Source organism: Enterobacter sp. PL1, assembly GCF_945957325.1.
Classification (GTDB): Bacteria; Pseudomonadota; Gammaproteobacteria; order Enterobacterales; family Enterobacteriaceae; genus Enterobacter; species Enterobacter roggenkampii.
The window spans coordinates 57,420-114,125 of sequence record NZ_CAMFKT010000007.1; the positions used below are offsets into that span (position 1 = coordinate 57,420).

Sequence of the window (56,706 nt, forward strand, 5' to 3'; positions counted from 1 at the left end):
GCGACCTTTAACCGCGTGGACGTGCGCCGTCCGTCGCTGGCGCTGAATGCTAACGCCGCGACGGTGAACATTACCGACCTGAGCGCGTTTACCGAGAAAGGTATTCTGGAAGCCACGGCGACCGTTTCCCAGCTGCCGCAGCGGCAGACCGCGGTGAGCCTGAACGGGCGCGGCGTTCCGCTCAGCGTGCTGCAGCAGTGGGGCTGGCCTGCGCTGCCGATTGCAGGTGACGGCAATATTCAGCTCACCGCCAGCGGCAGCGTGCAGGCCAGTGCGCCGCTGAAGCCAACGGTGAATGGGAAGCTGAGCGCGGTGAATATGGATAAGCAGCAGGTAGAGCAGACGATGACGGGCGGCGTGGTGTCGGCGATGGCGCCGGCACAGTAAAAAGCCGGGTGGCGGCTTCGCCTTACCCGGCCTACGAGGTTTTGGTTCCCTCTCCCTGTGGGTGAGGGCATCAGACCGCATAATTACCGTAGGCCCGGTAAGCGCAGCGCCACCGTGCATTTTCCACCTCAGAGCTGAACCGCCACCTCATCCCCCTCGGCTTTCACCACCACGCCCCACTCGCTGCCCGCGTGCGAGCCGCCCTTCACGCCGCGCACTTTCTGCACGTTGCGCAAACACACCGACCAGTTTTGCGCGTCTCCCGCGCCGGTAAAGGTCACGACGTCGCCCTGACGTGACGCCTTCAGCGTAAACACCACAGAACCGTCCGCCGCAGGCACTTCACTTACCGCCGTTGCGCCATCGTCCAGGTTAAACAGCTGAAAGGCTGTCCCCTCGTGCCACGCGTAGTTCGGCTTCTGGTTATTGTTGCCCAGCGCCAGCAGCGTGTTGTCGCGCACGTAGACCGGCAGGCTCATGAAATCGTGCTGCTGCTTATGCCAGCGGCTGCCCTGAATTTCGTCGTTGTGCCACAGGTGCGTCCAGCGCCCTTCCGGCAGGTAGAACTGCACGTCGCCCGCCTCGGAGAACACCGGCGCCACCATTAACGAATCCCCCAGCATGTACTGACGGTCAAGGTAATCGCACGCCGGATCGTCCGGGAACTCCAGCATCATCGCCCGCAGCATCGGCGTGCCGAACTCGCGGGCCAGCGCCGCCTGACGGTACAGGTACGGCATCAGTTGACACTTCAGCTGGGTGAAGTGGCGCACCACGTCGCAGGACTCGTCATCGTACGCCCACGGCACGCGGTAGGATTTGCTGCCGTGCAGGCGGCTGTGGCTGGAAAACAGCCCGAACGCGCACCAGCGCTTGTAGACGTGCGCCGGGGCGGTGTTTTCGAACCCGCCGATATCGTGGCTCCAGAACCCGAAGCCGGACAGGCCAATCGACAGCCCACCGCGCAGGCTTTCGGCCATCGACTCATAGTTGGCGTAGCAGTCGCCGCCCCAGTGAACCGGGAACTGTTGCGCCCCCACGGACGCCGAGCGGGCAAACAGCACCGCCTCCTCTTCGCCGACGGTCTCTTTCAGCACGTTCCACACCAGTTCGTTATAAATGTAGGCGTAGTGGTTGTGCATCTTCTGCGGATCGGACCCGTCGAACCACTGCACGTCCGTCGGAATACGCTCGCCGAAGTCGGTCTTGAAGCAGTCGACGCCGATATCCACAAGGCCTTTCAGCTTGTCGGCATACCACCGGCACGCGTCCGGGTTGGTGAAGTCGTAAATCGCCAGCCCCGGCTGCCATTTGTCCCACTGCCACAGGGAGCCGTCCGGGCGCTTGAGCAAGTAGCCCCTCGCTTTCAGCTCCCGGAAGATCGGGGATTTCTGGCCGATGTACGGGTTGATCCACACGCAGACCTTCAGCCCTTTCTCCTTCAGGCGGCGGATCATCCCTTCAGGGTCCGGGAAGGTCACCGGGTCCCACTCGAAGTCGCACCACTGGAAGGCCTTCATCCAGAAGCAGTCAAAGTGGAACACGTGCAGCGGCAGGTCCCGTTCGGCCATGCCGTCGATAAAGCTGTTCACCGTGGCTTCGTCGTAGTTGGTGGTGAACGAGGTGGTGAGCCACAGGCCGAACGACCAGGCAGGCGGCAGCGCCGGACGCCCGGTGAAGCGGGTATAGCGGTTTAATACCTCTTTTGGCGTCGGGCCGTCGATCACGAAGTACTCAAGATATTCGCCTTCCACGCTGAACTGCACCTTAGAAACTTTCTCGGAGCCCACTTCAAACGAGACGTTCTCGGGGTGATTCACCAGCACGCCGTAGCCGCGGTTGGTCAGGTAGAACGGGATGTTTTTGTAGGACTGCTCGGTGCTGGTGCCGCCGTCGCGGTTCCAGGTCTCGACCGTCTGGCCGTTGCGCACCAGCGCGGTAAAACGCTCGCCCAGGCCGTAGACCGTTTCCCCCACGCCCAGATCCAGACGTTCGAACACGTAATTGCGGTGGGTATTGCTGTCCTGCACGTAGCCGTTATTTTTCAGCTGGCTGCCGGTAATACGCTGCCCGTTGCGCAGGAAGTCCAGCGCCCAGAACTCGCCTTTGGTGACGCGCACGCTGACGCTGCCGCTTTTCAGCTCAGCAAATTCGGCGTTGTTTTCAATCTCGACCTTCACGTCTTTCAGAACGTTCAGCGGATAGTGCGGGCCGTTGTTCAGCGCGCCCTGGAAGTGCTCGATGCGCACCCCCACAATCCCTTCCTGCGGGGAAAACAGACGCACCGTGAACATCAACGTGTCGAGCTGCCAGGTGCGCTCACGCACGTCGCGCGGCGCAACATACACCACCAGGTCATTGCCCTGCTGCTCCACGTCGAACACCTGAACCGGACAGGTCACGTTCAGGCCCGGTTGAATAAGCCAGTTTCCATCACTGATTTTCATGCTTTCGTCCTCTTAGTTCTGCAATTCTTTGCTGACCGGCAGGGTTTCAAATTCCTGCTGATTACGGCGCGCGCCCTGTGCCAGCTCGCCCAGGATTTTGGTCAGGAAGGGGGTTTTCAGCGTGTAGTAGCGTTTGGCGATGATGGCGCTCAGCACGTAGCAGACCGCCGGGGCCAGGGTAAACAGGCCGATAATGATGCTGATGGTCGCGCTGTTCTGGGTTTTGGCCGCCGCGTCGTAGCCGCCGCCTGCCAGCATCCAGCCGATCATCGCCCCGCCCAGCGCCAGACCGAGCTTCAGCACGAACAGCGTGCCCGCAAAGCTAATGCCGGTCAGGCGCTTGCCGTTAGTCCATTCGCCGTAGTCGACGGTATCGGACATCATGACCCACTGGATCGGCGTCACCAGCTGGTGCAGCACGCCAATGACGAAGATAAAGGCGAACATCACCATGGTGGCATGCATCGGCACGAAGAACATCGCCACGCTGACCACCGCCAGCGCGGCGTTGGTCCACCAGAAGATGCTGACCTTGCACTTCCAGTCGGTGAGCGGTTTCGCCAGCGCGGAGCCAATCAGGTTGCCGACGCAGTAGGTGGTGAGGAACGCGACGAACACTTCCGGCGAGCCCATGATCCAGGTGCAGTAGTACATCATCGCGCCGCCGCGCACGCAGACGGCGAGGATGTTGAGGATGGTCAGCACGCCGACGATGCGCCACTGGTCGTTGTGCCAGATGTCGCGCAGGTCTTCCCGCATGGAGGTGGTGCTCGGCGGCACCTGGATGCGCTCTTTGGTGGTGAAGAAGCAGAACGCCAGCATCAGGAACGCGACCACCGACAGCACGGCAATCCCGCCCTGGAAGCCGAACGCCTTATCGTCGCCGCCAATCAGCTTCACCAGCGGCATCATCAGCACCGTAGAGAGCATGCCGCCCGCCGTCGCCAGCACAAAGCGCCAGGACTGAAGGGAGATACGCTGCGTCGGGTCACTGGTGATCACGCCGCCCAGCGCGCAGTAAGGAATGTTGACCACGGTATAGAGCAGGGTCAGCAGGGTGTAGGTAACGGCGGCGTAGACCATTTTGCCGTTGAGGCTGAGGTCCGGCGTGGTGTAGGCCAGCACGCAGACGATGCCGAACGGGATCGCGCCGAACAAAATCCACGGGCGGAACTTGCCCCAGCGGCTGCGGGTGCGATCGGCAATCAACCCCATGCACGGGTCGGAGATCGCATCCAGCGCGCGGGCCAGCAGGAACATGGTGCCGACAAACCCGGCGGGAATGCCGAAAATGTCGGTGTAGAAAAACATCATGTACAACATGACGTTATCAAAAATGATGTGGCTGGCGGCGTCTCCCATGCCGTAGCCAATCTTCTCTTTTACTGACAGTACTTCGCTCATCTTTTTTTATCCTTCACGCTGTAGGGGGCGCTGAGACCGGTTGCATTGGTTTTAAACCATTGTTTCAGATGGGGGTATTGCGTTTTCTGGTTAGCAGATTACGTTTCTTGTTTTTTGTGATCGCGGTAAATACTGGAGAGCACGAAAGGTTAACCTGAGGATTTTCTTAAGAATTAACTGAAACAGGGGGGTACAGGTCAAAAGAGAGGTGAAAAAAGTGGTGTGGGGTATGTGGTAAATGCCTGAAAGTAGCTATAATGCGCCCCGCCTCCATGTAGCAATGCAGGCGCGGAAGATCGTCATCTCCGGTGAGGTGGCTGGACTTCAAATCCAGTTGGGGACGCCAGCGTTCCCGGGCAGGTTCGACTCCTGTGATCTTCCGCCAAAAGTTGTTTTATTCATCCCCATGTTGCTCAGCTGCTACTTTACGTTTCTTCGCTATATCTTGAGCCTTAATATGATATTCCCATCTTATCGAGTTCATTATAATTGCGTATATATTAAATATAAACGTCTTAAGCACTAGCAATAAATAAACAATACTGCTACCTATAATACAATATGTGAATGATATTATTCCATTTTTCATCTCTGTAGTTAGAGGAAGTATTGTAAACACATTTGACCCCACACCTTTTGGCTGACAAAATAAAATAACAAACAGATCGGGGCGTTTTAAAAGGAGCAGGCAAAATCAGCAAGAAAGCGGCTGATGAAAAGGCGTGCTCAGAATACATTGAGTTTGAAAAAAAGCAGCGCCTGCTGAAAGAAGCCGAAGGTGAGAAAGATATCATCGGCTTATTAAAATGGGATAAGCAGGCTAAGCGCTAATCCCGGTATTCCTGCTCAGCTTCATATGCAACAACGGAAACGGATTCCCCTGCCCGTCCAGTTCCGAGCGTCCGACCTGCTCAAACCCCATATGGCGATAAAATCCCACGCCCTGCGGGTTCTGCTCATTCACATCCACTTCGTCCGCGCCGAACGCTGCGATGGCGTATTGCAGCAGCAATTTCCCGACGCCCTTCCCCCGGCTCGCATCATCAACAAACAGCATTTCAATGCGGTTTTCATCCACGCCTAAAAAGCCGTGAATAACGCCTGCGTCATCGCGGGCCATCATGACGGTGAGGTTTGGCAAATACGCGTTGAGCAATAGCGGGCGCAGCGCCGCAATATCGCTTTCCTGTAAAAAGTGATGGGTGGCGCGGACGGAGGATTCCCAGATCGCGACCAGACGCTCGAAGTGTGTGGGGAGTGCGGTTTCAATTTTCATGGGGGAGATCATGATTGGAAAATCCTACTAATGCAAATCACGCTATGCGGCCTGTTCCCCCTCACCCTAACCCTCTCCCACAGGGAGAGGGAACTGACCGTGCGGTTTTTCATCCCCTACCCTAATCTCCATCACCGCATACACCCCGTCCTTCGGCACCACCACGGTGACGTTTTCCACCGGCACGCCCGCCGCGAGGTGGATGTCCTGCAGCTGCTGTAACGACCTCGGGTGAATATCCTCCCAGCCGATACCCCGCAGCACAAAGTCAATCTGCGGGCTGTTGGTGAGCATGTTCGACACAATCACCGCGCCGCCGGGCTTGACCAGCCGCAGCGCGCGCTGGAGAAAAATCACCGCGTCAGTATCGTTGAAGTATTCGAAAATCCCCAGCGCGTCGACCAGTTCGGCCTGATGCTCGCCCAGCTCCAGCAGCAGGTCCTCGTTACGCACCAGCGTATGGAGCAGGTTGCGCCTGAGCAGCGTCAGCTGTTCGCCCACCACGATGCCTTCCTGCGCCGCAATGGTTTCCGCCCAGCTCAGCGCTACGGGGTCTTTGTCCACCAGCGTGAGATACACCTGCTGACCGTCGAGCTTTGCTTCGCGCAGCGCCTCCAGCACCGGAATGGCGGCACCGCTCGCCAGGCTGACCCAGTTGTTCTCGCTTTCATTATGAATGTACTTATCCACCAGCGCGGCCAGCACCCGGGCGCGGGAGCGCACGCCAATCGCATCGTTAGCGTGGATAAACCACTGGCGGCTGTCGCTGTCCATTTTTGTGCCGTCGGGCAGGCGGTCCTCCAGCGGGTTTTGCACCACAAACAGCGCCAGCGCGGAGGGGACCAGCCGGGTGCGCCACGCGGTGAGCGCCGGACGGTTGCGGAAGGCCTGTTCGGAATAGCGGTTCTGCGGAACAAGCACGGCCTGCCCGCCCTCGTCGTATTCCACCCGCGGCGGCCGGAGCACTGGCTCGGCTTTCAGGGCGCGGTCAAGGGAGGCGATCTCACGAGCAGCATCGTCTTTCATCGGCCACTGGTCGCTGACGTCGGGAAATGACGCGCTGAAAATCGTCATATTTTCCGGCGCATCGCCGCGAAAAGGCTGCCAGTTCATGTCGTCTTCCCCCGTTAGGCTTTTAACGGAAGTCTATCCAGGCGAGCCAGTAATGCCCCAGGAAGAAAGCACGATTTTTATTGTTTCACCCACACCAACTGGTCAACCCGGAAGCCCAGACTGCGCGCGGTATTCAGGTAATCCTGCTTCACCGCATCCGGGATGGTCGGCGTGCGTGACAGGATCCACAGATAGTCGCGGTTCGGGCCGCTAACCAGCGCGTACTGGTACTTATCGTCCAGCCTGATCACGTTATACCCGCCGTAAAACGGGCCGAAGAAGGAGACCTTCAGCGCGGCCGTGGTCGGCTCGCCGGTAAAGTACGCTTTGCCTTCGCTCTCATCCCACTTGTTCTTCACCGGATCGTACCCCCGGTTAAGCACGCTGATGCCGCCGTCGCTGCGCTTGCCGTAGGTCGCCGTCACCTGCTCCAGGCCGCGTTCGAAGCGGTTTTCCAGACGGGCGACTTCGTACCATTTGCCGAGATAGCGGCTGGCTTCGAAGTTGGTAATAGGCTGCACGCCTTTCGGCGGCGTGGGGGATTTACAGGCGACCAGCGTCAAAGCAATCGCAACACCGGTCACAACAGGCCATAGCTTCATGAGAATTCCTTTCATTTGCACGGTTGGATGTTAAGTGTAGTGCACCGTTTCGGCGCTTCATCCCGTTCGGGAAAATTCGTAGTATATTGAGAGTATTCCTCCACTCTGGACACGGACATGGCTTACTCCATCGGCGAATTCGCCAGACTCAGCGGCATCACCGCCACCACCCTGCGGGCGTGGCAGCGTCGCTATGGTTTACTCAAGCCACAGCGCACGGAAGGCGGCCATCGCCAGTACAGCGATGAGGACGTCCAGCAGGCGCTCAAAATCCTCGACTGGGTAAAAAAAGGCGTCCCGATCGGCCAGGTCAAACCGCTGCTGGAACGCCCGACGCCGGGCCGAACCAACAACTGGCAAACCCTGCAGCAGAACATGCTGCAACGCCTGCAGGACGGCAAAGTCGAGTCCCTGCGCCAGATGATTTACGACGCCGGGCGCGAGTACCCAAGGCCGGAGCTGGTCGCGAACGTGCTGCGCCCGCTGCGCCGCCAGGTCTCGGCTAACGTGGCCGCCGCCATGACCCTGCGCGCGATCCTCGACGGCATCATCATCGCCTATACCTCGTTTTGCCTCGAAGGCGATAAAAAAGCGCCGGGCGATAACATTCTGCTTAGTGGCTGGCACCTGAACGACCCGTGCGAGATCTGGCTCGAAGCCCTAACGCGCACCGGGCAGGGCCACCGCATCGACATTCTGCCAGTTCCGCCAGACGCCCTGGCTCCGGACATTTTCCCGGAGCGAAAATGGCTGCTGGTCACCAGCGGTAAACTCACCGCCGGGCGGAAAAAGCAGGTGGAGCAGTGGCAGCAGCAGGTATCGCTTGAAGTGATTATCCTCTGATCATTTTCTCCTGCGGGAATCTTCACGAAAAGTTGAATATTTTCCCGCGCCGCAAATGCTAACGTTTTCCTGTAACGAATAACTCCACAGGAAAACACCATGAAAAAAACTGCCCCTCTGCTGATCCTGGCCTCAATGGCCTTTGCCCCCGCCGCCTTTAGCGCCCCTGCCGGTACGCTGAGCGTCCACATTCTCGACCAGCAAACCGGGATGCCGCCATCAGACGTGAGCGTTACGCTGGAGAAGCAGCAGCAGGACAAATGGACCCCGATTGCCAGCGGTAAAACCGACCATGACGGACGCATCAAATCGCTTTATCCGCAGGATCAGGACATGCAGCCTGGCGTGTATAAAGTGACCTTCAAAACCGCTGAGTACTTCCACGGCAAAAAGCTCGACTCCTTCTTCCCGGAGATCCCGGTGCTGTTTACCGTGACGCGCACCAACGAGAAGCTGCACATCCCGCTTCTGCTGAGCCAGTACGGTTACTCGACCTATAAGGGCAGCTAATACGCATTGATTCTAAAGGAATAAAAAAAATAGTTCCGCGAATACTTGGACAAATTAGTCATGTTGTGTAAGTTTTAATTATATGAACGGGAGGACCACACCATGACAACGAAACCTGTGCTGGGTATTAGCGGATGTTTGACCGGATCCGCCGTTCGCTTTGACGGCGGACACAAGCGTATGAGCTTCGTCATGGATGAGCTGGCCCAGTGGGTGAACTTCAGGCCCGTCTGTCCGGAAATGGCCATCGGCCTGCCGACGCCTCGCCCTGCGCTGCGTTTGATTATGACCACCAGCGGTGAAACGCAGATGCGCTTCAGCCACGCGCCTCACGAAGACGTTACGCAGAAAATGGCGGACTTTACGGCAGATTTTTTGCCGAAAATCGGCGATCTCGCCGGGTTTATCGTCTGTGCTAAATCTCCAAGCTGCGGCATGGAGCGCGTGCGCCTGTATGATGAAAACGGCAACCGGGGCCGCAAGGAGGGGGTCGGGCTGTTCACCGCCGCCCTCCTTGAAACCTGGCCGTGGCTGCCCGTTGAAGAGGACGGACGCCTGCACGATCCGGTGCTGCGTGAAAACTTTGTCGAACGTGTTTTTGCCCTGCACGAACTCAACACGCTGCGTAAAAATGGCCTCACGCGCCGCGCGCTGCTGGACTTCCACAGCCGTTACAAACTCCAGCTGCTGGCGCACCATCAGGCGGGTTACCGTGAAATCGGCCCGTTCGTTGCCTCGCTGCACGAGTGGGAAGACCTGGACGCTTTCTTCGTGGCGTACCGGGAAAAGCTGATGACCATCCTGAAAAAACCCGCTTCGCGTAAGAATCACACCAACGTGCTGATGCATATCCAGGGGTATTTTCGTAACCAGCTGAACACCCGCCAGCGCGGCGAGCTGCGCGACGTGATCCTGCACTATCGCAACGGACAGTTGCCTATCCTCGCCCCGATCACGCTGCTGAAGCACTACCTGGCCGAATACCCCGACCGGTATCTGATGACGCAAAACTACTTTGATCCCTATCCTGATGATTTGGGTCTGCGTCTGGCAGTCAAGTGATGAAAAAAATGCGAAGGCCCCATTGACCCGTAGAGGCCCAAAGCAGTACCCCGTTTAGACGACATCCTCACTGTCGTCTCTTTTTTGCATTTCATCTCAAAGACTGTGATTATATACAGGTTTATTCTGCGAAAGGGGCCTGCCTGTGATCCACACCCTGCACATTCAAAACTACCGCTCCATCCGCGAGATGTCGCTGGAGCTGGAGCAGCTCAATATCGTCTTCGGGCCGAACGGGACCGGAAAATCCAATATCTACAAGGCGATACACCTGATGCACAGCGCCGCGCAGGGGCAGTTTTCCCAGGCGCTGGCGAACGAGGGCGGCATTCTGAAGGTGTTCTGGGCAGGCAAAACCCGTAGCGACCAGCTGCGGCGGATGAACCTCGCGGTGGAAACAGAGAGCTACGAATACGAGCTGCAGGTCGGGTTTGTGGAGAAGCTGCCCTATCCCTCGCAGTTTCAGCTCGACCCGGTGATCAAAGAGGAGTCCATCTGGCTGAGCGGCCAGCACCGTCGACCTTCGTCACAGCTGATGAAGCGTAAGAACCAGGCGGTGTTTCTGAACAACGTGCATCACGAGAAGGTGACCCACAGCGGCACGCTGTACGAGAACGAATCGGTATTCGGACAGCTCGGCGAACCGCACCTTTACCCGGAAGTGTCGCAGATGCGCGAGTCCCTGCGTAACTGGCGCTTTTATCATGAGTTTTCTGTATCAATCGGCTCGGCGATGCGCGCCCCGCAGGTCGGTTTCCGCTCCCCGGTGCTGGCCAGCGACGGCGCTAACCTGGCGGCGGCGTTTCAGACCATTGTGGAGATTGGCGACGAGCTGCTGCTGATGCGCATCCTCGACCAGGCCTTCCCCGGCTGCGTGTTTTACAGCGACAACTCCGGCGGACGTTTTCGCATGATGATGCAGCGCGAGGGGCTGAGCAGACCGCTGGAACCGGCGGAGTTCTCCGACGGCACCCTGCGCTTTCTGTGCCTTGCGGTAGCGCTGCTCAGCCCGCGCCCACCGGCGTTTATCGCGTTGAACGAACCGGAAAACAGCCTGCACCCGCAGATGCTGCCCGCCCTGGCGAGCTTAATCGCCGAGGCCAGCCGCTACTCGCAGATCTGGCTCACCAGCCACTCGCCGGAGCTGGCGACGTTGATTGAGAAGCAGCGATCGTTTTCGCTGTATCAGCTGTCGATGACGGAGGGGGAGACACGGGTGGAGAGGCTGGGGTAGTCTCAATGGGCACGGAGGCTGTTTTTTCGCATCTCGCTTCAGTGAAGCATGCCAATAAAGAACCCCAGATACCCGGCCCTGCTTAACCATATAAAGGGGCTGGTTAGGCCGGATCGCCGGATATTAATCAACTCTCTCATGGGGGCCAGGCCATCATTTTTGATAACGACATTTTTTGCACAATAGCGGCAATGCATAATCAGAAATAAAATTCCGGCGATCGCAAAACCAAAATAAATTTCGCGACTTCCCCAAAAATGAGTGCTTAATTTTAAATAAGTTAATCCCCAGATACTGACTAGAAAGACGATAAATGAAGATGCTGCGATGTTCATGTCTCGCTTACTACCCAGACCAAAAAAGAGCGCATCAAAGAAAAACATCGTGGTAAGAGGTGACTGAACGCTTCTTCCCGTCACTTTACTAAAACGGACAAACACGACAGTTCCGATGAAAAATGCGAACAGCGCAATTCCTAATAGCAGATAAATCATTTAATTAGTCCTTTTTGAAGGGCCAGGATATGAGGTCGGGACTGTTAGAGCCGTTAGGTTTAGAGAGAAATGACTCAGCAAATGCTGTAAAAACTTTCTTCAATCCTGCTTAGTGCGATATTTTATACTAACCAAAATCAATTAAGCGATTATTTTTTCTCATCTGCGTCCAGATTTTTCAGTTAAGACAGAAGCTGATATATCTCGGCCTCAGCCTTCTCACTTGCGTATTTTGCAGTGAAGGTTGTGATATCCTTATCACCCAAAAACCGATTATCAACAACAACCAAGTCCTATAATTTGTATTTTTTCATTTCAGTTTTCCCCTGGCAAAATCTTCGCCTGCTTTTCCTGTTCTCTCAGATAGATAGCCACCTACTGTAACACCTGCTATTACTGGTAATTGGTTTACGGTACCACGCCGCTATCTAGTCCCAAGCCGAAGTGCATCGGTTGGAAATAGTGGTTGCAAAATCATACGTTCATTAAAAATGAACATTTTTGGTGACAATGCCGCGACATCATAAATATTTTCAAGCACTAATCTCAAATTTGTTCTGAATATAGGTATATTTGCATCGTCTGCAATGACATAAACATTTTCATTTTTTAGCCAGGATTGACAGAGTAACTCATCACTTGTTTCAAAGTCTCTAAAGCTTATTTCAGGCCAAGATATGTTTCCGCTAACAAAGGGATACCCTTCCAGAATAGTATTTACTCGCTCTTCTTCTTTATCAATGATAGTGAAATCAGCACTAAGAGCCTCTTTACACTCTTCGAATAAACTCATGAGATCTACCTGTTCATTTATTTAAGACTTAATGGTTTTTCCATTACCTCAAATAGTATTACTTGCTTAACACCATTTCCTGCCCCTTTATATAATCTCTATCATTCATATGGATACCTTTTACAGGATCATAATCGACTCGCCGCGCTTAGCCCACCGAAAATATTCCAATTATATTTCTCGGACAGAGTTCTTCAGAAGATTCGCGCTAACATTAATATGTAATTTTACCCGATTATAAGCACTGGATACCGCGACTATCCCTCGCCAGATTTAAGACAGACTGCCATTTCTTTATCGAAAGGTTTTTCCTCATTTCAGCTTAAAAACTTACTCTCAGCAACAACTAGTATTTTTTAAAAGAAATATACCAACAACCTACACCAACAATAACCCCACCCAATGATGCGCCCTTAAGAATCCTCACTAACTCAAAAAGACTTATCTCAACAGGGATATTACGAATGAAATAGAGATAGGCCTTTGCAAAAAAATAAGTTAGCAAAGCAATAATATCCATTGTTAAGATCAGCGTCAGCAAAATCAAAATAAAAGATATTAGCCATCTTTTTTCGTTCATTTTGCTGCTCCATTCTTGTTATTAGCAGGAGTAGATGGGTCTACCACCACATTAAATACTTCACCTGCAACGCCGCCGCCTGCAGCTCCAACAATCCCAGGCACTGGACTCAATCGATAAGGCTGAGATATACCATATCCAATATCCTCCCACTGTAAAGATTTCCACATGGGGTTAACAACCTCACCCAATATCGGTTCTATTAATTTATTACCTACTCCATAACCAATTGCTCCACCCAAACCACCGATAGTTCCGTAAAGGAATGGATTTTTTCCATCCAGGTAGCTTACGATGGCGCTGCTACCAGCATTGATAAGAACTGTTGATTCAAATCTAGTATAACGGGTTAAAGCACCGCTCCAGTAGGCAGCAATAACGTTTTTAGGATCAACGGAACCATTCATCACATAATCAACACCACACACAGCTCCGGCGCTGATTACACCAGAAATCACTATTGCTTCAGGAAGAATGCCTCCGTACAACACTGTTCCCATAGCCGCCATCGCCATCTGGCAGGATACCGGTGTGCCTCCGCTGCCGGCTTCTTTAATCGCGGCCTGCTGCTCTGCCTGCCATTTTTCTGTCGTTCCCGATTTTACAGCATTTGCAGCTGCCAGAACGCTGGCAATGTTGTTATTCTCAACAACAACTCTTTCCGGTGCGAACTCAGCCACCGAAACAACTTTTCTCTTTATTTTCAGTTAGTTACAACTGCTTTTCCCTGTTGTATTTTATGCCCAGGATTTTTGCGCTGTTAAGCGTTTTTGGGGCCACAGACGCTACCGCCCTGCCGTGACACAAGGTCTATCGCGCCACCATCATATAAGCAAACTACAGCATCACTGCGGACGCCGAAATCTTGGATTTATATTTCAATTAAGAAGTTCCTTTGATACATTGCCAGTATCGAAGAACTCCCTAAAGATCCTGACAACAAGATCATAATTTTTTGTAAGCTGACTTGCTGGCCAGTAATCTCCGAAAATTAACACTTTTTCATCTGGTTGTGTTAAATCGGTAATTGACATAATCTCATCATCTTCGTTCAAAAACGTAACCAGATAGAAACCTTTTTCCATTCTTACTTGTACTTCTGAGATTAAATAACCTTCGCAGTCTAATCTGTCGACGGTTACACAACCACTAAATAAATGAACTTTGGCTAATAAGTTAACAATATCTTCCCAGCAATCAGGCTTCTTCGTGCCACCTTTTTGTGATATCGACCATGAAAGAAGTAACCTATTCATCATTAGCTCCTTTTACGCGGAAGCCCTTTGTTCCTGACTGCCAATATAAGGTCCTACCAGTAGTTTCGTCAAATAATGTTAACGACTTAAGCCCTGATCTTTCAGCCATAATTTTTATATCGCTTAGACAATATGAGAAAACTTTCTCCCCACTTACCGACATAAACATATCTTTGCCGTTAGTCATTCCTTTTTCATAAGCTTGCTGAATTACACCTACCTCTGCATGAGCTGTTCCCATATTCCCATTGGTAATGGTTTTTATCCGGCCGCTTGTCTATCTTGGCCTGCACAACATCATTAATAAGCATCGGTTTATTGAAATCAGCTAACTGTGAAGGTCTTATACCTTAGTTGGTGTCAGAAAACTTCACTCCATCCATATTTCCCTTGGCTACGGCTTTTAGATTGGCATCACCAACTTTACTTAATTGTTTTGCCGCAGCAGATCCCAAAATTGGTGTTAACGAAGCCGCAATGATCTCCAGACTCTGTTTCGTTTCGGTGTAGCTTTCTGCGGTCTGACGATCCACCCCTTTGGTGACCATGAAATAGTTAAACATGGCATCTTTCACCTGCTGCTGATTCTGTTCATCAACGCTAGTAATATCAAGGAGATTGACTATCTGCCCATACGCATCAGCGTACTGTTGGCTATAATTCGAGTTATAAGGGCCATCTTCATACCCCTCTGGTGACTGAACGCTCCTTCTCGTCACTTTACTAAAACGGACAAATATGACAGTTCCGATGAAAAATGCGAACAGCGCAATTCCTAACAGCAGATAAATCATTTGATTAGTCCTTTTTGAAGGGCCAGGATATGAGGTCGGGACTGTTAGAGCCGTTAAGTTTGGAGAGAAATGGCTCAGCAAATACTGTAAAAACTTTCTTCAATCCTGCTTGGGGCGCTATTTTATACTAACAAACATCCACTAAGCGATTGTTTTAGCTCATCTGCGTCCTGCTTTTTCAGTTCAGACAGAAGCTGATATATCTCGCCCTCAGCCTTCTTACTTGCGTATTTTGCCCCGACGCACCTTCTTTACCTGAACACGTTCACACTATTACCTTGCGAGAGCAAGCTTCTTTTTCTCACGTACCTTTTTTATTGATTTTCAATATATCCTTTCTTAATTCATTATCAATATCTGAAGTGTTTATTTTATTTATAATCATCTTAGCCTGTTCAAAACAGTCCATATGATTTTTTAGATCCTCTGCTTTTACTGTTGCCAGAGCTGCAATGAGTTCACCATCGTAATATTCCCCCGCCAATGGTTCTTCCTCCAATACTTTTAATACTCTTGGCATTAGCTGGTCGATAAAGAGATCCTGACGAATAGCACGACAAAGATCTTCTACGGACAGCTCTTCTATTGGTATATCAATGACACGTTCAAACCATTGTTCAAGCGATGATTTCTGAACAGAGTTTGGTTTTGAATTTATTTTTCCCATCAACTTACGGAAAGTTATCATATCCCATGTCCTTTCAAGGCAGATTCAATTTTATTGATCGCATCTGTTGCGCGACCATATGCCGCTTGAGCTTCAGGATTATTAACATTTTTCAATGTGTCTGCATGATTCCTTAAGCCCCTGAGGGTATTTTGCATTTCCTGCATGTGATCCCAATATCCACCGCTTTCCTTAGGCACAGGGTTACCATCCATATCCTTAAGCGTTCCTGTGATATCATGATCTTTTAAAGCATTTTTTATAGTGTTATCGATCTCCTTGATAGCACTTTCTTGCTTTTGATTGAGTTTATTAACAGGCTTACTTTCTTGTTTTTCATGATCATTTTCTGGTGGAGTCGGAGAGCCTGAACCAGCCCCGCCATATTCAGCCTTCTCATCATCCGTCATGTTTCCGGCTACATTGGGTTTCAAGCCCTGATCTGAATCATCCGAAGAACATGCACGCCCAAAGCTACACTGAGTGGCTTTATCAACTGCATCAAACAGATCATCCACAGCTAACGCTATTTTGTCATTAGCGTTTTTGGTGACCTGATCTCCCGGGCTTACCGGAACCGGAGGTGCAATACCCAGCGTGTTATTCTCAACCGTCGTTTTGCCCGCCTGAGCCGCCGCTACCGCATTCGCGCTGCTGTCTCCGACAAGCCCGCCAGCCAGACCAGAAGCCAGTGTCGCCAGCGCAGATACCGCCTGTTTTCTTCCTCGCTCAGTTCGCTGACCTGTTTGCCAAAACCGTCAACCGCAATCTTACCAGCCAGCTCACCCACCGCTGCACCGGCTGCAGCGGACGCCGCATCTCTGCCGGAAGCGGCTGCAAGTGCCGCGTTGACAACCGCATGGGCCAGCACGCGTCCCTTAAGATCCTTCTCCGGGATGGCATTCGCGATGGCATTGGCGATATACGGCGCGGCACCGCCCGCAATCGCAGCTTTAATATCGCCACCTGCCAGCGCCTGGATGGCCGCCGTTGCTGCCGTGATGGCGCGCTGGGTGCTCTGCCCCGTTCCCATGCCAGACTGGTTAAACGCTTCGTTATAGAAGGTCTGGTACATCTGGTCATGAATCGCCTGATCGGTAACCTCTTTACCGTCTTTTTTCAGCTGGCTGATGGCGGCGTTACGCGCATCGCTGCCCGCGGTTTTCATCTTCTCGTTGGCCGCTTCCGTGGCCGCAATCTTGCCGTTGGTGCGCACAATATCCGCAACCTGATTGCCGATCTCGCCAATCATTTGCGCGGTTTGCAGGCGTTTCTGCTCTTTCTCTTTGTTAAAGATCGGGTCGATGCTGCCATTGGCATGGTCAGTGTCACGTCTGAGCGTGCTGACGTCCTGCTTCTGGTTAGCCTGGTTGCGAACAATGATATTACCGGATAAAAAAGCAGCCTTAAAAAAACCGCAAACTGAAGGCGGGACCAAATATGGGCATTAGCAGGTCCAATCTGCTGAGTTATGCATTTTAATTAAGAATATCATTTACTTAAAGGGGATTTTTCCCATACATCATCTTTTGAGTTCCGCCATGCGCACCACCCCAAAGGGAGGTCTGCTAATATAGTAATAGTATGATCAATATTAACTATTTCTTGAAGGCTAACTAAAACAGCATCATTCTCATTAACAGAATCAGAACCACTTATATGAAATTGCCAGGCGCCATCGTCACTATCATGGGAAACATAAGCTATCCACGCCCCTGAAGTGATAATTTTTCTATTAGCAATAACTGCCATATTTGGTGGCTCTATAAACTTCCATACTGTTTTATTCATTATTCATTACCTTAATTATTCGATTTTAGCCTATTTTTCTTTCAAGACAAACTTGAGCATATCCATAACTATTTGTACCTTTTCCAATAGATAAAGAGATGGTAATTCAGATTGGAATGCGTTACGGGACACCTTTTGTACTAAAATTAATACCCTATGTCTCTATCATCAGGGCGTTAAATTCTATCAAGTAGATAATGGTATTTGGTCAACTAAATTAATTTCTCCAGCACAAATCATTCACGAGGAATAGATAATGCAGAGCTCAAATTCACATTTTCAGCAAATATTTCTAACGAAATATTTTCGAAAAAAAATAATCTTATAGTGTTTTATATGCTTTATTCCACCAAAATGCCTACTCCATGCAATTGCAACCTCAGAGTCAGGATATTCGATCAGGGTTCCAGTTAATGGAGTCCTGGCATCGCTGGAGTAATCTATATCGAGTCTGGACAATCCAGGGAAAGAGGTGTGATGAAAATCACACACGTTATCAAATCGTAATTCCCTATAATTAGGGCCCTGATTCTCATTTGTTACATCATATTCAATCTTAACGATAACTTCTAAGCCTCTGGACTCAATAGACACTGAATTTTCACCATATGATGGTAACCAGTCATAAGGATCTAAGATTGAGACTGCAATTCCTGATTTCATCATTTCCTCCCACGTGGTATATCTGTACTTCCTGTTTCCGGAAGTTTGTTCCTAATTAATTGACCGGTGGCAAGATCATTATAAGTTTTACCATCCATTCCGGGGACTTTCACATTTGTTTGATTGGTTCCGTACCATTCATATCCACATAATCTACAGATAATTGACTCAGTTTGATAGAACCATTCCGAACCGTATTGATGGGTTGACCTGTCATTTTGCTATATATCTGCCCATCAGGGGCTAAATGTATCATTCGCTCTAATTTTGATTGGACAAAGTTGGCATTTGCGACGGAGCCTCTCTCAGATATAGTTCCTTTCCCAACGATATCAGTAACAGGTTTCACCATCTGCCCGCGATCCATATATTGCAGCCGCTCAGCCGTGACACAAGGTCTATTGCGGCACCATCATATAAGCAAACTTCAGCACCAATTAGGATGTAAAAACCTTGGGTTTAGATCTCAATTAAGAAGTTCCTTTGATACGTTGCCAGTATCAAAAAACTCTTTTAAGAGCTTTACAATAAATTCAGAGTCTTTTGTAAGCTGAGATTCTGGCCAGTAATTTCCAAGAATCACCATTCCTGTATCAGGTTTAGATGAATCCCAGTACGTTCTTACTTGGTATTCATCTTGAACAATTTCGCCTAATGTTATCTGATAATAACCATTCTCCGTTCTGACCTGAAGCATTTCAGCGCTATCATCGCTACTGTTCAGTATATCAAGAGTAAGGGTTCCTTTTTTTCCTTCAATTTGTCTAAACTGATTTAGTACCATATCCCAATTTGGGACCAGTTTATTCCCACCTATTTCGTCTAATGTCCAACTCATTTTAAAATTCATTTTAATCCCTAACCTTGAGAGATTTCATGCCAGTCTGCCAGAAGAGGACAGATCCTGTAGCCTCATCATAAATTGTTAACGATTTTAGCCCGGCTTTATTAGCCTGAATCGCCACCGCTTGTAATCACACTCGATATAATTAAACACCGTTGTCCACATCATTTCCCGGCTTATAAAGCGTTCCCCGTGGATACATTCCACCTTCAGTGAAAGGAAGAAGCTTTCCGCGCAGGTATTGTCGTAACAACAACCCTTCGCGCTCATACTCCCGCGCAGATTATACCGCTTCAGTAATGCCTGATAGTCCGCTGAACAGTATTGCCCGCCGCGGTCCGTATGTACGATGACATTTTCCGGGGTTTACATCGCCAAGTGCCATCTGTAACGCATCGCACGCCAGTTGTGCTGTCAACATCGACCAGCCGATGACCGCACGGGACCACAGGTCAATCACCACCGCCAGATACAGTCAGCCCTCATCAGTACGCAGATACGTGATGTCGCCTGCCCACTTCTGATTTGGACCTCCGACGTAAAAATCCTGCTTCAGCAGGTTCTCTGATACCGGCAGACCATGCTCACGGTAGCTGACCGGCCTTAGCCTTCTCGCATGCGTATTTTGCAGTGAAGGTTGTGATGTCCTTATCACCCAAAAACCGATTATCAACAACAACCAAGTCCTATGATTTGTATTTTTTCATTTCAGTTTTGCCCTGGCAAAATCTTCGCCTGCTTTTCCTGCTCTCTCAGATAGATAGCCACCTACTGTAACACCGGCTATTACTGGTAATTGGTTTACGGTGCCACAATGCTATCTTGTCCCGAGCCGAAATGCATCGGTTGGAAATAGTGGTTGCAGAATCATACTTTCATTAATAATGAACATTTTTGATGACAATGCCGCGACATCATAAATATTTTCAAGCACTAGTCTCAAATTAGTTCTGAATATAGGTATATTTGCATCGTCTGCAATGACATAGACATCTTCATTTTTTAGCCTGGATTGACAGAGTAACTCATCACTGGTTTCAAAGTCTCTAAAGCTTATTTCAGAACAAGAAATGTTTCCGCTAACAAAGGGGTATACTTCCAGAATAGCAGTTACTCTTGCATCTTCTTCTTTATCAATAATAGTGAAATCAGCACTAAGAGCTTCTCTACACTCTTCAAATAAAGTCATAAGATCTACCTGTTCAATTGTTTCAATATAGTCTTAAAGGCGTTTTCATTATCCTCAAATGATATCACTTTCTTAACACCTTTCCTGTCCCTTGCTATAATCCCATCTATTAATATGGGTGCCTTTTACAGAATCATAATCGACTCGCCAACCGACCACCCGCTGCAAAAACTTCCGCCGTTCCATGCGTAATGCGCTATTTTTACGCAGCAAGTAGATAGTCCCAAAGCAAGCAGCCCGGCGATATAATCCAGCGAATTATTCTCAACAACAACTTGATCCTGTGCACTTTGCTGTGATGATAACTGTTTTTAACTTTACTATCAGTTATCTAAATCCGTTTTCTCTGTTGTAATTCCGGAACGGCAACTTTTTGCCCCGACGCGCCTTTTTCGCCAGAGTAAACTACCTCCTCGACGACAGTCGGGAATGTTTACTGGATAATTAATTTTCTTAAATGTTTTAAGCTAATGTCATTAACATCCATTTTAAGGTCATTACAAATATTTATGGCTAAATCGTACTCAGACTGACTAATCGGTACGTCATACTCGCTTAAATGATCGCAAATCGTTTCAAAAGCTAACCCTCTTTCACCATGCCCTACATACTCAATGGCATCCTGGAGCATTTCATTATCTAAGCGCCCCTTAAAAAGGTCGCCGAAAAAAACTATTTTTTCATCTAAATCAATCATTTAAATACCCATCTTATTTAATATTTTTATAACTGCTCGGCATCGGTCCATTATCAGGAAAGGCTATAACAATTTTCCCTGTAGCAGGTTGGTAAACAACCCTAGTTCTTACGCCATCCCTAGTTTCATAGGACACCCAGTTAGCAGGTTTCCCTTTACTGGTGTATACACCCCCGGTTCCCGTTTGAGCAAACCATTGTGTATCAGGAGCAGTAGCAATATCACCAACAGCATGTACTACTTTGTCTGTAGACCAATCTTGTGACGGGTGTGGGGATTTTGAGGTGAGAAGCAGGCTATCGTAAAATAGCCTGCCGGGATGAGTTCAGATATTTCCAAACAGTATTGCCGAACAAAAAATGCCGCAGGAGCCGGGATCTTCTCAAGCCATCATATTGGCTAAAATCTGGCCTATATCATTAAGTAAGGCACAGACATCTTCTTTAGAAGCCCCAATCCTGGTTTCAAATTCAGGAACAGAGATACCATTACAGATTTCATTTAAAACTGAATTCAGGATCAATAATTCATTTTCATCAATGGTTAATTGAGCTTGTTTCCCAGCAAGAGATATTACATCCATTCATCACCTCAAATTATCAAAGTACGCCCTACCGTTTACAGGCCTAAAAGCGGTTCCACCATCTGATGCTTTAGGATTGCGTGACCTGGCCGTTTTGGAGTACCGTCGCGGACGGCGGTACTCCAAAAACACATCTTGTCTGGAAGTGAAAAATGCAGGGCAAAAAAATCCCGCGGACAGTTGGCAGGCAGGATTTGTACTCACACAGGTAGCCGAGCAAGTAAGCTATTTACCTTTTCCGTATCTTCCGGGTGAAGCCGAAAATACTTTTCACTTGCAAGTCGTACGTAGTGATAGCAGATTTCTTCACTAACGATAGTAGTATCTGCTTCAGAGGGAGGATAACCAACAGCAAATTCAACACCTTCAAAATGTTCACTTTCGTCATAACTTTCCAAATCAGGAAAGAAGCAGTAAACCCCATCTCTCATAAATGAATGCTTTTTAATAATACTTTCAATAGACATCAAGAAAACACCATCATTATACATGAGGTCAAAGTAAGTTTTTATAACCACGTAAGGGTCTGATTTTATATAAGGTAAATCAAATAAAAATTTCATTCATTTAATCCTATTTGGGATGAAAGTTTGTGACTCGACCTGTATTTTTATCGAGATAAACTCTAAAATTCAACCCGCCAGCTGTAGCATCATATGCTGACTGGCCATTGCGCATTGCATCTCTTTACCCTTTCATTGCAGCCTCTTGCTCAAGGTCTAACATTACTTTGGCAGTATATATTTTCGGATCATAGATAGTTTTCTTTACTGGACTTGGTTTATATTCTCCAGTTAAATTCCCCGCGCGATCTTTGGTAGGAACTAAGTATTCAACTTTAGAAATACCTTTAACATTTGTAGGTTTCTCGCTTACGATTTTTACGCCATATTTTTTAACGGCATTCGACATCGTACTGGACATGTCGTCGCTCGTGATTAATTGCTTAATCGCATCATAAGTGGCGGCAGGATTTGTGACGGCTTTCGATAAACTCTCGACGGAATCACTAATCCCCTGAGGAACACCAACCAGTATACCAGCCCCGTAGGGGCCTCCTGCCCGATATCAATAGCATCCCATTTAGCACCGACTTTCAACTGACATGAGGTGTTACCTTTACAGGAATCAAACTCTTTATCCCGCTCAGAACGTTGTTGGTTGCTAAGATAGTTATTCTCAACAACTCGTTCCGGTGCACATTGCTGCGATACACATGATTTTTCCTTTTATTTTCGCGATTTACACTTTGTTTCGCCTGCTGTAATTCCGGCACAAGAACGTTTTGCCCTGATGTGTATTTTGCTAGTTGACCAAAATATTTCCTAGCAAGCGATCACAGGATAATCCCCACGACTGGTTGTAATAACATAAGATTCAAAACCGTTCTTTTCAGGTATGATATGTATATGATCTTCATTGCTAAAACATAAAGTTAACGTTTCATCATCAAGCATGGAACATGAGTAAACCGTTTGATTAAGCGTAGGGAAAAGAAGAACGCTTGTTGCCAGGTTTTCGCCATGCCCATTTTGGAGATGTTTTTTCCCTCCGCACTGGAACGGACATTGAATCAAAATTCTGCAACCTGATGAAAATAGCAAAACTAAAGATCCAACACCCACAATAATCCCAGTAAATACTGACTGTTCAAATTCCCTCAGCTCATCGTTTGTAATCATTCATAGCTTACCTTTTTGGTGGCATAGTATCTGTTGGTAACGGTAGATGAGTCTCTCCACGTGTACCTGTACCACCTGTAGCCGGATTTATTGGTTGTCCATTTTTGACAAATATCCAGTAACCGTTTTCAAGTCCGGGTACAGGGGTTGAACCTGATGGCATTACCCTTATGTAGGTGCTTCCAGGATTGCTAGGATCTGTATTTGGCGGATAGTAAATTGTACTTCCTGGTGTTCGCCCTAGTTTACTTACCCACCCCTTTGGAATAACAGGCCCTTGAGCAGGGTTTGTAAATAGTTGCAAGTTAGATGGAATTTTTGGAGTACCTTTAGCAACTCCACCACCATTTTTAATCGGAACTGCCCCAATCCCAAGTCCAGCAGTTCCAGGAAGCGGCTTACCATCTTCGTCAAACAACACCCCGGGCCTGGCAATGTTATAAACTTTTGGCAACCGGTCGCCATGCTCTTTCTCAAACTCTTCCTCATCATGCCCTGGGCTGAGCGTGTTATTCTCAACAACAACTCGATCCTGTGCACATTGCTGTGATAATAACGTTTTTTCCCTGTGCTTTCCGTGAGTTACAGCCGTTTTCCCTGCTGTACTTCCGGCGCGGCAACTTTTTGCCCCGATGCGCGTTTTTGGCTAGGAGATGCTACCGCCCCGCCGTGACAAAGAGTCTGCCGCCCTCTATCATATCAGAAAACTATATCACCACAGGCGATGCTGGATGCTGTAGTCTGGGATTTATATATCAATTAAGAAGGTCAATTGATACGTTGCCAGTATGGAAAAACTCTTTAAAGATCTTTACCACAAGGTCAAAGTCTTTTGTAAGTTGGCGTTCAGGCCAATAATTACCACGGATAATGACATGCCCTCCAGATGACGACGTTTTATCCCATATGGATCTTACATCTCCTCCGGATTCATCATATTCAAGTATAGTGACCAGATAAAACCCGTTCTCAGCCTCAACACTAAGTCTTTCAGGTCCAATATCTGGAGCATTGATAATTCTGATATTCACACTGCCACTGCTCTTTTTCAAAATATTTAAAAAGTCGAGCACGTCAGACCATGAAGGATACTTATTTTTGACATACATCTCACCATCACACAAACGAGAAAGTTCATAATTCATCATCATTTTGCAGGTCCTCTATTCTCAATTTTTTTCATTCCTTTTTGCCATTTTTCTCTTCTTCATAATCCTGCAAGTATTTTTCAATAGGGTATGCGGTTCCAAGTTCATGTACCTCACCAGTATCCTTATCGATTATAAATGGAGAATTGCCTATAAGCTGAGCAGAGAAATATCCTGTTTCAAGATATGCTCTGGATTGAAAATAAAAAAACCATCCTTCTGAAAAACGATCTTGTAGTGTAATAACCACGGGCACCTCTGTTTTTTCTAAATGTTCGATCGCCTTATTAACAGCTTCATCAAAAGTAATCATTAGTTTGTCCGCTAAAGTTGGAATGATTTGAACTGGCTGAGATCAGCTGATTTACCCGTTTGTCCATCAAGGAATCGGACTGTACCATTTTGATTCACAACATTAAATACATGCCCTGGCTGCCCTGGGCCATATGAACCAAAAACGATACCTCTTGAAACAGAACCTGCATCTGTCATTTGTTGTGTAATGCTTTCAGATGAAGGGGCTTATTTAAATTTAGTACCATATTGGTTTTCCAAAACAGATAAAGGCACTCCATTATTATGATCAATCGGTAAGGCTGACGCAGGGTTCCCACTTGATGTAGCATCTGTAGCAATCGAGCAGTTTAGACAATTGTGTGTTCCCCCAGATTCAGGGTACCCTGGATTCACATTCTTAATTGATCCTGCTGTCTCTTCACTTACTCCAGAACCTTTCATCCCATAATGAGCACCGCCGACAGCCGCTGCGCCGTGTACAAACGTCATCGAATCATACAGTATTGAAGCCGTTTCCGGACTCACTCGCCAGTTCTGAGCTATACGCTGAATATCTGCCCCGCGCCTGGCTTTCGAATCTGCGGTAGCATACTGCCTTCGCTGCCCGACGATTTTATCCGCACCTTCCTGACGCGCCTTTTTCTCCTGGACAGGCTACCGTCCGACGAAAAGCCCATCGTGAACAGCCACCGGCCATTCAACATAACGCAGGGAGATTATGTCTTGAGTCTTTCAAAAGCCTGCGGAGGTGCAGGCTAACAACCAGGAGACCCGGACGATTAAGAGATTAACTGTCGGGAAGGTTGTCTTTAAAATATAGATAAAACATCAATGTAATTAATTTTCTCGTCTCGCTCATATTCCATTGACAGAGAATCAAAAACTTTAATTTCATCCCCGAGATTAATAATTGCTAAAGTAAGACCTTCATCAAAAACTAATTTTGCCCCAATCACTTTTTGTTCTATTTCAGAATAAATCGCGTAAAATCGTAAGAGTATCTTTCCAATAACTTTATGAAAAAAACATGAATTTGACAAATCCATAATTTTCTCTTTGCCATACTCTCCGAGATCATTTTCTTGCATTGGTAAATTAGTTAGTTCAAGTGAAGCCCCATCTAGTCCACATCTGAACACAACATTTTGATTTTCAATAAAAAAAACGAACTGAAGTTGTTGCGGAGCCCCTAAGTCGGGAACGTTATAAATATATATCAGACCATTGACATTTTGGAGTTTTCGTCCGACTACATTACGTGCCAGCTCTTGATACCCATTATCAAAAAGCATCATTGTGGCGCCCCCTTTAGCACATTTTTCACTGAGGTATTATTTAACACACCATCTTTAAGGATGGTAGCAAAACTACCATCTGGTTGAGTAACAACAACATCATTTCCTTTTATTCTGAAGAATACATCACCACGACTGGCTCCTGCTCCTGCTCCTTGCCCTGCAAATTTCCCTGCAACAACTTTTTCTGGATTAGAGCCTATATCATTTATAATATTTAAGACACGTTCTCGATCGGCCGCATTTGATGCATTCCCACCAAAATCTTTAACATGTTTACCAAGTTTTTCCCAACCTGTGCATTAGTTACTGAGAACTTGGCACTAGCGCTAACACCAGAAATTGGTACGGATATTTTCCCTGGACCAGGAAGATATCCAGAAATTTCATCACTGGCTTTATTGATTAGTTTAGACGCAGTTTCAAGATCGTCCGCTTTGAGTACCTTATCTACACCTTTTAGTAAAGCCCCAGCTTCATCACCCAGTCCTGGCATGATACCGATAACGGCCGCCAGATAGCCCTGCGCACTGTCCGCTTCCTTAAAGCTCTTGATATCCCCGTAAAGAGGGATAAAGTCGCAGCCCGCTTCCGCAAAACCTGCCAGCAGTTCATCACGGTGGGCGTCCATTTTCGCACCACAGGCCGCTGCACTGAGTCCGGCGCAGTTCTTCGCCTTAAACTCATCAACCGCGTTTTTCAGTTGCTGCTGCGCATCCTTGTATCTGTCCTCCGGCTTTTTACCCGTTGCCAGATATTCAGCAACATCACTCAGCGAGTTATTCTCAACAACAACGCTTTCCTGTGCATTCCGGCAGGAACAACACAGTTTTCCCTTTCCAGTCAGTAACTTACAGGGTGTTTTTGCTAAGGTACATCTGATGCAACTTTTTTCGCTGTTAAGCGTTTCAAGGGGTTAAAGGCTGATAAAACGATCCCAGCTCAATGGCTGGGATCGTTTTATCAGTTACTGTTTGTTAAATGCTCGTTTCGCCTCATTTAAATTCGAAGAGTTTGCCCCGCCAGAAAAATCTGGATCAGCCGATTGTACAGGGTCATCTTCCCACCCACATACAGGGCAAATTTCATAACAACCCAGCTCATCAATTGTTTTATTTCCACAGCATGGACAAGGATAAGAGCCATTATTCATCATTGTTTTTTCCAATATTCGAGACCTTTCTCTGGTTTAAACATTGTACGCGGTACACCATTTATATCTTTTGAAGCAAAGACATTAGTCGCAGGATTGTAATACAGCGTGTCTCCGTTAGGGCGAGTTTTAGTTAAGGTACCTTGCGGTGGGGTTGTCATAAAATTATGGGCTGCATCAACATATTGCTTAGCATTCTGATACTCAGGAAATTCTTTCCCATATTTTGTCCAGTGTCCATAGGCATTACCCACAGGTTCTGCTTTCTTGGCTTCTGTCCAAATCTGAGTATCTTTAGATTTACCACCAATCGGAACAGCCCCAATTCCAAGACCAGCAGCTCCTGGAAGCGGCTTACCATCTTCGTCAAACAACACCCCGGGCCTGGCAATGTTATAAACTTTTGGCAACCGGTCGCCATGCTCTTCTCAAACTCTTCCTCATCATGCCCTGGGCTGAGCGTGTTATTCTCAACAACAACTCGATCCTGTGCACATTGCTGTAATGACAACGTTTTTACCTGTCCTTTCCGTGAGTTATAGTCGTTTTCCCTGCTGTACTTCCGGCGCAGTAACTTTTTGCGCTGTTAAGCGTCTTTAGCCCCGCAGACGCTTCCGCCCTAGCGAAGCCCCCTTCGGGTAAAGAGTCTGCAAAGGTGCAGGCTGCGAGTCAGGAGACTCAGACGGTTAAGAGATTAACTGTCGGGGGCTCCTGTTTAATTTACCTAAGCTTTAGCGATGCAACTCATGCAATAACGAACTATATCGTTGGATATTACAGCGCGCTCAGACCGCATGAATATAACGGTGGGTTACCACCAAACGACTCGGAAAACCGATACTGGAAAAAATCTAAATCTGTGGTCAGCTTTTGTTGACCACCTCAACTCAATCTTGTGATGGCATCAATCGCGCAACAAAGTACATCTTGTTCCAATATATAATTGGCATCTTTATTGCGGAAAAAAATCCTCTTCAACAAAAGGTTCTGGCCATTCACTTTCATATACGACTGCTTCAATCTCTAGACAATTATCATCCTCTACAGCAATCATAAAACACCCGCCATAAGGGAGTTTTTTATGGAAAAAACCCCGCTCCCAATATCTATCTTTATTATTTTCCAATGTAAAAATTTGTGGCAACTTGATGGTCGAAAAGAAACCCACACCGGTTTTACTACGTTCAATTACGCAGCCTTCATTAAGTACTATTTTTAAAAGATCTAACTTATTTCTTAAAGTAAAAGTTAATGCAAAAATTTCTTCTTTGGTTAAATTCATTAGAACGGCCTCATCGTTGCTGTAGATATTCTGAACTCACCATTAATGACAATACCTTTTACAGCTACATCATTACCACCGACCCTAACGGTCACCCAGCAGCTACCAGTCTGATATGAGCCTGGATTCTTTGCCAAAGGCTGTACTGCTTCATGCATTCTTTCCAATGCCGCCTCTGGAGAGCCAAACTCAGAAACTAATTTATCCATTTGATGCTTATCAGCAAAAATGTGAGAAACCTTATTGCTATCATAGCCTAAGCTTTCAACCTGCTTTTTGGCTTCAATTTGTGCCTGCTGAGCTCGCGCTTTTTCTTCATCTTCCGGTCCCCAGCCACCCGGCGTTCCTGAACCAGCACCACCATATTCAGCCTTCTCATCATCCGTCATGTTTCCGGCTACATTGGGTTTCAAGCCCTGATCTGAATCATCCGAAGAACATGCACGCCCAAAGCTACACTGAGTGGCTTTATCAACTGCATCAAACAGATCATCCACAGCTAACGTTATTTTGTCATTAGCGTTTTTGGTGACCTGATCTCCCGGGTTTACCGGAACCCCGGGAACAGGCACCGGAACCGGAGGTGCAATACCCAGCGTGTTATTCTCAACCGTCGTTTTGCCCGCCTGAGCCGCCGCTACCGCATTCGCTCTGCTGTCTCCGACAAGCCCGCCAGCCAGACCAGAAGCCAGTGTCGCCAGCGCAGATACCGTCTTCGCTCAGTTCGCTGACCTGTTTGCCAAAACCGTCAACCGCAATCTTACCAGCCAGCTCACCCACCGATGCACCGGCTGCGGCGGACGCCCCATCTCTGCCGGAAGCGGCTGCAAGTGCGGCGTTGACAACCGCATGGGCCAGCACGCGTCCCTTAAGATCCTTCTCCGGGATGGCATTCGCGATGGCATTGGCGATATACGGCGCGGCACCGCCGCAATCGCAGCTTTAATATCGCCACCTGCCAGCGCCTGGATGGCCGCCGTTGCTGCCGTGATGGCGCGCTGGGTGCTCTGCCCCGTTCCCATGCCTGACTGGTTAAACGCTTCGTTATAGAAGGTCTGGTACATCTGGTCATGAATCGCCTGATCGGTAACCTCTTTACCGACTTTTTTCAGCTGGCTGATGGCGGCGTTACGCGCATCGCTGCCAGCGGTTTTCATCTTCTCGTTGGCCGCTTCCGTGGCCGCAATCTTGCCGTTGGTGCGCGCAATATCCGCAACCTGATTGCCGATCTCGCCAATCATTTGCGCGGTTTGCAGGCGTTTCTGCTCTTTCTCTTTGTTAAAGATCGGGTCGATGCTGCCGTTGGCATGGTCAGTGTCACGGCTGAGCGTGCTGACGTCCTGCTTCTGGTTAGCCTGGTCGCGTTTCGGAAGTATAACCGCTGATAACACGATCCCGGCGCGAAAGCCGGAATTGACTCTACTCAGTTAATAAAAATCATCTTGCGTAAACTGTTTCCCTGTTGGGATAACTTCATCTTTATCAAAGGACAAAAGATATTCCTCGTCATAAAGCTTTATTGAGTACCCATAAAGTATTCCATCTTCTTCACTTATCCCCATAACCCCCCCTTTTTTACCTGCGTATTTCTTATTTGTTTCTTTGCAGTCAGGAGATATTTCCACTTCCTGATAAAAACCAATCTTATTTTCCATAATGCTTGCCTTGCTTATTTATGTGTTATTCGCCCATCAAGAGATACATTTAGATGCGAACCATCTCTTGTTGCCCAGCCAAGTTGAGCTTTGCCTTTTGGTGACAGTTGTACATCCCATTCAAAAGCCTGTCCTGCGGTACGCGATGGGCCTTTTACCCATTCATTACCGAATTTATCAAGGTAGCCATTATTCGGCCCCCGTGGTAATGGATTGCTGGGTGAGTAATTGCTATCAGGAACAAAGCGGATTTTACCTTGTGTTCGAAGTTCTACATATTTTATACGACCTTTGGTTGACCACGGTTGCGCCGCACCTGCCGTCCCTGAAGGATTAAATGGAGGCTCTTCAACATATGATAGTTTGGTGACAGTAGATGTACTCTTTGCCGCATTAGCCGTTGTAACTGCACCTTTTGAGACCAGATACGAATTTACTGCCTGTAAATTCGCCCCCAGCGCCACAGAAGCAAGAATAATATCCGCTCCCTGCTTGGTTTTGGCATAACTCAGCGCCGTATCATAATCCACACCCGTGGCAGTCATAAAGTAGTTAGCCAGTCCTTCCGTTACCTTTTGCTGATTCTGTGCATCAGGCGTCGTACTGTTTAACAAGCCAACTAGCTGGCCATAAGCATCCGGATACTGCTGGCTGAACTTCGAGTTATAAGGCCCGGTTTCATATCCGGCTTTCGCCGCATACGCTTTCGCTCTTTCCGTTGCACAACCCGCACTGTCTGCCTTGCCGTTGCCACAGGCATCAATCACCTTCTGGTCACGACTGATATTCAGTTCCGTCAGTTCAGCAACTTTCTTCTGTGCCGCTTCACGTACTGCCGGATCTGGGTCGTTCAGTTTCCGCTTCGCTATCTCAAGCTCAGTCTTTTCTGGCTGGCTCAGATAATTATTCTCAACAACAACGCTTTCCTGTGCATTCCGGCAGGAACAACACAGTTTTCCCAGTTAAGTCAGTAGCTTGCAGGCTATTTTTGCTAAGGTACATCTGCTGCTGCAACTTTTTGCGCTGTTAAGCGTTTTGGCCCCGCAGACGCTACCGCCCGGCCGTGACACCGGATCTGCTACCCCACCAACAGATCACTATGAAGACGTGATGTCACGACACACGCCTCAGAAGCGTCTGTAATTGGCTGAATAATTTTAGCGTTCTTTTCGAATCAAAGAGTCATACTCTCCAAATTCGGGGAACTGCTCATAATTTCCGGCTACATCGACCGTTGTTTGACTTTCGTCCAGTTTATAGGGATTAAACTGTTCTTCTCTTACCACAGCACTACCATCTTCATTAAAGATATATGTAGTGCCATGCGACACATTTAATATACCTGCACCTTCGCCATCGTGTTCAGCAAATTCACGATAAACAGCCATTGATAAAAACAAACGATTATCATCAAGAATTTTAAAATTGTATAGCAAATACTCTTGCAAGTTTTCATTTAAAAAACTTACCCCAACCCATCCTTTATTTTTCATTACTTCAATAAAACATGATGGCGTAGATTCTGAGCCAATGAGTGCGGTGTAAGACTCACCAGTCATATGTTTTTTATATGCTTTCTTTTCTAGCCATACATCAATTGGTTTATTTTTTGCTCTAAACCATGATTTACAATAAAATACATCTTGCTTCATTGATAAACCTTCCCATTTGTATCACGTATTACCACCCCAGCCTTATCTGCTGCATTCAAAACCGATTGTGGAATGGGTTTTACCTGAGGAGGAACTTCTAAAATATTAGTCCCACGCAACGCATCACCGCCCAATGAACCACTTGATGGAACTTTAGCAATGGTTGCACCTGCAGGGTATTTATTCACAGCCTCCCGGATGTAATTAGTCGCTGTTGATTCAGTGATATCAGAGAACTGCGTGAACTTACGTGACACTATCTCACCTGTTGCCGGGTTATATGAATCAACACGATAATAGCCGTTTCCGTTGGGTTTGTTTACATACAGTTCATTATACGGATAATTTTTAGACTGTTCTGCGTTAAACTTATTACCGGCCTGAACATTCTGCAACCAGCCAGGCTTCGCGGAACTCGCCGCCGTAACCTCAGCTTTTGCTGCTGCAATCTCTGCTGCATTCTTACCGACGGTAAGGATCCCCGCAGCACCCACCCCGCCTGGGGTTGCAACTTCAGCAGTCAGGATCCCCGCCTGATTCAGGCAAAGTATCGCTGCCGATTGACATCCTGCCAGTACCGCCTGTGCTGCTGCGGCCAGTTCAGGGGTAGCTGCAGCCAGTAAACCGCCACCAAGCCCGGCAGGCAGCGCTACCATCAACGCATCCTGCATCGCCAGTCCTTTCTGGCAAGAGGCACTACCAGGGGCAGTGCTGCAGGACATGATATTTTTCGCATGCTCCTGTGCCGCTTTTACCTGCCCGTCCTCTGTTCCACCACCCATCAGGTTATTCTCAACCGTCGTCTTGCCCGCCTGAGCCGCCGCTACCGCGTTCGCACTGCTGTCTCCGACAAGCCAGCCAGGCCAGAAGCCAGTGTCGCCAGCGCAGATACCGTCTGTTTTTCTTCCTCGCTCAGTTCGCTGACCTGTTTGCCAAAACCGTCAACCGCAATCTTACCGGCCAGCTTGTCTACCGCAATTTTGCCAACAAGCTCACCCACCGCTGCACCGGCTGCGGCGGACGCCGCATCTCTGCCGGAAGCGGCTGCAAGTGCGGCGTTGACAACCGCATGGGCCAGCACGCGTCCCTTAAGATCCGTCTCCGGGATGGCATTGGCGATATACGGCGCGGCACCACCCGCAATCGCAGCTTTAATATCGCCACCTGCCAGCGCCTGAATGGCCGCCGTTGCTGCCGTGATGGCGCGCTGGGTGCTCTGCCCCGTTCCCATGCCAGACTGGTTAAACGCTTCGTTATAGAAGGTCTGGTACATCTGGTCATGAATCGCCTGATCGGTAACCTCTTTACCGTCTTTTTTCAGCTGGCTGATGGCGGCGTTACGCGCATCGCTGCCCGCGGTTTTCATCTTCTCGTTGGCCGCTTCCGCGGCCGCAATCTTGCCGTTAGTGCGCGCAATATCCGCAACCTGATTGCCGATTTCGCCAATCATTTGCGCGGTTTGCAGGCGTTTCTGCTCTTTCTCTTTGTTAAAGATCGGGTCGATGCTGCCGTTGGCATGGCCAGTGTCACGGCTGAGCGTGCTGACGTCCTGCTTCTGGTTAGCCTGGTCGCGAACAATGATTGCACCGTCGGCTACCGCTGACTGCGTGGCCGCAGCCGCTAAAGCTGATACGTATCCTTGACCTGGCCTTCCCCATCTGCGTGTTTTACAGCGACAACACCGGCGGAGTTATCCGAAGGTACCCACAGATGCTACCCGCCCTGGCGAGCTTAATCGCCGAGGCCAGCCGCTACTCGCAGATCTGGCTCACCAGCCACTCGCCGGAGCTGGCGACGTTGATTGAGAAGCAGCGATCGTTTTCGCTGTATCAGCTTCGATGGCGGAGGGGGAGACGCGGGTGGAGAGGCTGGGGTAGTCTCAATGGGCACGGAGGCAGTTTTTTCGCATCTCGCTTCAGTGAAGCATGCCAATAAAGAACCCCAGATACCCGGCCCTGCTTAACCATATAAAGGGGCTGGTAAGGCCGGATCGCCGGATATTAATCAACTCTCTCATGGGGGCCAGGCCATCATTTTTTATAACGACATTTTTTGCACAATAGCGGCAATGCATAATCAGAAATAAAATTCCGGCGATCGCAAAACCAAAATAACTTTCGCGACTTCCCCAAAAATGAGTGCTTAATTTTAAATAAATTAATCCCCAGATACTGACTAAAAAGACGATAAATGAACATGCTGCAATGTTCATGTCTCGCTTACTACCCAGACCAAAAAAGAGTGCGTCAAAGAAAAACATCGGGGTAAACGGTGACTGGACGCTTTTTCCCGTCGCTTTACTAAAACGGAAAAAACGACCGTTCCGACGAAAAATGCGACGGTCATTTTTTTAGCAAATTGGCGATCCATAACATTACACCGGCGAAAATACCAATACATATACTTATTTTACCTAAAAACAAAACAATATCCGATGAAAAAGACATTGGTATTCCTTTATATGCTAAGAAAAAAACCTCCCCACATGCATATAAAACGATCCCTGTCAGAAAAATCGAAACCATACTAAATGCTATAAAAAAAACCAAAGGAAGAGTGTATTTTAGTATTTTCATTTGCCATCTCCTGCTTGCTTCATTTTATACTCTGTATACTTACCTCCAAGTTCTGACGAGATACTACCACCAATGTCACCAATCGAGCTTGGGACATTGCTTGGTTTCATTTCTTTTGAAAGACCATAATCTCCTTTTACTCCAGTAAACTGTCTCAACTCGGCGTTAAACTTGGGATCCCAGCCACCTTTCCACCAGTTAGCGCCAGCATTAACTCCCCATTTAAGGCCGTTGCCAACGCCATAACCCACAAGAGAACCTGCGCCATTTACTACCGCACCAGAAATTGGGTCTTTCCCTTCAAGACAGTTTCCTAATGCACCTCCAGCCGCATTCCAGCCAATCGTTCCTGCAATACTATTCCCGGCACTGATCACGTTAACCCAGCCACCGATAACAGCTGTTGTTGGGTCTATAGTTCCATCAGACAGATAGTTGATACCGGCATTAGCACCTGCGCCTAATCCCCATAAGGCCTGAGCGCTACCTGGCAGCAAAGCAACAGTACCTGTCGCTAATGCCCCAGCATAAGCTTTATTAACGGCTTCGCCTCGCTTACAGGCTTCACCACCTGGAGCATCGGTGCATGAAAGTACATCAGCTCCATGTGCTTGAGCTGCCTTAACCTGATCGATTTCCGTTCCAAGGAAATTATTCTCAACAACTACAGCACCACAAGTGATGCTGTAGTCTGGGATTTATACATCAATTAAGAAGTTTCGTTGATACGTTGCCAATATCGAAGAACTCTTTAAAGACCCTGACAACAAGATCAAAATCTTTTGTCAGTTGTCGTTCAGGCCAGTAATCCCCATAAATCTGTATTTTTTTCTCCATACCAGATTTCGATTTATCCCAATAGGAACGAACCGTTAAATCAGATTCCGAGCACTCTAGTAACGTCAAGAGATAGAAGCCATCATCTGTAGATACTTCTAAATTCATCGGCCCAATATCAGGTTCGGGGACAATGCGGAGTCTTACACCGCCAGTATTCCCCCTCAATTTCATCAGGAATTCTTCTACATCATTCCACTTGGGGGCACGAACCCGTGAAAAAGAGTTTCTGGTGTACAGATAGAAATCGACTTCAAACTCATCTTTCATAAGTTTCGTTCCTGGTGAATTTTTTCATCCCTTTTTCCCAATACAAAGTATCTCCGCTTTTCTCTTCAAAAATAGTAAGCGATTTCAAGCCAGATTTTTCAGCCATACTTTTTATATCGCTGAGACAGTAACCGCAAACTGGCTTACCAGATACTTTCATTTCCATGCTACGACCCGTTGTCATACCCTGCTCGTAGGCTTGTTGGATAGTACCAACTTCTGCATGAGCGGTAGCCATATTTCCATTTGGGAAATTTTTATCCGGTTGGTTAATTACTTTTGCCTGCACTACATCATTGATAAGCGTTGGCTTGCTGGCATCCCCCAAGAAGAAATCAGCTCTGTTCCCCTGATTCGTATCCGTGAAGACTTTTCCTGTCTGAGGATCTGTCAATTCAGCAGTAACTTTGGGAATAGAAGAATGGGCATTTTTATCAATAGACTGAGAATTCTCTGTCCAGCCAGCACCTTTATTTGGAGAAACAATACCTGTTTCAGTTTTGGTGATAACGCTGTTCCCTGCTGCGCCACCAAATATAGCAGCCGTTCCGAGACCAACATTCAGAGCTCCGTTACTATAGTTACCATCAGCAATCTGACCTATCCCCGTACCTGTCTGGTATGCACCTCCCGCAGCCACAACTCCACGCACCAGAGTACCAGGGGCTCCAGGAAGGACCATCAAAGCATCTGTACCCACTGCGGCTTGACCTGACTGAACACCGTGCATTTTCAGATAGCTCAGCGCCTCATTATAGGCTTTGGCATCAGCTGCCGATGCCACAAAAGCTCCGCCCTTCGCCAGGGACTGTATCGCTTGTGCCGCTTGCTGCTCTGAGTAACCGTAAACAGTCTGGAGTTCATAGCCATACTGATTAAGTAACCCGGCAAGTTCTTGCTTTTCTGCATCATTCAGCTGACCATTCTGGTATTTATTCAGAAGCCCATTATTGGCTTTGTCCTCATTGGTCAGACGAACAATATCCTGTGATGCCTGAAGAAGGTTCTTACCATTTTTTTGATCTTCAAGCGCTTTATTAAGTGCATCATTTTTTGAAGCGCTAAGGAAGTTATTCTCCACAGTATTCTTTCCTGCACTGGCTCCAGCCGCCGCACCAGCCGTATTTCCCCCGGCAATCCCGCCAGCTATGCCCGCTGAAACAGATGCCAGCGTACTCACGGTCTGCTTCTGCTCTTCCGTCAGCTTCGACGGGTCAGTATCGGGATAGAACTGTTTGGCAATCGCTGTCGCAATCAGTTCGCCGGATGCGGCCCCCACAGCACCCGCTGCGGCACTGTTGCCCTGAAGGGCTGCGGTTACGCCGCCGAGGATGGCATGGGCAATCGCTTTTGCCGCCGTATCGTCATCAATGCCTGCATGATGGCCGATGATGTTCGCCAGCTCCGGTGCTGACGCGCCCGCCAGCGCCCCTCCGATATTGCCGCCCGCCAGTCCCTGCAGCGCTGCCGTAGCCGCCTGGATGCCGCGCTGCATGGCGCTGCCGGTTCCGTAGGTCACCATCACGTTTTTGTATGCCTGGGTATCACGCAGTTTCGCAAGATAGTTCTGGCGCTCTTTTTCTGTCGCATTTGCGGGGAGTGTTGCGCCGGTTTCTTTCTGGGCCGCCTTCAGCCCGTTAAGATCACCCTGCGTCCTGGCAATATCCGCCACCTGGCTACCAATGTCGCTGATCATCCCAACTGCGTTCAGGCGGTTCTGCTCTTTCTCCTTGTCGAAGATTGGGCTGATGCTGTCGTTGGCATGTTCGGTGTCGCGGCTCAGATCGGCCACGTCCTGCTTCTGGTTTGCTTTGTCGCGGATAGTGAGGGAGCCCTCTGCCACGGCGGCATGCGTGGTGCCTTCCTTATGGCCTTTATTACCCGCAGCGGAGATCATGCCGCCCGGCAGGTTACCCTGGAATTTATCCCCGAAGCTGCCGCCGCCGCTCAGGCTGATACCGGAGTGCGAGGTTTTAAAGTCCGCTTCGTTGTGGATATCGCTGAAGCCCAGCGTCCCGGTATCGAGGCTGTTTTTGTCCGGCGTGGCGGTAGAGGCGATAACCGCTCCATCAAGCTGGGTATGATGCCCCACGGTGATATCGAAGCCGCCGTCCCCGGCATACAGCCCGGTTTGTTCGGCCACCGAATCAAAGCGGCTCTTCATCTTGTCCTGGCTGGCGTTGATATAGCCTGAACCGGACATAGTGCCGAAGGTGAAGCTGCCACCCGCCGCAACGCTGGTCTGCTTGCTGTCGTAGTCGCTGTTGTTCTGCTGGCTGCGCATCAGCAGGTCGTGACCAACATCTGCCACGATTTTATTGCCGTTAACCTGAGCGCCATCAAGCACGGTGTCGTGCCCGCTTTTTAGGATGACGTTTTTGCCGCTGTCGATGGTGGTTTCGGTCCAGTCGGTACCGTTGCCTTTATCCTTGCCATGCGCGGCGTTGACGTTGGCAAACACGCTGATACCCGCACCGTTGCCGCCGGCACCGATGCTCACGCCAATGCCGCCACCGCTGCTGCTGTTCTTGCCGCTGGTTCTTTGGGTATTCGCCGCGCCGGACAGCAGAATGTCGTTCTGTGCATCCAGCGTGGTGTCGCCCCCGGCTTTCAGCTGGCTGCCCGCAATCACGATGTCGCCGCTGTTCGCGCCTTTGTTTTTACCGTTCGCGGTGATAGCAAGATTGTTGCCTGCGTTCAGCGTGCTGCCTGCCACCGCATCACTCTCAGCATGCTGCTGTGATTTCGACTTCTGGGTCGTCAGCGAGAGGCTCACACCCATTGCGTTCGGGTCACCGGTGGTTGCCGCCATATCCGCTGCCTGCCCGGCCTGCACGCCGGACAGCACCGTTTTGGTGGCCTGAAGGGCTTTCAGACGGCCATCACTTTGCTCTTTGGTCTCCTGCGCCGCGCTCACGGCATTGTTAATAGCGCTACCGACGGTGCCGGAGAGCGCCACGGTGAGCCCGCTTTTCTTCTGCTCGAAGGTTTCATCCCGGGTGCGCTTGTCGTGCCCCGGCTCGATGATGACGCTGTCGCCGCTGAGGCTTAAATCTTTCCCGGCGATAAGATCCGCGCCGCCGATATGGGCCTGGTTTCCGGCAGAAATCGCGACGTTACCCCCCGTCGAGCCCACCGTACTGAAGCTCTGACTCTGGGTGGTGCCTTTCTCACGAAGATCGTGCGTGCTTTTGCTGCTGCCGATGGTGAAACCAATCCCGCCCGAGCCCATCAGGCCGGATTTTTTCTCTTCCTTAAAGCGCCAGGAGGTATCGCTGTTCGTCGCTGCCACGATATCGACGTTGTTGCCCGCCTTAAGCTTCACGTCGCCGTCGCCCGCCACGGCGGAACCGTTCACCAGCAGGTTATTGCCCGCCACCACCTGCACGTTATCGCCGCTCAGCAAAGAGCCGGATTCACGCGTCGCGCTGTTCTCCTCGATGGTGTGGGTGGTTTTCTTGCTCAGGAACCCTTTTTTGGTTTTGGTCTGCTCTTTGTAGTGATAATCGCTCTCGGTTGCGGTATTGAGATTGACGTCACGGCCCGCCGCCACGCCGATATCGCCCTTCGCCGTCACCTGCGCGGCTTCGGTGGTGACATCGCGTCCGGCGAGGATCTGGGTATTCGCCCCGCTGGCGATCTCGGTTCCCTGCTGGCGTACCGATTCGTTGATGACGGTTTTCTTGCCTGACCTATAGCTATCGCCCTGCGTGGTCTCTTCCGCAGCCAGATTCACGTCGCGACCCGCCTGCAGCCCGACGCTTTTCTCCGCCGCCAGCGCGGCGGCCTGAGCGTTGATATCCTGTCCGGCCTTCAGGACCAGGTTATCGCCTGCGGAAATCGTGGTGCGGTCGAGCCCGGTGCTGTGGGACTCGCTTTTCCCTTTACGGCTGCTTTCGCTGGTCTGTGCCGCGTTCAGATTGAGATCGTTGCCCGCGCTCAGCCCCGCGCTGCCGCCCGCCTTCACGTCGCTGGCGGTCACGTCAAGGTTGTGCCCGGCGTTCACCAGCAGATTGCCGCCCGCGGTGACGTTACTGCCCTGATACGTGACGGACGAACGGCTGGTTTTCGCCCGGCTGGAGCTGAATGCGTCGTTGATCTGATTCGCGTTGACGGCAATATCGCCCCACGCGTTCAGCAGCATATCGCCGCCGGAGGCCAGGTTCGCCCCGGTAACGGTGATGTTTTTCCCCGCCTCAAGCGACAGGCCATCCTGCGCGGTAATCGACGCCGTGTTGCCCAGCAGGGTGTCTTTCAGGCCGATCTTGCCGTACTTCCCTCCGGCGTTGATATCAATCTGCTCAACCTGGGTCAGGTTGTTGATGCTGCCGTCCAGGCTCTCCAGCGCGACCGTTTTGCCGCTGATGGTGGAGCTGATGTTATTGATATCGCCGATGGCGCTCAGGTTCAGGTCGCCGCCCGCTTTCATCAGGCCGTTGTTGAGGTTGCTGATGCTGTTCTGGCTATCGAGCGTCAGGCTGTTTTTCGCCAGCAGCGAGCTACCGCTGTTGGTGATGTCGCCGCCCTTCAGGGTGACGTTGTTACCCGCGATCACGCTACCGTTATTGACGGTGACGTCCTTCGGCGACAGGTAGAGTTTCGGCACCATCACGGTTTCGCCGTTGACGGTGGCTTTCTCCCACCACAGCAGGCTGTGGTCGAGCGCGGCAATCTGATCGGCGGTCAGCGAGACGCCAAACTGCAGGCCCAGCGACTGCTGCGCCGCCGCGGCGTTGTCCATCAGATAGCGCATCTGATCCAGATCGGAGCCGATGCCGTTCAGGTAGCGGTTACCGGTCTGGTTGAGCACCACGTTGGAGACATAGCGGGTATCGAACGCCGCATCGCCGAGGAAGCGGTAGTCGTAATCCGGGTTCAGGTTGAGGCGGCCGAGCATGTAAGACGAGCCGAGGAACTGCTTCTCGTCGGTAAACGCCAGCCGCGTCTCCTGCGGCGCCGTGGACGACGGTTTGACCCCGAGCATTGCGTTCAGGTCGGCAAACAGGGCGGGATCGAGCTGTCCGAGACCGTTCAGTTTCGGGTTGATGCCGATCAGGTACGGGCTTTTCGGGTTGTCGGAGAAGACAAAATAGCCGTTGTTGCCCGACGGCAGCGGGTAAGCACTGGTATCGACGCGCTGGCCCTGGTAATGCCCGACGGCGCCGCCCTGAGCGGTTCTGAGATCGGCGGTGGTGACCCCGGCGTTCGCCAGTGCGCCCAGCTGGCCGAGGTTCGCGTTGCCTTTCTGCGTGGTGCCAATGTTGCTGAGAGGCGTGCCGGACGCGCCGCCGTTTTCCAGCGCGCCGCCGCCGTTAAGCTGCTGCAGCGCACCCTGGAGCTGATCGTTCCACTGCGGCGAGTTCACCGCCACGGTGCCGGTATTGCTCAGCCCCTGTTTTTGTACGCCGCTGCCGACGCTCTGGTTGCTGAGGGTGTTCAGCGACGGCGTGGAGATAACGTTGCTAACGCCGCCCGCGTTCGCAGTGGTATTGGTGTTGCTGATGTTACTGGTGAAGTTTGCGGTGACGTTACCGCCCGCCTGGATGACGGCGCGGTATAACGAACCTGCTTCAAAAGAGGAATCATGTCCAGTTAGTGCAAAGGTTACCGAATCATTATTGAAGGTAATATTTTTTGCTGAAGACATCTCATTTGTGGCGTACTTAGGCTTAACATTTTTGTATTTAGAAGCATATTCATAAACCAGATACTCATTCTGAATACCTTCTTGCCAACTTTGGTTATTAAGCGTCCCGCCTGCAAGAACGATGTTTCCTTCTGCAAGGATATTACTAGCCTGGTTATCCAGAGACGTTGCGTACAGATCTAAGTTTTTTCCTGAATTGATACGACCAGCAGGATTATTGCCTCCGATAACCGATGTTACAGTACTTGAAGTTACAAATTTTTGCGTCGAAGTGTTCTTAAAAGGTGCATAGTAATAAGCCATCGCCTTATGGTAATTACACCCACCATTCTGCCCGCCTGCACAAGTACCTGTTTGCCATCTTTCTAACTGGGAGTAATAACCATAACTTCCTTCTGCTAAGGCTGTGACAGGAACATTTATAATCGATTCACCCGTCATCCAGCTTTCTGTTGGTACTGCGTTACGCACAGTTGTTGCTTGCAGACCATCCCTTTGGTTCAGCAAATGCCCCGTCCTGATCGCAATATCCCCGCGCTGCGTCTCAATATTCCCCGACGTATTCACCACCTGGCTGTTCGCATTCCCTGCCGCATCCCGCTGCATCCACAGGTTGTTTCCCGCCATGATGTCGCCGCGCTGGTTGGTGATGCTGTCGGCAAACAGCGCCAGGTTATTCGCCGCGTACAGCAGCGCGGTGTTGACGATGGCGCCCGGCGCGCTCAGAGTCAGCGAGCCGCGCGTGCCGGTGAAGCCGTCCACGGTAATGTTGCTCCGGCTGGCCACGGTGATATCGCCCCCGCCCTGCACCGAACCCGCGGTGTTCAGCGCCACGCTGCTGCCGGAGAGCGTACTCGCGCCGCCGCCGGTGGTGATTTGTCCGTTGTTGCTGAGCTGCCCGCCCGCGTTCAGGTTGACCGACTGCCCCTGCAGCACGCTGCGGTTATCGATGTCGCTGCCGCTGTTGATGGTGAGGGTTCTGCCTGCCGCCACAGCGGTTCGGCTGGTAAACGCGTTCGTCAGCTGCAGCGTTAAGTCCCCCAGGGACACCAGCTGGCCGGTAAGGTCCAGCCCCCGGCTCTGCAGCCACAGGTTGCCGCCGCTCAGCAGCTTGCCGCCCGCGCTCTGGGTTACCTGGTCCGCGCCAATATTCAGCTGCGTGTTGCCGAGCAGCGTGCCGCTGTTGTTCAGCTGGCTGTAGTTAACCGTCAGCTGTCCCGCCTGGGTGGTGCCCTGGCTGGCGAAATTGGTGCCGGTCAGGGTGGCGCGATCGGCCACCCACGTGCCGCCGTTGGTGGCGTTTGCCGCATTGAGTATCAGGTCGGTGGCCTGCAGCCAGCCGGTGCCGGTGAACTGCGGCGTGCCGAGCGTCAGGCGCGCGCCGGAGAGGAGTCTGCCGTCGTTACGCGCCTGCGAGGAGGCGGTCACGCGCGTCTCGCCGCCGCCCTGGATCAGGCCGTAGTTAAACAGCGCGGGCGTGGTCAGCGTCAGCGCATCGCGGCTGACGATTTCGCCTCCGCTGTTGTTGGTCAGCGTCCCGCTGAGGGCCAGCGTCGCGCCGTTATCGCCCTGCAGACGTCCGTTGTTGGTGAGCGCCCCGGTGGTGATGCCGAGCGTACCCCCCTGCATTTTGCCGTCGCTGGTGACGGAGGCCGCCGTGACGTTCAGCGCCCCGCCGGACAGCAGGGTGCCGCCAGACTGCTGGCTGACCGCGCCGGTCTGGCTGAGGGTCAGGCCATTCACGCCGCTGATGGCGCCGCTGTTGCTGAGCGTGCCGCCCGTCAGCGTCAGGTTTTGCGCCGCCCACTGGCCCTGGTTCGCCAGCGTCGCGGCCTGCAGCGTTGCCGCCCCCAGCGCGGTGATCCTGCTGCCTGCGGTTCCGGTGAGCGTATCGGCCAGCGTCATCTGCAGCGCACCGGCGCTCTGCACCGCGCCGCTGTTGGTGAGCGACCGGGCGTTAAGCAGGATGTTCTGTGCCTGCCAGCTGCCGGCGTTGGTCACTGCCCCGGACGCAATCGTCAGCGCGCCCTGGGTAAGAAGCTTGCCGCCTGCGCCGTTGATCAGCTCCTGCTGCGGCGCGGCCATCGCCATGCGCGCCATCAGCCGCTGCTGCCCCTGAACGGTCAGGCTCTGCAGACCGGTTAATGTGCCCTGGTTGTTAATGCTGTTCTCATGCAGCGCGAGGGTGTTCCCCTGCACGGTACCGCTGTTTTTAAGCGTGCTGCCGCCGAGCGTCACCTCGCCCTCGCTGAGGAGCTGCCCGCGGTTATCCAGCGTCTGGGCGGTGATATCTGCCCGGCCCTGGCTCATCAGCGAGCCGGCTGAGGTCAGCGTGCCGCCGGTCGTGGCCGTCAGCGTTCCCTGGCTGAGCAGAGACCCGCCGTGCGTCCAGTCGCTGGCGCGGATGTCCGCGCCGTTCCCCTGCAGCGTGCCCTGCGTGGTCAGCTGGCCTGCATCCAGCGTCAGCATGCCGCCGGAGAGGGTGCGCGAGGTCGCGCCCGTGGTCAGCGTGGTACCGGTGAGCGCCAGGCCGTTCGTTCCCTGCATCAGCCCGCCGTTGTTCATATCGCGGGCAGTGAGGGACAGCGTACCGCCCGTGATGCGCCCCGGGTTCGCCAGGGTATCCGCGGTGAAGGCGGTCGCGCCGCCGCTCTGCAGCAGCCCGGTATTCGTTAACGCCCCGCTGAGCGTGCCGCTGAGTCCCGTCTGCCCGTTCACCGTGCCGCTGTTGGTGAGGGTGGTGCCGGTCATGCCCAGCGTGGCGCCCTGCAGCGTACCGGCGTTCGTCAGCTGTCCGCCCGCCAGCGTGAAGCCGCCGCCGGAGAGCCATTTACCGTTCAGCTCGTTGATAAAGCGGTCGGCGGTGGCGTTAACCGCGTTGCTGCCCTGCATCAGGCCGCTGTTGCGCAGCTCAGTACCGCCTGCTGTCAGCGTTTTGCCCGCCACCGTGCCGCTGCTGGTCAGCGTCGTCGCGTTAAGCGCGGCATCGTCGGTGGCAACGATGTTCCCCGTGTTGGTCAGGGCATTGCTCAGGCCAAAATCCAGGCTCTGCGCCTGAATATCACCCCGGTTCGTCAGGTCGCTGCCCCGCAGGGTGAACCCGCCCTTCACCAGCAGCAGGCCGGCGTTATCGAGCGTGTCGAGGGATAAGTCCAGAGGACTGCCGCTCACCAGCTGCCCGGTGGCGCCGTTGCTCAGCGCGCGGGTGGTCAGCGCCAGCGTGTCGTTGCCCTGAAGGATCCCGGTGTTGTTCAGCTGCGCAGCCTTCACCGTGAGGGCTTTCCCGGCCAGCTGGCCGTCGTTGAACAGCTGCGCCGCCGTCAGCGTGAACAGATTCTGGCTGAGCAGGGCGCCCGTGTTATCCAGCCTGCCGGTCGCGGAAAGCGTCAGGGCGTCCAGCGTCTGAACGCTGCCCTGGTTATTCAGGCTCCCGGCGTCAAGCGTCGCGCTGCGCCCCTGAAGGCTGCCCGCGTTGCTGAGGGTTTGTCCGCTGAGCGTCAGGGTCTCGCCGCCCGTCACCTGCCCCTGAGGCTGGTTCGTGAAGGTGTTCCCGGACCAGGCCAGCGTGCTGCTGCCCTGAAGCAGGCCGCTGTTCTGCAGGTCGCCCCGCAGGGTCAGCACTTTCGCCAGCAGCTGGCCCCGGTTATCGGTCCTGTCGGCCTGGACGTCCAGTGCCTGCTGGCTGAGCACCTTACCGCTGTTGGTCAGCGTGCCGGTTACCGCCGCCGTCACGCCCGCTTCCCCCAGCGCGTTACCGGTATTCATCCACTCACCGGTGGCCAGGTTCAGGGTGTTGCCCTGCAGCAGCCCGGCGTTGTTCAGGGTGGTGTGGTGCAGGTCGAGCGCGCCGCCGGAGAGCAGCATGCCCGCCTGCTGGTTGCTGAGCTGTGTCCCGGTCGCCGTGAGGGAATGTGTCCCCTGCAGCGTGCCGCCGTTGGTCACCGACGCGCTGTTAAACTGCGCGTCGGTACCGGCCATCAGCCCGCTGTTCGTCAGGCTGGCGGTGGTCAGCGTCAGGCCGTTCCGGGCAATCACCCGCCCGCCGGCATCGTTGCTGGCCTGTCGGGTCAGGTTCAGCAGCAGCGCGGTGGCGCTGAGCTCGCCGCTGTTGGCCAGTGTGTCGCCGCCGAGCGTCAGCGCTCCGCTGCTGCGCAGCGCGCCACGGTTAGTGAGGTCTGCCACGCCGAGCGTCAGCGCCGAGTCCCCCTCGACGGTGCCCTGGTTTTGCAGGCTGTCCGCCGTGATGTGCAGGTCGCTGGCCGCAATATTGCCCGCGTTAGCAAACGCAGTGCCGTTCAGGGTGAGCCGGTCGTCCGCCAGCAGGCGTCCGGTATCGGTGTTGGTCAGGCTGAGGTAGTCGCTGCTCAGGCTGACGCCGTTGATTTCTCCCTGGTTTGTCAGCGTATCGCCCCGGAGGCGCAGCGTGCCGTCGGTGGTGATAAGCCCGCTGTTAGACAGCACCGGAAGGTTCAGCGTTAAATCCTGCGTGCTGTAGACCGATCCGCCCGCGAGGTTTGTGAGTGACCCGGTCTTCAGGCCGAGCAGGGTGGTCCCCTGCAGCAGTCCGCTGTTCTCCACCGAGGCAGCGTCCAGCGCCAGCGTACCGGCAACCAGCGTACCGCTGCTGGTGATGCGGTCAGGAGCCGTCAGGGTCATGCGATCCGCTTTTGCGACGCCGGACTGGAGGATGTTCTGTCCGCTGAGCGCGATGGCGCTGGCGGTAAGCTCTCCGCCGCTGGTCAGGTCGCCGGTTGCGTTAAAACTCAGCGCGTTACCGGTGGATTTCCCGGCGTGCGCAATCGTGCCCGCCGTCACCGACAGAGCGCCTTTCGCCGCCTGCGTGCCGTTCAGCGCGGCATTCTGCGCCTGCAGGGTAAGCCCCTGCCCGCTCTGCAGATGCGCATCCTGGCCGGTGGTCAGGTCGCCGGTGCTGACGGTTAAGGCCCCCGCCGCGTCCGTCTGCCCGTTCAGGCTGGCGCTGCGGGTCGCGGAAATCTGTACATTGCCCTGGCTGGTGGTGCGGGACGCCTGACCGCTGGTCAGGGTGCCGGCCTGCGCCGTCAGCGCTGTCGCGCCGGACAGGGTGCCGTTCTGTTCAAGCGTGTCTGCCGTCACGCTCATCGCGCCGTCAGCCAGCAGGCTGCCGCTGTTACGCAGGGCCTGCTGCGCCGTGACGTTCGCATTGCCTTTCGCGCTCAGCGTGCCCCGCTGCTCCAGGGTATCAACGCTCAGCGCCAGGTTGCCTGCGCTCTGCAGGGTACCGCTGTTAGTGACCGTCTGCCCCTTCAGGGTGACGTCGTTACCCTGCACCGTGCCGCCGTTTGTCAGCACTCCTGCGTTCACGTCAAGGTGGCCTTTCGCCGCCAGCTGGCCGCTGGTGGATACCCTGTCGCCGGAGAGGGCAATGTCACGCCCCGCATTCACCTGCCCCTGATTACTGACGGCGCTGCCCGTCAGGCGGATATCGCCCGTGGCATCGGCCCGGCTCTGGCCGTCCAGCACCAGCTGCCCGCCGCTCAGGGCCAGATTCTCTCCTGCCGAGACCGCGCTGGCCGTGGATGACAGCGTGCCGCCGCTGCTGAGGGTCGCGCGGGTATCGCTACCGCTGCGGGTATTCGTCAGCGTGATATCTTTCCCGGCCGCCACGCTGAGCGCGCCTTTGCTGGTGGCGCTGCCGCCGCGCTGCGTCAGGCTGCCGTCGGTGGACAGCGTGGTGTCGGCCTGACCCGTCAGCGTCGCATCCGCAAGCGCCATTCCCTGTTTGCTCGTGACGGTTAGCGCCCCGCCCTGTGCCGACACGCCGCCGCCGTTTACGGTCAGGGTAGCTTTACTGTCCAGCGTCGCCGCGCCGCGGGAGACCAGGGAGGTATTGCTGAGCGTCATCCCCTGCCCGCTGCTCACCGACAGCGCGCCCGCGCTGTTTGTCCCGCCGCCCGTCGTCTGCACTTTCCCCGCAGCGGAAAGGCGCATATCGCCCTGGCTGGCGAGCGTGCTGTTATTGAGTTCCATATCCTGCGAGCTGGCCACATTCAGCGCGCCACCGGCCTGATGGCTGCCGTTGAGGACCACTCCCGCGCCGTTCGCGGTAATCGAGCCGCTGGCCAGGCTGTTCGTGACCGTCAGTTTCCCGCCCGCGTCCAGCTGAATATCGCCCTGGCGCGCGGTGAGGTTGCCGAGGTTCACCCCCACGCCCGTCTCGCTGGAGACCAGGCGGATACGGTTCGCATACATCCCGCCGAGCGCGCCGGTATCCACGGCCACCACGGGCGCGGCACCCTCACCGGCAATCGGCCTGACGCTGCCGTCCGTGCCCACGCGGTTCGCCCCTGCCGTCACCTTCAGGTCGTTCGCATGTATCGCGGCGTTCACTTCCGTCGCGCGCGCAATAATCGACAGCGCGTCGCTCTTGCTGGCATCCAGCCCCTGGCCTTCAACCGTGATGGCGCCTTTCGTCACCTCCAGCGCCTGCAGGTTACCGCTGGCGTCGAACTGCGGTTTCCCCGTGGTCAGGGTGACGTTCGGGGTGTTGATAAATCCGCACCCGTTACAGGTAATGCCGTACGGGTTGGCCACCATGACGTTTGCTGCTTTACCGGCGACTTCCGTATAGCCCTGCAGCTGCGAGCGGCTGGCGCCCGTGACTTCGTTGATAATGCCTTTCGCTTCCCGCCCGGCCTGCAGGTTGGGGTTGTTCTGGATAAGCCCGCCCAGCTGGGTCCGGGTTAAACGGTCCGTGCCGTTGTTGAGGATAAGCCCCTCTTTGCCGACGTTATACTCACCGAACTGGTTATGCGAGATACCCGCCCCGTTGGGCGTGGCGATGTTGACGACCGGCACCCCGTTCCCCGCCCGATCGACCGTGGTCTGCCCGGTCGGCGTCAGCGCCGCCGCGACGGCAGGTGCCATCGGCTGCCAGACCATCAGGCCGCAGACAATCCAGCTGATCAGACGCTGCGAGAAACGAACGGGTGGGTGACGGGTATCCATAGTCGTAGAGTCTCTTAAAGCATGAAGGCAATGCGCCAGTTAACGCTCACATGATCCGGGCCGAGCCAGTCGGGGTAGTGCAGGGGCGTCCCGACCGAAATCTGGCTGCTGTACCCGCGCCCTGCGCTGTTCAGTCCCACCGAAGCGCCCCACAACGTGCCGGAGGCAAAGCGGTCCTGACGGTCTTTTTCCAGCCAGCCGCCGTCAACGGCGACCGTTGCGCTCACCGCGCCAATCACCGGAAGGGTGAACAGGGAATATCCCAGCTCGTTGCGCCAGTAGCCGCCGTTGTCCCCGGACAGGTACTGCTCTTTAAAACCGCGCACGGAGCTTTCGCCGCCGAGCGTCAGGCGCTCGGAACCGTACAGCCGATCGGGCGACCACTGGCCGTAGGCGCTGGTCAGCCACCAGGAATTACGGGTAATCGGCCGCTGGAAGCTGGCGTTCAGACTCCATTTACGGAATTCCGCGCGCGGCATATCCCCGGACTTATCTTCGTCGGTTTCGGCATTGAACCACGGCATGCCGTGGCTCCAGGTCGGGTTGAAGGTCGCCACGCCGCCCAGCATTTTTTGCGTGTGCGTAATGCCCAGAATCAGGCTGGAGAGGTTGCGCGTGCTGCTCTGAAGCGGCGCGTCGTTGAGCCAGTTGCGGCTGGATCGCTGAACCACGCCTGCCGCAATGCCGGTTTTCACCTCCCCGTTGCGGAAGACCACCCAGGACGCGTTAAGGCGGTGGGTTTTGGTATCGCCCGTGGAGAGCCAGTTGAATCCCTGGTTACTGATGGTGGTCCGGTAGTTACTCCAGGCGTAGCTGTAGTCCAGTAATCCGTAGCCAAACGGCACGCTGACGCCCGCCTGGAAATTCTGCGCATCGTACGCGCTGGCAAAATCGCTGCTGCGCCCGCCGCTGACAAACCATTTATCCGCCAGCCCCAGCATATTATTGGCGGTGAGCACGCCGCTCAGCTGATCTTCGCCGGTACTCTTCTGCCCGCTATTATCCAGGCTTACCGATGCACTTAAGGGAAATTCCGGCTTTGCCGTAAGATTAACAATGGAATATCCGGCCTGCGTTCCCGGAAGAATTTCAATCTGAACCGGCTCGGTACGCAAACGGTTAATTTGCTCCATGCCCTGTTCGATGTCGCGTAAATTAAGGATGCCGCCCACCCGTCCCGGAAACGCCATTTTTAGCATGCGCGGCGTTTCGCCTTCCAGACGGATCGCTTCCAGTCTGCCTTCCAGCACAACAATATTCAGCTGACCGCCGGAGAGATCCTGCTCGGTAAGAAAAGCGCGGCTGGTGATATATCCCCGGCTGATATACCAGTCAGAAATATGGGCGAGAAGTTCCGTTATTTTCGCCATATCCAGACAGCGGCCCTGCCACGGCGCGACAAGGGTCTGCCGGTTTTTCGGGGAGATTAAGGTCGCACCGGAAAGGGTAATGGTATGAATGGTGAAACAGGGTCCGGAGCCGGAAACAGGCAGCGGTCTGGCGGGCGCGGGGCGAGGAATACTCCGCTCCAGCTCCTCACGCTGTTGCTGGTTCTGTAATAAAAGCTGCTGCTGTTGCTGTTGAATGGAATCGCGATCGGCTGGCGATAAAGGTGCAGCACTCACCCTCGCTGAAAAAAGCGAAAACAATAAGATAGCAACGGCATAATTTACTAATGAAATTATTCTAATTTTTATTTCGGCGCTATTCATCCATGCCACAAAAATGTCCGCAATGATTATTTCTGTAATATAAGAGTTTTCTTAAAGCGAGTATATCTAATTTGAATTAGGGCTCCTAAAATTAATAGTTATTTCAGAAGAGTGAGAAGGATATTAAGAGAAAATAAGAAAGGATTTAACTCACCCTTAAATCTTGAGTTAGCCGTAATACACTAGGCATGAAGCCGAAACGTCTTTCGCCACTCCGCCGGACTCACCCCAAAACGCGCCTTAAACTGCTGTCGCCAGGTGACGGCGGAATTAAATCCCACCAGCTCAGCCACGCGTTCAATCGGCATATTTCCGGCTTCCAGCAGGATTTGGCTGCGCCGCAGGCGTTCGGCGGTCAACCAGTCGGCGACGCTCATCCCTGTAGCGTTAACAAAATGACGAGTCAGGGTGCGGCGGCTCATCGAGACCACCTCAGCCAGCGAGTCCAGACTATGTTGTTCGGTGATGTGCTGCTGCAGGTAGTCGATCAGGCAGTTAATGCGCCCGTCGCGGGTATCTTTAGGCACCGGCTGGGCGATGAACTGCGCCTGCCCGCCCTCGCGGTGGGGCGGAACAATCATCCGGCGGGCAATCTGGTTAGCAACCACGCTGCCAAAGCGCTGGCGAATGATATACAGGCAGCAGTCGAGGGCTGCGGCAGTCCCGGCGGAGGTGATGATATTGCCGTCATCCACGTAAAGGGCATTAATATCCAGCCGAACGTTCGGGAAGAGCGACTGAAACTGACGTTCGAACTCCCAGTGGGTGGCGGCACGTTTGCCGTCGAGGATCCCCGCCCAGGCCAGCACAAACGACCCCAGACACAGCCCGACGATTTCTGCGCCGCGGTCTCTCGCCTGTACCAGGCTGTCGAGCAGCGTCTGGGGCGGGCGTTCAAGAACGTGCTGCCAGTAGGGAACGACAACAATATCGGCCTGCCCAATGGCGGTAAAATCCTGCGTGGCGTTGAGGGCAAATCCGTCTTTTGAGGTGAGGAACCCTGGCGTTTCGGCGCAGATCGTCACGTTAAAGCGCTTTTCTCCGGAGACCGAGTCCCCAAACAGAATGCAGGGAACGGAGTAGTGGAACGGGCTGAACCCGTCTACTGCGACAATCGCGACGTTGATTAGCGACATCTGTCTCTCCTTTCCCTTTCAGACACTCAGAATATAACGGTTTCGCCATCCTGGGGAATACTCACCGCGTCACTCACCTGGTTGGCTTCTACGTACTCACGCAGCGCGCTGCGGGTTAACAGACAGTGGTTAATGGCCTCCATATGGCTCGCCACAATGTTGGCCTGCGGCAGCAGGAAATGAACGTTAAGCACATCTTCCTGCCCCATAATAATGGGCCCAAAACCAATGACGTGGGCATAGCCAGCGTTCAGCACCACCACGTCCGGCTGGTGCTTTTGCAGATCGGCCGCCACCTCGTCACGCCAGACGGTATCCCCGGCAAGGTAGAGCGTCTTCTCATCAGGATGACGCAGCACCACGCCACAGGCTTCGCCCAGCCGCTCCGCCAGTTCGGGCACGGCGTATGCGCGATCGGTACCGTGCTGACCGCCGTGGGTTTTCGCTATCCGGATATCACCAAAGGTGGTTGCGTCGGCCATGACCGTCAGGTTGCTAAACCCCTGGCTGCGCAGCAGCGCGGCATCACGGTCGTTTTGCACGTAGATCGGTTTGTCTTTGGCGATCAGCTCCGCCGCGGCGCGATCCCAGTGATCGTCATGGGTATGGGTGACGATCACCGCGTCGGCGTCCAGCAGCGTGTTGACGTCTACGGGGAGTTCGACCGTCGGGTTACGGCGTTCGGCATGGGCCGTGCCGGGGAAGCCCGGATAAGCGCCCTGCGGAGCCAGCATAGGGTCGATTAAAAAACGTTTTCCGGCGTAGGTAATCAGCTGGGTGGCGTTGCGAATGTGGGTGATGTTCATGGGCTATCCTCCGGTTGGTGTGATAAGGAGGATAGCCAGCCGTCGCGCGGCACGCTGTGGGTTAAAGAGCGATTACCGATGAAATCGGGCCAATTTACGTCACCGTGCTTTATGCGGGTACTTTTACCAGCCCGGCACCGCCCCGCCATTAAAGATCGTCTCCGCCGCTTTCGCCACTTCAGGCGACTGATACGACTGGATAAATTCCTTCACGTTCTCCGCGTCTTTGTTGTCTTCGCGCGTCACCACGATGTTCACGTACGGCGAATTTTTGTCTTCGATAAAGACGCTGTCATGCACCGGCGACAGCCCGGTTTGCTGGATATAGGTGGTGCTGATGATGGCGACATCCACTTTCGGGTCGTCCAGCACGCGCGGCAGCTGCGCCCCTTCGAGCTCCATGATTTTCAGCTGCTTAGGGTTGGCGGTAATATCCAGCGCCGTCGGCAGCAGCCCGGTATCTGGCTTCAGGGTGATGAGCTTCTCTTTTTGCAGCAGCAACAGCGCGCGGCCAAGGTTGGTCGGGTCGTTTGGAATGGCAATGGTTGCGCCGTCCTTCAGGCCAGACACGGATTTGATTTTGCGGGAATAGCCGGCCATCGGGAAGACAAAGGTGTTCGCCACGGCCACCAGCTTGTAGCCATGCGCCTTGTTATCCTCTGCAAGGAACGGGCGATGCTGGAAGACGTTGGCATCCAGTTCCCCCTGGTTGGTGGCATCGTTAGGCAACAGCGAGCCGCTGAAGCCCACCAGCTCCACGTCAAGGCCATATTTCTCTTTCGCCACCTTTTTGGCGACTTCCGCCACGTCCTGCTCGGCGCCGTTGATGACGCCGACTTTAATGTGTTTGGCATCGCTGCCACTTTGATCGCACCCGGCCAGCAGCAGGCCAGCCAGTACCAGAGCACCCAATCGACGTTTCACAAGACAGTTCCTTTTGCTGAATGTTGTAGTGACTATATCGACAACGAGGCGGTGAAATAAAAACCGAAAAAGAATCAATAAGAAGGATAAGTTATATGCGGGTATGGCCGGGTGGCGCTGCACCACCGGGCATCAGGGATCACAACGTTGTCGTCCAGTCCTCAACGGCAAGCTCCTGCACCATTCTGAATGCACGATCGTTAGTAACGATCGTTGTTCCCCGACTGATAGCATGTGCAGCGATCAGTTGATCGAGATCCCCCATCACTTTCCCTTTCTTTTCCAGGGTTGCACGGAGTTCACCGTACGTTGCTGCGGCGTCGCTGTCCCAGTCGCAAATCGTGATGGTATTGAGAAACTCCCGGATTGTTTCTTTCAATCTACTGCTTTTCTTCTTGTCAGCACCATACAGCAATTCCGCTTCGGTAATGCTTGAGATACAAACGTCACCCGGCGCCAGACATGTCATTCTGCTTACAACCTCCGGGTGTCGTTTAAACAAGTGACTCACAATATTCGTATCCAGCATATGTCTCATGAGCATGCTCCATCCAGAGGGTCTCTTGTCGTAACACTCTGATTGCGTTCCTCCTTGCTCAAAAACGTATCTGGTACGTTCGTTTCTGCCAGCATGCGGAGAAAATTATCCCAGCTCTTTATTAGAACAGGTTTTGCCGCCAAAACGACATTCCCCTCCTCATCCCGTCGGATGTAGACGCTCTCCGTATCAAACGCGAATTCAGCAGGCAGCATAACGACCTGATTCTGACCCTTTTTGAATAGTTTTGCTGTGCGTTCCATTGCTATCTCCATGGATGACTTGACCAGGCCAAAGCATGCGCCACGGCCCGAAAAGAAGACAAGCAACACGTTTTAAATTAGGAAAGCGGCTCGCAATAAATAGCAGAATGCATAATGACAGAAACGGGCTTAAAGGGCTTTCGCCAGGTAATGTCGCTGCATGCCCGGGTACGGATAATCCTGCAAAGACATCTGCAGCTGGTACCCCTGTTTTTCATAGAACGGACGCGCCTGGAAGCTGACGGTATCCACCAGCGCGTGCTTGCAGCCTTTGCGTCTGGCTTCATCTTCCGCCGTTTTGATGAGCTGGCTGCCCACGCCGGATCCGCGCACGGCATCGCTCACCCAGAGAAAGTCGATATTCAGCCAGTCGCCTTTACGCACCCCAATGAGCCCGCCGAGCATGGTGCCGATGTCGTCCCGCACGTAAACGCCAATATCCCCGCTGAATGTGGAGAGATCCAGAAACTGCGCATTGTAGGCTCTCAGACCCGTGAGTAACTCTTCTTTTTCCTGCGCCGTAACCGCATGAGTAATGCTCAGGTGCATATTTTTCTCCTTGTTATCTGTGCCGTTTCACTATCTCACACACGCAACGTGGAGAAAATTCATACTTTCGGCTGGCGTCGCTACACTGAATGTAACGATATATTTCATGGGAAGCCTGTGACGTCAAAAGGGGGTTGTTGATGAAAGCTGCACACCTTGTCTGCCTGCTGGTTTGTCTGCTGTTCGCCGCGTTTGTCCATGCTCAGGAAAAGGACGATCCGGCGAAAGAGGCGCAGATTAAGCAGCAGGTCCTGAAAGATATTAAGAAAACCTGTACGCCACAGAAAAAGCAGAGCGATAAGGCCTGGCAGGCGATGATTTTGTCGTCAGAGGCCAATCAGCTGCTGATCAAAAATGCCGTTACCGCCGTGAAGCGTGACAACCTGGACGCCTACTGGGCGGCGATTGGTCAGGTGGATTGTATGGAAGATTACTGAGGGCTGGAAACGTGCTTCTCGCCGGGTGGCGGCTGCGCCTTACCCGGCCTACACAACATGTTTAACGCTTACGCACGTCTGGAATGATCAAATCCCCGCGCAGCACATACGAACCCAGCATCTGCGTTTTCTCCGTCAGCCAGCTCACGATACGCGCCGCCATGGCATCCATAGAATATTCAATCGCCGGGATTACCGGAATACCCGGCAGGTGCAGCGATCCGGCCAGGCTAAAGACCATAATGTCGTCCGGCACGGATTTATTAAACGCCTGCAGCTGCGGGATCACCCGCTGGGCTTCCTGCTCGTCCGCCACCAGCAGCGCGTTGAAGTTCAGCGTGCTGGCGTTATTCAGCAGCTCCTGTAGCGCAACGGACGACGAGGTCGCGTCCATGAACACAAGGTTGCGATTAAAGGGCAGGAAATTTTTCTCCAGCGCGTGCTTGTAGCCGAGCAGCACCTGGTCAGCAAAACCGCTGCCGTGCGGATGGATCAGGGCAATCTGGCGTCGCCCCTGGCTGGTCAGGTAGTTACAGGCGGTTTCGGCGGCAAAGGCGTGATCGAACTGGATGCTGTTGGAATTATCAGACTCCATGCAGTCCACCAGAATGACGTTGTCCATGTCGACGTCCAGCGGGAAACGCGCGCCAATCACCAGGATGTCATCGCAAAGCCCGCAGGAGAGTTCCTCAAGAGCGTGCATCACTTCCGCTTTGCTGTGCGCGAAACGCAGCAGCAGGTGTTTTTGATGCTGGCTGAGCTGTTTTTCCAGCGCGTAGAGATAACCGGTGGTCTGGTTAATGTTTTCCTGGGCGCAAATCACCCCGATACAGCCCGTCGACTGGCTCAGCAGCGACTGGGCAATCACATTAGGCCGGTAGTTAAGCTCATCCACTGCCTTCAGAACGGCCTGACGGCTGGCTTCCTTTACGCCACGCGACCCACTCAACACTCGCGATACCGTGGCTTTAGACACCCCGGCAAGACGTGATACATCATTGATTGTCGACATCTCTTTCCCCTGGCAGGCTTACCTCGCGCCTGCAAATTCCATGACCGCTTCGGCTCACATTATAGCCAGAGCGGAGTATATCCGTTTCCGTTTTCCATGGAAACCGATTTTCCGTTTCCACTCAAAATGATGTCAAAACAGCCAAATTATGTGACCTGCATCCGGTTAATTAGCCTCATAAGTATTGGATCTTGATGGTTGTCACAGTTCTGTCTTTTATCAATGGAAACCGGTTTCCGTATAATGTCCAATCATCCTCGCAATAACTTTTTACATTTAGAGGATGGTTGTCGATGTTCAAGATTATGCTGTGCTGCTCTGCCGGGATGTCCACCAGCCTGTTGGTCAGCAAAATGGTCGATGTCGCGAAAGAACGTGGTTTGCCGGTGAAGATTGATGCGTACGGTGTTTCCGAATTTGATACGCAGTTTCCGCAATACCAGGTGGTACTTCTCGGACCGCAAGTGAAATACATGTTACAGACACTCTCAGACAAGGCGGCGACGCATGGCATTCCGGTGCAGCCCATCGACATGATGGACTACGGCATGCAGCGTGGCGATAAAGTACTGGACTTTGCTCTGTCGCTCATCGAAGCGGCACACTAAAAGGTGTTCACATGAGTTCGTTATATCAATCCATGGTTGCGGTGATTGAGCAGTCAATTACCCCGCTGGCCGCGAAGCTCGGTCAGCAAAAGTACGTGATTGCCATCCGCGACGGCTTTACCGCCGCGCTGCCGTTTATGATCATCGGCTCGTTTATGCTGGTGTTCATCTTTCCGCCGTTCTCGGCGGATACCACTAACAGCTTCGCCCGCGGCTGGCTGGATTTCTCCCAGACTTACCGCGAACAGCTGATGCTGCCGTTTAACCTCAGCATGGGCGTGATGACCTTCTTCATCTCGGTAGGGATTGGGGCGAGCCTGGGGCGTCAGTTTAACCTCGACCCGGTGATGTCCGGCCTGCTGGCCTTTATGGCCTTCCTGCTGGTCGCCGCGCCGTATGCCGACGGCAAAATCTCAACCCAGTACCTCTCCGGCCAGGGCATCTTCACCGCCCTGATCACCGCCATTTACTCAACCCGCGTGTACGCCTGGCTGAAGCAGAACAACGTCACCATCCGCCTGCCGAAGGAAGTGCCCACCGGCGTGGCGCGTTCGTTTGAGATCCTGATCCCGGTGATGGTGGTGATCGGCACGCTGCACCCGCTGAACCTGTTCATTGAAGCGCAGACCGGGATGATTATCCCGCAGGCGATCATGCACCTGCTGGAGCCGCTGGTGTCCGCGTCTGACTCCCTGCCCGCCATTCTGCTCTCCGTGCTGCTGTGCCAGATCTTCTGGTTCGCGGGTATCCACGGCTCGCTGATTGTTACCGGCATCATGAACCCGTTCTGGATGGCGAACCTCTCGGCAAACCAGGCGGCACTGGCCGCAGGCGCGGCGCTGCCGCACGTTTATCTGCAGGGTTTCTGGGATCACTACCTGCTGATTGGCGGCGTCGGTTCCACCCTGCCGCTGGCCTTCCTGCTGCTGCGCAGCCGCGTTACCCACCTGCGCACCATCGGCAAAATGGGCGTCGTGCCAAGCTTCTTTAACATCAATGAACCCATTCTGT

At 52.6% G+C, this 56,706-nt stretch carries 59 protein-coding genes, 1 tRNA gene and 8 pseudogenes (2 of these 68 running past the window's edge); 12 read left to right on the plus strand and 56 right to left on the minus strand.

The features are described 5' to 3' along the window. A protein-coding gene (locus tag N6P30_RS08375; protein ID WP_023293745.1) for an AsmA family protein crosses the window boundary here: on the plus strand, positions 1-387 show its 3' portion. Its footprint begins 1,308 nt before the window's first position; only the last 387 of its 1,695 coding nucleotides appear in the window; its start codon lies off the left edge, out of view; its stop codon occupies positions 385-387. A gap of 128 nt (positions 388-515) precedes the next feature. Here N6P30_RS08375 and yicI read toward each other — a convergent pair whose 3' ends face one another. Both yicI and N6P30_RS08385 read right to left on the minus strand, forming a co-directional pair. After that, a complete protein-coding gene (gene yicI / locus N6P30_RS08380; protein ID WP_023293744.1) occupies positions 516-2,834 on the minus strand; it encodes an alpha-xylosidase in 2,319 nt (772 codons plus the stop codon). Between the two features lie 12 nt (positions 2,835-2,846). Further along, positions 2,847-4,238: a glycoside-pentoside-hexuronide family transporter gene (locus N6P30_RS08385; RefSeq protein ID WP_023293743.1), complete on the minus strand. Its 1,392-nt coding sequence runs from the start codon at positions 4,236-4,238 to the stop codon at positions 2,847-2,849. A gap of 290 nt (positions 4,239-4,528) precedes the next feature. Between N6P30_RS08385 and N6P30_RS08390 the strand changes: the two genes are divergently transcribed. Both N6P30_RS08390 and N6P30_RS08395 read left to right on the plus strand, forming a co-directional pair. Continuing rightward, positions 4,529-4,623 (plus strand) — tRNA-Sec (locus N6P30_RS08390). Between the two features lie 278 nt (positions 4,624-4,901). Further along, a pseudogene (locus N6P30_RS08395) lies at positions 4,902-5,069 on the plus strand (hydroxyacid dehydrogenase); the annotation flags it as partial. Here the strand turns inward: N6P30_RS08395 and N6P30_RS08400 are convergent. From N6P30_RS08400 to N6P30_RS08410, 3 genes are all read right to left on the minus strand, one after another. Beyond that, positions 5,059-5,514, minus strand: a complete 456-nt coding sequence (locus N6P30_RS08400) for an acetyltransferase (protein WP_032676851.1) — start codon at positions 5,512-5,514, stop codon at positions 5,059-5,061. The pseudogene N6P30_RS08395 and the gene N6P30_RS08400 sit on opposite strands and share 11 nt — an antisense overlap. Positions 5,515-5,580: 66 nt before the next feature. Then, positions 5,581-6,627 carry a class I SAM-dependent methyltransferase gene (locus N6P30_RS08405; protein ID WP_023293741.1) on the minus strand — a complete coding sequence of 349 codons (1,047 nt, stop codon included), beginning with the start codon at positions 6,625-6,627 and terminating at the stop codon, positions 5,581-5,583. Positions 6,628-6,704: 77 nt separating this feature from the next. After that, a complete protein-coding gene (locus tag N6P30_RS08410) occupies positions 6,705-7,229 on the minus strand; it encodes a lipocalin family protein (protein ID WP_023293740.1) in 525 nt (174 codons plus the stop codon). Between the two features lie 117 nt (positions 7,230-7,346). Between N6P30_RS08410 and N6P30_RS08415 the strand changes: the two genes are divergently transcribed. From N6P30_RS08415 to N6P30_RS08430, 4 genes are all read left to right on the plus strand, one after another. After that, positions 7,347-8,072 carry a MerR family transcriptional regulator gene (locus N6P30_RS08415; RefSeq protein ID WP_008500116.1) on the plus strand — a complete coding sequence of 242 codons (726 nt, stop codon included), beginning with the start codon at positions 7,347-7,349 and terminating at the stop codon, positions 8,070-8,072. Between the two features lie 99 nt (positions 8,073-8,171). Beyond that, positions 8,172-8,582, plus strand: coding sequence for a hydroxyisourate hydrolase (gene uraH / locus N6P30_RS08420; protein WP_008500117.1), 411 nt, complete (start codon positions 8,172-8,174; stop codon positions 8,580-8,582). A 102-nt stretch (positions 8,583-8,684) separates the two neighbouring features. Further along, positions 8,685-9,644, plus strand: a complete 960-nt coding sequence (locus N6P30_RS08425; protein WP_008500118.1) for a YbgA family protein — start codon at positions 8,685-8,687, stop codon at positions 9,642-9,644. A gap of 145 nt (positions 9,645-9,789) precedes the next feature. Then, entirely contained in the window at positions 9,790-10,878 is a 1,089-nt protein-coding gene (locus tag N6P30_RS08430; protein WP_023293739.1) for an AAA family ATPase, read from the plus strand. A 38-nt stretch (positions 10,879-10,916) separates the two neighbouring features. Here N6P30_RS08430 and N6P30_RS08435 read toward each other — a convergent pair whose 3' ends face one another. From N6P30_RS08435 to N6P30_RS08575, 30 genes and pseudogenes are all read right to left on the minus strand, one after another. Beyond that, positions 10,917-11,372 carry a hypothetical protein gene (locus N6P30_RS08435; RefSeq protein ID WP_023293738.1) on the minus strand — a complete coding sequence of 152 codons (456 nt, stop codon included), beginning with the start codon at positions 11,370-11,372 and terminating at the stop codon, positions 10,917-10,919. A gap of 424 nt (positions 11,373-11,796) precedes the next feature. Continuing rightward, positions 11,797-12,165, minus strand: coding sequence for a hypothetical protein (locus tag N6P30_RS08440; protein WP_023293737.1), 369 nt, complete (start codon positions 12,163-12,165; stop codon positions 11,797-11,799). A gap of 346 nt (positions 12,166-12,511) precedes the next feature. Continuing rightward, a complete protein-coding gene (locus tag N6P30_RS08445) occupies positions 12,512-12,745 on the minus strand; it encodes a hypothetical protein (protein ID WP_023293736.1) in 234 nt (77 codons plus the stop codon). Then, complete coding sequence (locus tag N6P30_RS08450; RefSeq protein ID WP_050488802.1) at positions 12,742-13,425, minus strand: hypothetical protein; 684 nt, start codon at positions 13,423-13,425, stop codon at positions 12,742-12,744. The genes N6P30_RS08445 and N6P30_RS08450 overlap by 4 nt, the downstream gene beginning before the upstream one ends. A 198-nt stretch (positions 13,426-13,623) precedes the next feature. Next, the gene (locus tag N6P30_RS08455; RefSeq protein ID WP_225828780.1) at positions 13,624-14,004 is read right to left on the minus strand and encodes a DUF6911 family protein; all 381 of its coding nucleotides are present in this window, start codon (positions 14,002-14,004) and stop codon (positions 13,624-13,626) included. Next, on the minus strand, positions 13,994-14,242 hold the full coding sequence (locus tag N6P30_RS08460) for a hypothetical protein (protein WP_071788878.1): 249 nt from the start codon (positions 14,240-14,242) through the stop codon (positions 13,994-13,996). Before N6P30_RS08460 ends, N6P30_RS08455 begins: the two co-directional genes overlap by 11 nt. Before the next feature lie 109 nt (positions 14,243-14,351). Beyond that, complete coding sequence (locus N6P30_RS08465; protein WP_023293733.1) at positions 14,352-14,795, minus strand: hypothetical protein; 444 nt, start codon at positions 14,793-14,795, stop codon at positions 14,352-14,354. 301 nt (positions 14,796-15,096) lie between these two features. Then, positions 15,097-15,483: a contact-dependent growth inhibition system immunity protein gene (locus N6P30_RS08470; RefSeq protein ID WP_023293732.1), complete on the minus strand. Its 387-nt coding sequence runs from the start codon at positions 15,481-15,483 to the stop codon at positions 15,097-15,099. Further along, on the minus strand, positions 15,480-16,163 hold the full coding sequence (locus tag N6P30_RS08475) for a VENN motif pre-toxin domain-containing protein (protein ID WP_406566611.1): 684 nt from the start codon (positions 16,161-16,163) through the stop codon (positions 15,480-15,482). The genes N6P30_RS08470 and N6P30_RS08475 overlap by 4 nt, the downstream gene beginning before the upstream one ends. After that, a complete protein-coding gene (locus N6P30_RS24645) occupies positions 16,100-16,900 on the minus strand; it encodes a hypothetical protein (protein ID WP_023293731.1) in 801 nt (266 codons plus the stop codon). Before N6P30_RS24645 ends, N6P30_RS08475 begins: the two co-directional genes overlap by 64 nt. Positions 16,901-16,953: 53 nt before the next feature. After that, entirely contained in the window at positions 16,954-17,253 is a 300-nt protein-coding gene (locus N6P30_RS08480) for a hypothetical protein (RefSeq protein WP_071788877.1), read from the minus strand. Between the two features lie 279 nt (positions 17,254-17,532). Continuing rightward, positions 17,533-17,919, minus strand: coding sequence for a hypothetical protein (locus tag N6P30_RS08485; RefSeq protein ID WP_260629938.1), 387 nt, complete (start codon positions 17,917-17,919; stop codon positions 17,533-17,535). Between the two features lie 106 nt (positions 17,920-18,025). Further along, positions 18,026-18,283 (minus strand): hypothetical protein, encoded by a 258-nt coding sequence (locus N6P30_RS08490; protein WP_145975206.1) that lies wholly within the window; start codon positions 18,281-18,283, stop codon positions 18,026-18,028. Positions 18,284-18,382: 99 nt separating this feature from the next. Next, a complete protein-coding gene (locus N6P30_RS08495) occupies positions 18,383-18,754 on the minus strand; it encodes a DUF6911 family protein (RefSeq protein ID WP_225828869.1) in 372 nt (123 codons plus the stop codon). Positions 18,755-18,850: 96 nt separating this feature from the next. After that, positions 18,851-19,376 (minus strand): annotated as a pseudogene (locus N6P30_RS08500) (IS3 family transposase); the annotation flags it as partial. Positions 19,377-19,577: 201 nt separating this feature from the next. Continuing rightward, positions 19,578-19,949 (minus strand): hypothetical protein, encoded by a 372-nt coding sequence (locus N6P30_RS08505; protein WP_023293728.1) that lies wholly within the window; start codon positions 19,947-19,949, stop codon positions 19,578-19,580. 433 nt (positions 19,950-20,382) lie between these two features. Next, entirely contained in the window at positions 20,383-20,646 is a 264-nt protein-coding gene (locus N6P30_RS08510) for a MafI family immunity protein (RefSeq protein WP_023293727.1), read from the minus strand. 13 nt (positions 20,647-20,659) lie between these two features. After that, on the minus strand, positions 20,660-20,941 hold the full coding sequence (locus N6P30_RS24650) for an EndoU domain-containing protein (protein ID WP_084832556.1): 282 nt from the start codon (positions 20,939-20,941) through the stop codon (positions 20,660-20,662). 87 nt (positions 20,942-21,028) lie between these two features. Continuing rightward, positions 21,029-21,229, minus strand: a complete 201-nt coding sequence (locus N6P30_RS08520; RefSeq protein ID WP_021242387.1) for a hypothetical protein — start codon at positions 21,227-21,229, stop codon at positions 21,029-21,031. Between the two features lie 200 nt (positions 21,230-21,429). Then, entirely contained in the window at positions 21,430-21,792 is a 363-nt protein-coding gene (gene cdiI, locus N6P30_RS08525) for a ribonuclease toxin immunity protein CdiI (protein ID WP_023293726.1), read from the minus strand. Positions 21,793-21,802: 10 nt separating this feature from the next. Beyond that, a pseudogene (locus N6P30_RS24655) lies at positions 21,803-22,449 on the minus strand (CdiA family toxin C-terminal domain-containing protein); the annotation flags it as partial. A gap of 105 nt (positions 22,450-22,554) precedes the next feature. Further along, complete coding sequence (locus N6P30_RS08535) at positions 22,555-22,911, minus strand: hypothetical protein (RefSeq protein WP_071788876.1); 357 nt, start codon at positions 22,909-22,911, stop codon at positions 22,555-22,557. Positions 22,912-22,918: 7 nt separating this feature from the next. After that, positions 22,919-23,329 carry a hypothetical protein gene (locus tag N6P30_RS08540; protein WP_227113961.1) on the minus strand — a complete coding sequence of 137 codons (411 nt, stop codon included), beginning with the start codon at positions 23,327-23,329 and terminating at the stop codon, positions 22,919-22,921. Positions 23,330-23,666: 337 nt separating this feature from the next. Continuing rightward, a complete protein-coding gene (locus N6P30_RS08545) occupies positions 23,667-24,062 on the minus strand; it encodes a DUF6911 family protein (protein WP_023293723.1) in 396 nt (131 codons plus the stop codon). A gap of 28 nt (positions 24,063-24,090) precedes the next feature. Beyond that, positions 24,091-24,372 carry a YrhB domain-containing protein gene (locus tag N6P30_RS08550; RefSeq protein WP_023293722.1) on the minus strand — a complete coding sequence of 94 codons (282 nt, stop codon included), beginning with the start codon at positions 24,370-24,372 and terminating at the stop codon, positions 24,091-24,093. Positions 24,373-24,383: 11 nt separating this feature from the next. Next, positions 24,384-24,563: a toxin glutamine deamidase domain-containing protein gene (locus tag N6P30_RS08555; RefSeq protein ID WP_225828857.1), complete on the minus strand. Its 180-nt coding sequence runs from the start codon at positions 24,561-24,563 to the stop codon at positions 24,384-24,386. Between the two features lie 602 nt (positions 24,564-25,165). Next, entirely contained in the window at positions 25,166-25,651 is a 486-nt protein-coding gene (locus tag N6P30_RS08560; RefSeq protein ID WP_032664662.1) for a hypothetical protein, read from the minus strand. Between the two features lie 217 nt (positions 25,652-25,868). Further along, positions 25,869-26,282: a hypothetical protein gene (locus tag N6P30_RS08565; RefSeq protein WP_050488799.1), complete on the minus strand. Its 414-nt coding sequence runs from the start codon at positions 26,280-26,282 to the stop codon at positions 25,869-25,871. 336 nt (positions 26,283-26,618) lie between these two features. Then, a complete protein-coding gene (locus tag N6P30_RS08570; RefSeq protein ID WP_369879017.1) occupies positions 26,619-26,807 on the minus strand; it encodes a CPCC family cysteine-rich protein in 189 nt (62 codons plus the stop codon). Beyond that, positions 26,804-27,178, minus strand: coding sequence for a hypothetical protein (locus N6P30_RS08575; protein WP_225828851.1), 375 nt, complete (start codon positions 27,176-27,178; stop codon positions 26,804-26,806). Before N6P30_RS08575 ends, N6P30_RS08570 begins: the two co-directional genes overlap by 4 nt. A gap of 347 nt (positions 27,179-27,525) precedes the next feature. On the opposite strand from N6P30_RS08575, the pseudogene N6P30_RS08580 reads away from it, so the two are divergent. Beyond that, positions 27,526-27,681, plus strand: a pseudogene (locus tag N6P30_RS08580) (IS110 family transposase); the annotation flags it as partial. A 75-nt stretch (positions 27,682-27,756) separates the two neighbouring features. Here N6P30_RS08580 and N6P30_RS08585 read toward each other — a convergent pair. From N6P30_RS08585 to N6P30_RS08625, 8 genes and pseudogenes are all read right to left on the minus strand, one after another. Continuing rightward, a complete protein-coding gene (locus N6P30_RS08585) occupies positions 27,757-28,086 on the minus strand; it encodes a hypothetical protein (protein WP_058673566.1) in 330 nt (109 codons plus the stop codon). Further along, on the minus strand, positions 28,086-28,583 hold the full coding sequence (locus tag N6P30_RS08590; protein ID WP_210949424.1) for a hypothetical protein: 498 nt from the start codon (positions 28,581-28,583) through the stop codon (positions 28,086-28,088). The genes N6P30_RS08585 and N6P30_RS08590 overlap by 1 nt, the downstream gene beginning before the upstream one ends. A gap of 96 nt (positions 28,584-28,679) precedes the next feature. After that, positions 28,680-29,453, minus strand: a pseudogene (locus N6P30_RS08600) (VENN motif pre-toxin domain-containing protein); the annotation flags it as partial. A gap of 60 nt (positions 29,454-29,513) precedes the next feature. After that, positions 29,514-29,741 (minus strand): Imm31 family immunity protein, encoded by a 228-nt coding sequence (locus N6P30_RS08605; RefSeq protein ID WP_023326403.1) that lies wholly within the window; start codon positions 29,739-29,741, stop codon positions 29,514-29,516. A gap of 14 nt (positions 29,742-29,755) precedes the next feature. Next, the gene (locus N6P30_RS08610) at positions 29,756-30,703 is read right to left on the minus strand and encodes a polymorphic toxin type 17 domain-containing protein (RefSeq protein WP_325817561.1); all 948 of its coding nucleotides are present in this window, start codon (positions 30,701-30,703) and stop codon (positions 29,756-29,758) included. Between the two features lie 195 nt (positions 30,704-30,898). Next, positions 30,899-31,393 carry a hypothetical protein gene (locus N6P30_RS08615; RefSeq protein ID WP_023326401.1) on the minus strand — a complete coding sequence of 165 codons (495 nt, stop codon included), beginning with the start codon at positions 31,391-31,393 and terminating at the stop codon, positions 30,899-30,901. Next, positions 31,390-32,175 carry a hypothetical protein gene (locus N6P30_RS08620; RefSeq protein WP_050488825.1) on the minus strand — a complete coding sequence of 262 codons (786 nt, stop codon included), beginning with the start codon at positions 32,173-32,175 and terminating at the stop codon, positions 31,390-31,392. Before N6P30_RS08620 ends, N6P30_RS08615 begins: the two co-directional genes overlap by 4 nt. Further along, a pseudogene (locus N6P30_RS08625) lies at positions 32,175-33,008 on the minus strand (VENN motif pre-toxin domain-containing protein); the annotation flags it as partial. The gene N6P30_RS08620 and the pseudogene N6P30_RS08625, both read right to left, overlap by 1 nt. 86 nt (positions 33,009-33,094) lie before the next feature. On the opposite strand from N6P30_RS08625, the pseudogene N6P30_RS08630 reads away from it, so the two are divergent. Then, positions 33,095-33,270, plus strand: a pseudogene (locus N6P30_RS08630) (AAA family ATPase); the annotation flags it as partial. Between the two features lie 38 nt (positions 33,271-33,308). Here N6P30_RS08630 and N6P30_RS08635 read toward each other — a convergent pair. From N6P30_RS08635 to N6P30_RS08690, 12 genes and pseudogenes are all read right to left on the minus strand, one after another. Then, positions 33,309-33,605, minus strand: a complete 297-nt coding sequence (locus tag N6P30_RS08635; protein ID WP_225828743.1) for a hypothetical protein — start codon at positions 33,603-33,605, stop codon at positions 33,309-33,311. Between the two features lie 130 nt (positions 33,606-33,735). After that, positions 33,736-33,969: a hypothetical protein gene (locus tag N6P30_RS08640; RefSeq protein ID WP_021242712.1), complete on the minus strand. Its 234-nt coding sequence runs from the start codon at positions 33,967-33,969 to the stop codon at positions 33,736-33,738. Continuing rightward, positions 33,966-34,643 (minus strand): annotated as a pseudogene (locus N6P30_RS08645) (hypothetical protein); the annotation flags it as partial. The gene N6P30_RS08640 and the pseudogene N6P30_RS08645, both read right to left, overlap by 4 nt. Positions 34,644-34,674: 31 nt before the next feature. After that, positions 34,675-35,076 (minus strand): DUF6911 family protein, encoded by a 402-nt coding sequence (locus N6P30_RS08650; RefSeq protein WP_032664656.1) that lies wholly within the window; start codon positions 35,074-35,076, stop codon positions 34,675-34,677. Continuing rightward, a complete protein-coding gene (locus N6P30_RS08655) occupies positions 35,066-47,710 on the minus strand; it encodes a hemagglutinin repeat-containing protein (protein ID WP_154827320.1) in 12,645 nt (4,214 codons plus the stop codon). The genes N6P30_RS08650 and N6P30_RS08655 overlap by 11 nt, the downstream gene beginning before the upstream one ends. Positions 47,711-47,724: 14 nt before the next feature. Next, a complete protein-coding gene (locus N6P30_RS08660) occupies positions 47,725-49,422 on the minus strand; it encodes a ShlB/FhaC/HecB family hemolysin secretion/activation protein (protein ID WP_023293720.1) in 1,698 nt (565 codons plus the stop codon). A gap of 182 nt (positions 49,423-49,604) precedes the next feature. Beyond that, complete coding sequence (locus tag N6P30_RS08665; protein WP_023293719.1) at positions 49,605-50,558, minus strand: GlxA family transcriptional regulator; 954 nt, start codon at positions 50,556-50,558, stop codon at positions 49,605-49,607. A gap of 26 nt (positions 50,559-50,584) precedes the next feature. Continuing rightward, positions 50,585-51,364, minus strand: a complete 780-nt coding sequence (locus N6P30_RS08670) for an MBL fold metallo-hydrolase (RefSeq protein WP_023293718.1) — start codon at positions 51,362-51,364, stop codon at positions 50,585-50,587. 123 nt (positions 51,365-51,487) lie between these two features. Then, on the minus strand, positions 51,488-52,288 hold the full coding sequence (nlpA, locus tag N6P30_RS08675) for a lipoprotein NlpA (protein ID WP_023293717.1): 801 nt from the start codon (positions 52,286-52,288) through the stop codon (positions 51,488-51,490). A 139-nt stretch (positions 52,289-52,427) separates the two neighbouring features. Next, positions 52,428-52,826, minus strand: a complete 399-nt coding sequence (locus N6P30_RS08680) for a type II toxin-antitoxin system VapC family toxin (protein ID WP_023293716.1) — start codon at positions 52,824-52,826, stop codon at positions 52,428-52,430. Beyond that, on the minus strand, positions 52,823-53,089 hold the full coding sequence (locus N6P30_RS08685; RefSeq protein WP_023293715.1) for an antitoxin: 267 nt from the start codon (positions 53,087-53,089) through the stop codon (positions 52,823-52,825). Before N6P30_RS08685 ends, N6P30_RS08680 begins: the two co-directional genes overlap by 4 nt. A 129-nt stretch (positions 53,090-53,218) precedes the next feature. After that, positions 53,219-53,638, minus strand: a complete 420-nt coding sequence (locus N6P30_RS08690; protein ID WP_008500129.1) for a GNAT family N-acetyltransferase — start codon at positions 53,636-53,638, stop codon at positions 53,219-53,221. Between the two features lie 140 nt (positions 53,639-53,778). Here N6P30_RS08690 and N6P30_RS08695 point away from each other — a divergent pair, with 140 nt between their 5' ends. Further along, on the plus strand, positions 53,779-54,075 hold the full coding sequence (locus N6P30_RS08695) for a YicS family protein (protein ID WP_021242704.1): 297 nt from the start codon (positions 53,779-53,781) through the stop codon (positions 54,073-54,075). Between the two features lie 61 nt (positions 54,076-54,136). Here N6P30_RS08695 and N6P30_RS08700 read toward each other — a convergent pair whose 3' ends face one another. Beyond that, positions 54,137-55,087, minus strand: coding sequence for a LacI family DNA-binding transcriptional regulator (locus tag N6P30_RS08700; protein WP_023293714.1), 951 nt, complete (start codon positions 55,085-55,087; stop codon positions 54,137-54,139). 293 nt (positions 55,088-55,380) lie between these two features. Between N6P30_RS08700 and N6P30_RS08705 the strand changes: the two genes are divergently transcribed. Then, positions 55,381-55,695: a PTS sugar transporter subunit IIB gene (locus N6P30_RS08705; protein ID WP_008500132.1), complete on the plus strand. Its 315-nt coding sequence runs from the start codon at positions 55,381-55,383 to the stop codon at positions 55,693-55,695. A gap of 11 nt (positions 55,696-55,706) precedes the next feature. Continuing rightward, positions 55,707-56,706: the 5' portion of a PTS sugar transporter subunit IIC gene (locus tag N6P30_RS08710; protein WP_023293713.1), read on the plus strand. Its footprint extends 329 nt past the window's final position; only the first 1,000 of its 1,329 coding nucleotides appear in the window; its start codon is at positions 55,707-55,709; its stop codon lies off the right edge, out of view.

Coding starts and splice junctions, on each gene's coding strand:
- yicI (WP_023293744.1), bottom strand. CDS start 2,834: ATGAAAATCAGTGATGGAAACTGGCTTATTCAACCGGGCCTGAACGTG.
- N6P30_RS08385 (WP_023293743.1), bottom strand. CDS start 4,238: ATGAGCGAAGTACTGTCAGTAAAAGAGAAGATTGGCTACGGCATGGGA.
- N6P30_RS08400 (WP_032676851.1), bottom strand. CDS start 5,514: ATGAAAATTGAAACCGCACTCCCCACACACTTCGAGCGTCTGGTCGCG.
- N6P30_RS08405 (WP_023293741.1), bottom strand. CDS start 6,627: ATGAACTGGCAGCCTTTTCGCGGCGATGCGCCGGAAAATATGACGATT.
- N6P30_RS08410 (WP_023293740.1), bottom strand. CDS start 7,229: ATGAAGCTATGGCCTGTTGTGACCGGTGTTGCGATTGCTTTGACGCTG.
- N6P30_RS08415 (WP_008500116.1), top strand. CDS start 7,347: ATGGCTTACTCCATCGGCGAATTCGCCAGACTCAGCGGCATCACCGCC.
- uraH (WP_008500117.1), top strand. CDS start 8,172: ATGAAAAAAACTGCCCCTCTGCTGATCCTGGCCTCAATGGCCTTTGCC.
- N6P30_RS08425 (WP_008500118.1), top strand. CDS start 8,685: ATGACAACGAAACCTGTGCTGGGTATTAGCGGATGTTTGACCGGATCC.
- N6P30_RS08435 (WP_023293738.1), bottom strand. CDS start 11,372: ATGATTTATCTGCTATTAGGAATTGCGCTGTTCGCATTTTTCATCGGA.
- N6P30_RS08440 (WP_023293737.1), bottom strand. CDS start 12,165: ATGAGTTTATTCGAAGAGTGTAAAGAGGCTCTTAGTGCTGATTTCACT.
- N6P30_RS08445 (WP_023293736.1), bottom strand. CDS start 12,745: ATGAACGAAAAAAGATGGCTAATATCTTTTATTTTGATTTTGCTGACG.
- N6P30_RS08455 (WP_225828780.1), bottom strand. CDS start 14,004: ATGATGAATAGGTTACTTCTTTCATGGTCGATATCACAAAAAGGTGGC.
- N6P30_RS08460 (WP_071788878.1), bottom strand. CDS start 14,242: ATGGGAACAGCTCATGCAGAGGTAGGTGTAATTCAGCAAGCTTATGAA.
- N6P30_RS08465 (WP_023293733.1), bottom strand. CDS start 14,795: ATGATTTATCTGCTGTTAGGAATTGCGCTGTTCGCATTTTTCATCGGA.
- N6P30_RS08470 (WP_023293732.1), bottom strand. CDS start 15,483: ATGATAACTTTCCGTAAGTTGATGGGAAAAATAAATTCAAAACCAAAC.
- N6P30_RS08480 (WP_071788877.1), bottom strand. CDS start 17,253: ATGAATAAAACAGTATGGAAGTTTATAGAGCCACCAAATATGGCAGTT.
- N6P30_RS08485 (WP_260629938.1), bottom strand. CDS start 17,919: ATGATGAAATCAGGAATTGCAGTCTCAATCTTAGATCCTTATGACTGG.
- N6P30_RS08490 (WP_145975206.1), bottom strand. CDS start 18,283: ATGGATCGCGGGCAGATGGTGAAACCTGTTACTGATATCGTTGGGAAA.
- N6P30_RS08495 (WP_225828869.1), bottom strand. CDS start 18,754: ATGAGTTGGACATTAGACGAAATAGGTGGGAATAAACTGGTCCCAAAT.
- N6P30_RS08505 (WP_023293728.1), bottom strand. CDS start 19,949: ATGACTTTATTTGAAGAGTGTAGAGAAGCTCTTAGTGCTGATTTCACT.
- N6P30_RS08510 (WP_023293727.1), bottom strand. CDS start 20,646: ATGATTGATTTAGATGAAAAAATAGTTTTTTTCGGCGACCTTTTTAAG.
- N6P30_RS08520 (WP_021242387.1), bottom strand. CDS start 21,229: ATGGATGTAATATCTCTTGCTGGGAAACAAGCTCAATTAACCATTGAT.
- cdiI (WP_023293726.1), bottom strand. CDS start 21,792: ATGAAATTTTTATTTGATTTACCTTATATAAAATCAGACCCTTACGTG.
- N6P30_RS08535 (WP_071788876.1), bottom strand. CDS start 22,911: ATGATTACAAACGATGAGCTGAGGGAATTTGAACAGTCAGTATTTACT.
- N6P30_RS08545 (WP_023293723.1), bottom strand. CDS start 24,062: ATGATGATGAATTATGAACTTTCTCGTTTGTGTGATGGTGAGATGTAT.
- N6P30_RS08550 (WP_023293722.1), bottom strand. CDS start 24,372: ATGATTACTTTTGATGAAGCTGTTAATAAGGCGATCGAACATTTAGAA.
- N6P30_RS08560 (WP_032664662.1), bottom strand. CDS start 25,651: ATGATGCTTTTTGATAATGGGTATCAAGAGCTGGCACGTAATGTAGTC.
- N6P30_RS08565 (WP_050488799.1), bottom strand. CDS start 26,282: ATGGACGCCCACCGTGATGAACTGCTGGCAGGTTTTGCGGAAGCGGGC.
- N6P30_RS08570 (WP_369879017.1), bottom strand. CDS start 26,807: ATGATGAATAATGGCTCTTATCCTTGTCCATGCTGTGGAAATAAAACA.
- N6P30_RS08585 (WP_058673566.1), bottom strand. CDS start 28,086: ATGAATTTAACCAAAGAAGAAATTTTTGCATTAACTTTTACTTTAAGA.
- N6P30_RS08605 (WP_023326403.1), bottom strand. CDS start 29,741: ATGGAAAATAAGATTGGTTTTTATCAGGAAGTGGAAATATCTCCTGAC.
- N6P30_RS08615 (WP_023326401.1), bottom strand. CDS start 31,393: ATGAAGCAAGATGTATTTTATTGTAAATCATGGTTTAGAGCAAAAAAT.
- N6P30_RS08620 (WP_050488825.1), bottom strand. CDS start 32,175: ATGGGTGGTGGAACAGAGGACGGGCAGGTAAAAGCGGCACAGGAGCAT.
- N6P30_RS08635 (WP_225828743.1), bottom strand. CDS start 33,605: ATGAACATTGCAGCATGTTCATTTATCGTCTTTTTAGTCAGTATCTGG.
- N6P30_RS08640 (WP_021242712.1), bottom strand. CDS start 33,969: ATGAAAATACTAAAATACACTCTTCCTTTGGTTTTTTTTATAGCATTT.
- N6P30_RS08650 (WP_032664656.1), bottom strand. CDS start 35,076: ATGAAAGATGAGTTTGAAGTCGATTTCTATCTGTACACCAGAAACTCT.
- N6P30_RS08655 (WP_154827320.1), bottom strand. CDS start 47,710: ATGGATACCCGTCACCCACCCGTTCGTTTCTCGCAGCGTCTGATCAGC.
- N6P30_RS08660 (WP_023293720.1), bottom strand. CDS start 49,422: ATGAATAGCGCCGAAATAAAAATTAGAATAATTTCATTAGTAAATTAT.
- N6P30_RS08665 (WP_023293719.1), bottom strand. CDS start 50,558: ATGTCGCTAATCAACGTCGCGATTGTCGCAGTAGACGGGTTCAGCCCG.
- N6P30_RS08670 (WP_023293718.1), bottom strand. CDS start 51,364: ATGAACATCACCCACATTCGCAACGCCACCCAGCTGATTACCTACGCC.
- N6P30_RS08680 (WP_023293716.1), bottom strand. CDS start 52,826: ATGAGACATATGCTGGATACGAATATTGTGAGTCACTTGTTTAAACGA.
- N6P30_RS08685 (WP_023293715.1), bottom strand. CDS start 53,089: ATGGAACGCACAGCAAAACTATTCAAAAAGGGTCAGAATCAGGTCGTT.
- N6P30_RS08690 (WP_008500129.1), bottom strand. CDS start 53,638: ATGCACCTGAGCATTACTCATGCGGTTACGGCGCAGGAAAAAGAAGAG.
- N6P30_RS08695 (WP_021242704.1), top strand. CDS start 53,779: ATGAAAGCTGCACACCTTGTCTGCCTGCTGGTTTGTCTGCTGTTCGCC.
- N6P30_RS08700 (WP_023293714.1), bottom strand. CDS start 55,087: ATGTCGACAATCAATGATGTATCACGTCTTGCCGGGGTGTCTAAAGCC.
- N6P30_RS08705 (WP_008500132.1), top strand. CDS start 55,381: ATGTTCAAGATTATGCTGTGCTGCTCTGCCGGGATGTCCACCAGCCTG.